This is a genomic window from Terrisporobacter hibernicus, assembly GCF_020809405.1.
Classification (GTDB): Bacteria; Bacillota; Clostridia; order Peptostreptococcales; family Peptostreptococcaceae; genus Terrisporobacter; species Terrisporobacter petrolearius.
The window spans coordinates 576,715-634,385 of the sequence record NZ_CP081135.1 but is presented as its reverse complement, the minus strand read 5'-3'; the positions used below and the strand labels follow the sequence as shown (position 1 = coordinate 634,385).

General features: G+C 27.8%; 56 protein-coding genes, 1 tRNA gene and 1 other annotated feature (2 of these 58 only partly in view). Of the genes, 50 read left to right on the top strand and 7 right to left on the bottom strand.

Features of this window, described 5'->3' with window-relative positions; all coding sequences use genetic code 11:
* From JW646_RS03065 to JW646_RS02925, 29 genes are all read left to right on the top strand, one after another.
* Window positions 1–1,183: the 3' portion of an ion channel gene (locus JW646_RS03065; protein ID WP_228416578.1), read on the top strand. The gene continues 17 nt to the left of window position 1, outside the view; the window shows 1,183 of its 1,200 coding nt (coding positions 18–1,200); the start codon falls outside the window, past its left edge; its stop codon occupies window positions 1,181–1,183.
* 70 nt (window positions 1,184–1,253) lie between these two features.
* Window positions 1,254–2,945, top strand: a complete 1,692-nt coding sequence (locus JW646_RS03060; protein WP_074918389.1) for a M3 family oligoendopeptidase — start codon at window positions 1,254–1,256, stop codon at window positions 2,943–2,945.
* A 126-nt stretch (window positions 2,946–3,071) separates the two neighbouring features.
* On the top strand, window positions 3,072–4,268 hold the full coding sequence (locus tag JW646_RS03055; RefSeq protein WP_074918387.1) for a pyridoxal phosphate-dependent aminotransferase: 1,197 nt from the start codon (window positions 3,072–3,074) through the stop codon (window positions 4,266–4,268).
* 292 nt (window positions 4,269–4,560) lie between these two features.
* Window positions 4,561–5,166, top strand: a complete 606-nt coding sequence (locus JW646_RS03050; protein WP_074918385.1) for a hypothetical protein — start codon at window positions 4,561–4,563, stop codon at window positions 5,164–5,166.
* Window positions 5,167–5,311: 145 nt separating this feature from the next.
* Window positions 5,312–5,561: a binding site (T-box leader), on the top strand.
* A gap of 193 nt (window positions 5,562–5,754) precedes the next feature.
* The gene (locus JW646_RS03045) at window positions 5,755–7,203 is read left to right on the top strand and encodes a sodium:solute symporter family protein (RefSeq protein ID WP_228416576.1); all 1,449 of its coding nucleotides are present in this window, start codon (window positions 5,755–5,757) and stop codon (window positions 7,201–7,203) included.
* A 103-nt stretch (window positions 7,204–7,306) separates the two neighbouring features.
* Window positions 7,307–8,584 (top strand): nickel-dependent lactate racemase family protein, encoded by a 1,278-nt coding sequence (locus tag JW646_RS03040; protein WP_074918381.1) that lies wholly within the window; start codon window positions 7,307–7,309, stop codon window positions 8,582–8,584.
* A 275-nt stretch (window positions 8,585–8,859) separates the two neighbouring features.
* A tRNA-Lys gene (locus JW646_RS03035) sits at window positions 8,860–8,932 on the top strand.
* Window positions 8,933–9,095: 163 nt separating this feature from the next.
* Window positions 9,096–10,028, top strand: coding sequence for a sulfurtransferase (locus JW646_RS03030; RefSeq protein WP_228416574.1), 933 nt, complete (start codon window positions 9,096–9,098; stop codon window positions 10,026–10,028).
* Between the two features lie 110 nt (window positions 10,029–10,138).
* On the top strand, window positions 10,139–10,813 hold the full coding sequence (locus JW646_RS03025; protein WP_206924718.1) for a TIGR04283 family arsenosugar biosynthesis glycosyltransferase: 675 nt from the start codon (window positions 10,139–10,141) through the stop codon (window positions 10,811–10,813).
* A complete protein-coding gene (locus JW646_RS03020) occupies window positions 10,779–11,510 on the top strand; it encodes a TIGR04282 family arsenosugar biosynthesis glycosyltransferase (RefSeq protein ID WP_228416572.1) in 732 nt (243 codons plus the stop codon). The genes JW646_RS03025 and JW646_RS03020 overlap by 35 nt, the downstream gene beginning before the upstream one ends.
* Window positions 11,489–12,505: a phosphotransferase family protein gene (locus tag JW646_RS03015; RefSeq protein WP_228416570.1), complete on the top strand. Its 1,017-nt coding sequence runs from the start codon at window positions 11,489–11,491 to the stop codon at window positions 12,503–12,505. Before JW646_RS03020 ends, JW646_RS03015 begins: the two co-directional genes overlap by 22 nt.
* Before the next feature lie 248 nt (window positions 12,506–12,753).
* Window positions 12,754–13,467 (top strand): TVP38/TMEM64 family protein, encoded by a 714-nt coding sequence (locus JW646_RS03010; protein ID WP_074918372.1) that lies wholly within the window; start codon window positions 12,754–12,756, stop codon window positions 13,465–13,467.
* 46 nt (window positions 13,468–13,513) lie between these two features.
* Window positions 13,514–14,161, top strand: coding sequence for a YdjY domain-containing protein (locus JW646_RS03005; protein ID WP_074918369.1), 648 nt, complete (start codon window positions 13,514–13,516; stop codon window positions 14,159–14,161).
* 105 nt (window positions 14,162–14,266) lie between these two features.
* Window positions 14,267–14,674 (top strand): DUF4418 family protein, encoded by a 408-nt coding sequence (locus JW646_RS03000; RefSeq protein WP_228416567.1) that lies wholly within the window; start codon window positions 14,267–14,269, stop codon window positions 14,672–14,674.
* 2 nt (window positions 14,675–14,676) lie between these two features.
* Complete coding sequence (locus tag JW646_RS02995) at window positions 14,677–15,891, top strand: ABC transporter permease (protein ID WP_228416565.1); 1,215 nt, start codon at window positions 14,677–14,679, stop codon at window positions 15,889–15,891.
* Window positions 15,891–16,556 (top strand): ABC transporter ATP-binding protein, encoded by a 666-nt coding sequence (locus tag JW646_RS02990; RefSeq protein ID WP_228416563.1) that lies wholly within the window; start codon window positions 15,891–15,893, stop codon window positions 16,554–16,556. Before JW646_RS02995 ends, JW646_RS02990 begins: the two co-directional genes overlap by 1 nt.
* A gap of 15 nt (window positions 16,557–16,571) precedes the next feature.
* Window positions 16,572–16,967 carry a hypothetical protein gene (locus JW646_RS02985; RefSeq protein ID WP_228416562.1) on the top strand — a complete coding sequence of 132 codons (396 nt, stop codon included), beginning with the start codon at window positions 16,572–16,574 and terminating at the stop codon, window positions 16,965–16,967.
* 53 nt (window positions 16,968–17,020) lie between these two features.
* Window positions 17,021–17,713 (top strand): TVP38/TMEM64 family protein, encoded by a 693-nt coding sequence (locus JW646_RS02980; protein ID WP_074918359.1) that lies wholly within the window; start codon window positions 17,021–17,023, stop codon window positions 17,711–17,713.
* Entirely contained in the window at window positions 17,713–18,690 is a 978-nt protein-coding gene (locus JW646_RS02975; protein WP_228416560.1) for a (Fe-S)-binding protein, read from the top strand. The genes JW646_RS02980 and JW646_RS02975 overlap by 1 nt, the downstream gene beginning before the upstream one ends.
* A gap of 39 nt (window positions 18,691–18,729) precedes the next feature.
* Window positions 18,730–19,953: an ABC transporter substrate-binding protein gene (locus JW646_RS02970; RefSeq protein WP_228416558.1), complete on the top strand. Its 1,224-nt coding sequence runs from the start codon at window positions 18,730–18,732 to the stop codon at window positions 19,951–19,953.
* Window positions 19,953–20,819, top strand: a complete 867-nt coding sequence (locus JW646_RS02965; RefSeq protein WP_074918353.1) for an ABC transporter permease — start codon at window positions 19,953–19,955, stop codon at window positions 20,817–20,819. The genes JW646_RS02970 and JW646_RS02965 overlap by 1 nt, the downstream gene beginning before the upstream one ends.
* A gap of 8 nt (window positions 20,820–20,827) precedes the next feature.
* On the top strand, window positions 20,828–21,637 hold the full coding sequence (locus JW646_RS02960) for an ABC transporter permease (RefSeq protein ID WP_331478056.1): 810 nt from the start codon (window positions 20,828–20,830) through the stop codon (window positions 21,635–21,637).
* 16 nt (window positions 21,638–21,653) lie between these two features.
* On the top strand, window positions 21,654–22,676 hold the full coding sequence (locus JW646_RS02955) for an ABC transporter ATP-binding protein (protein WP_228416556.1): 1,023 nt from the start codon (window positions 21,654–21,656) through the stop codon (window positions 22,674–22,676).
* A gap of 13 nt (window positions 22,677–22,689) precedes the next feature.
* On the top strand, window positions 22,690–23,556 hold the full coding sequence (locus tag JW646_RS02950; protein WP_074918348.1) for a nucleoside hydrolase: 867 nt from the start codon (window positions 22,690–22,692) through the stop codon (window positions 23,554–23,556).
* A gap of 278 nt (window positions 23,557–23,834) precedes the next feature.
* Window positions 23,835–25,040 carry a dicarboxylate/amino acid:cation symporter gene (locus JW646_RS02945; RefSeq protein WP_228416554.1) on the top strand — a complete coding sequence of 402 codons (1,206 nt, stop codon included), beginning with the start codon at window positions 23,835–23,837 and terminating at the stop codon, window positions 25,038–25,040.
* Between the two features lie 311 nt (window positions 25,041–25,351).
* Window positions 25,352–26,035 carry a GTP pyrophosphokinase gene (locus tag JW646_RS02940; protein ID WP_074918344.1) on the top strand — a complete coding sequence of 228 codons (684 nt, stop codon included), beginning with the start codon at window positions 25,352–25,354 and terminating at the stop codon, window positions 26,033–26,035.
* A gap of 141 nt (window positions 26,036–26,176) precedes the next feature.
* Window positions 26,177–26,533, top strand: coding sequence for a CoA-binding protein (locus JW646_RS02935; RefSeq protein WP_228416552.1), 357 nt, complete (start codon window positions 26,177–26,179; stop codon window positions 26,531–26,533).
* A 180-nt stretch (window positions 26,534–26,713) separates the two neighbouring features.
* Window positions 26,714–27,562 carry a thermonuclease family protein gene (locus JW646_RS02930; RefSeq protein WP_228416550.1) on the top strand — a complete coding sequence of 283 codons (849 nt, stop codon included), beginning with the start codon at window positions 26,714–26,716 and terminating at the stop codon, window positions 27,560–27,562.
* Between the two features lie 126 nt (window positions 27,563–27,688).
* Window positions 27,689–28,414 carry a putative ABC transporter permease gene (locus tag JW646_RS02925; protein WP_228416548.1) on the top strand — a complete coding sequence of 242 codons (726 nt, stop codon included), beginning with the start codon at window positions 27,689–27,691 and terminating at the stop codon, window positions 28,412–28,414.
* A 189-nt stretch (window positions 28,415–28,603) separates the two neighbouring features.
* On the opposite strand, the gene hpf is transcribed toward JW646_RS02925, so the two are convergent.
* Entirely contained in the window at window positions 28,604–29,137 is a 534-nt protein-coding gene (hpf, locus tag JW646_RS02920; RefSeq protein ID WP_074918336.1) for a ribosome hibernation-promoting factor, HPF/YfiA family, read from the bottom strand.
* Between the two features lie 608 nt (window positions 29,138–29,745).
* Here hpf and JW646_RS02915 point away from each other — a divergent pair.
* The 4 genes from JW646_RS02915 (at window position 29,746) to JW646_RS02900 (ending at window position 33,042) form a co-directional block, all read left to right on the top strand.
* Window positions 29,746–30,273: a sigma-70 family RNA polymerase sigma factor gene (locus JW646_RS02915; protein WP_228416546.1), complete on the top strand. Its 528-nt coding sequence runs from the start codon at window positions 29,746–29,748 to the stop codon at window positions 30,271–30,273.
* The gene (locus JW646_RS02910) at window positions 30,266–31,069 is read left to right on the top strand and encodes a DUF6241 domain-containing protein (RefSeq protein ID WP_228416544.1); all 804 of its coding nucleotides are present in this window, start codon (window positions 30,266–30,268) and stop codon (window positions 31,067–31,069) included. The genes JW646_RS02915 and JW646_RS02910 overlap by 8 nt, the downstream gene beginning before the upstream one ends.
* Before the next feature lie 129 nt (window positions 31,070–31,198).
* Window positions 31,199–31,957 carry a 5'/3'-nucleotidase SurE gene (gene surE / locus JW646_RS02905; protein ID WP_074918330.1) on the top strand — a complete coding sequence of 253 codons (759 nt, stop codon included), beginning with the start codon at window positions 31,199–31,201 and terminating at the stop codon, window positions 31,955–31,957.
* 305 nt (window positions 31,958–32,262) lie between these two features.
* Window positions 32,263–33,042, top strand: a complete 780-nt coding sequence (locus tag JW646_RS02900) for a ZIP family metal transporter (protein WP_228416542.1) — start codon at window positions 32,263–32,265, stop codon at window positions 33,040–33,042.
* A gap of 144 nt (window positions 33,043–33,186) precedes the next feature.
* Here JW646_RS02900 and JW646_RS02895 read toward each other — a convergent pair whose 3' ends face one another.
* Window positions 33,187–34,068: a LysR family transcriptional regulator gene (locus JW646_RS02895; protein ID WP_074918326.1), complete on the bottom strand. Its 882-nt coding sequence runs from the start codon at window positions 34,066–34,068 to the stop codon at window positions 33,187–33,189.
* Between the two features lie 220 nt (window positions 34,069–34,288).
* Between JW646_RS02895 and JW646_RS02890 the strand changes: the two genes are divergently transcribed.
* From JW646_RS02890 to JW646_RS02865, 6 genes are all read left to right on the top strand, one after another.
* Complete coding sequence (locus JW646_RS02890) at window positions 34,289–35,110, top strand: nitroreductase family protein (RefSeq protein ID WP_228416540.1); 822 nt, start codon at window positions 34,289–34,291, stop codon at window positions 35,108–35,110.
* 89 nt (window positions 35,111–35,199) lie between these two features.
* A complete protein-coding gene (locus JW646_RS02885; RefSeq protein WP_228416538.1) occupies window positions 35,200–35,415 on the top strand; it encodes a hypothetical protein in 216 nt (71 codons plus the stop codon).
* A 105-nt stretch (window positions 35,416–35,520) separates the two neighbouring features.
* The gene (gene lipA / locus JW646_RS02880) at window positions 35,521–36,399 is read left to right on the top strand and encodes a lipoyl synthase (protein ID WP_074918322.1); all 879 of its coding nucleotides are present in this window, start codon (window positions 35,521–35,523) and stop codon (window positions 36,397–36,399) included.
* Window positions 36,400–36,402: 3 nt separating this feature from the next.
* Complete coding sequence (locus tag JW646_RS02875) at window positions 36,403–37,386, top strand: lipoate--protein ligase (protein WP_228416536.1); 984 nt, start codon at window positions 36,403–36,405, stop codon at window positions 37,384–37,386.
* 52 nt (window positions 37,387–37,438) lie between these two features.
* Window positions 37,439–38,275, top strand: a complete 837-nt coding sequence (locus JW646_RS02870; protein ID WP_228416534.1) for an aldo/keto reductase — start codon at window positions 37,439–37,441, stop codon at window positions 38,273–38,275.
* Window positions 38,276–38,295: 20 nt separating this feature from the next.
* Window positions 38,296–38,736, top strand: coding sequence for a GNAT family N-acetyltransferase (locus tag JW646_RS02865; RefSeq protein WP_228416532.1), 441 nt, complete (start codon window positions 38,296–38,298; stop codon window positions 38,734–38,736).
* A gap of 42 nt (window positions 38,737–38,778) precedes the next feature.
* Here the strand turns inward: JW646_RS02865 and JW646_RS02860 are convergent, their stop codons facing one another.
* Together JW646_RS02860 and JW646_RS02855 are read right to left on the bottom strand one after the other, a co-directional pair.
* Window positions 38,779–39,117, bottom strand: a complete 339-nt coding sequence (locus JW646_RS02860) for a PqqD family protein (protein WP_228416530.1) — start codon at window positions 39,115–39,117, stop codon at window positions 38,779–38,781.
* On the bottom strand, window positions 39,117–41,036 hold the full coding sequence (locus JW646_RS02855) for an OPT family oligopeptide transporter (RefSeq protein WP_228416528.1): 1,920 nt from the start codon (window positions 41,034–41,036) through the stop codon (window positions 39,117–39,119). The genes JW646_RS02860 and JW646_RS02855 overlap by 1 nt, the downstream gene beginning before the upstream one ends.
* Before the next feature lie 371 nt (window positions 41,037–41,407).
* Between JW646_RS02855 and JW646_RS02850 the strand changes: the two genes are divergently transcribed.
* The 10 genes from JW646_RS02850 (at window position 41,408) to JW646_RS02805 (ending at window position 53,763) form a co-directional block, all read left to right on the top strand.
* On the top strand, window positions 41,408–43,525 hold the full coding sequence (locus JW646_RS02850; RefSeq protein ID WP_228416526.1) for a DNA topoisomerase III: 2,118 nt from the start codon (window positions 41,408–41,410) through the stop codon (window positions 43,523–43,525).
* Between the two features lie 84 nt (window positions 43,526–43,609).
* Window positions 43,610–45,385 carry a BglG family transcription antiterminator gene (locus JW646_RS02845; protein ID WP_228416525.1) on the top strand — a complete coding sequence of 592 codons (1,776 nt, stop codon included), beginning with the start codon at window positions 43,610–43,612 and terminating at the stop codon, window positions 45,383–45,385.
* 235 nt (window positions 45,386–45,620) lie between these two features.
* Window positions 45,621–46,538 (top strand): 1-phosphofructokinase, encoded by a 918-nt coding sequence (gene pfkB, locus JW646_RS02840; protein WP_074918312.1) that lies wholly within the window; start codon window positions 45,621–45,623, stop codon window positions 46,536–46,538.
* A gap of 3 nt (window positions 46,539–46,541) precedes the next feature.
* A complete protein-coding gene (locus tag JW646_RS02835; protein WP_228416523.1) occupies window positions 46,542–48,500 on the top strand; it encodes a PTS fructose transporter subunit IIABC in 1,959 nt (652 codons plus the stop codon).
* Between the two features lie 240 nt (window positions 48,501–48,740).
* Complete coding sequence (locus tag JW646_RS02830; RefSeq protein WP_148557848.1) at window positions 48,741–49,448, top strand: GntR family transcriptional regulator; 708 nt, start codon at window positions 48,741–48,743, stop codon at window positions 49,446–49,448.
* Window positions 49,449–49,653: 205 nt separating this feature from the next.
* On the top strand, window positions 49,654–49,965 hold the full coding sequence (locus JW646_RS02825) for a PTS sugar transporter subunit IIB (RefSeq protein WP_228416522.1): 312 nt from the start codon (window positions 49,654–49,656) through the stop codon (window positions 49,963–49,965).
* 19 nt (window positions 49,966–49,984) lie between these two features.
* Window positions 49,985–51,301: a PTS sugar transporter subunit IIC gene (locus tag JW646_RS02820; protein ID WP_228416521.1), complete on the top strand. Its 1,317-nt coding sequence runs from the start codon at window positions 49,985–49,987 to the stop codon at window positions 51,299–51,301.
* A gap of 87 nt (window positions 51,302–51,388) precedes the next feature.
* Window positions 51,389–52,699, top strand: coding sequence for a 6-phospho-beta-glucosidase (locus tag JW646_RS02815; RefSeq protein ID WP_228416519.1), 1,311 nt, complete (start codon window positions 51,389–51,391; stop codon window positions 52,697–52,699).
* 8 nt (window positions 52,700–52,707) lie between these two features.
* On the top strand, window positions 52,708–53,433 hold the full coding sequence (chbG, locus tag JW646_RS02810) for a chitin disaccharide deacetylase (RefSeq protein ID WP_228416517.1): 726 nt from the start codon (window positions 52,708–52,710) through the stop codon (window positions 53,431–53,433).
* Between the two features lie 12 nt (window positions 53,434–53,445).
* Window positions 53,446–53,763: a PTS lactose/cellobiose transporter subunit IIA gene (locus JW646_RS02805; RefSeq protein WP_074918299.1), complete on the top strand. Its 318-nt coding sequence runs from the start codon at window positions 53,446–53,448 to the stop codon at window positions 53,761–53,763.
* A 64-nt stretch (window positions 53,764–53,827) separates the two neighbouring features.
* Here the strand turns inward: JW646_RS02805 and nagB are convergent, their stop codons facing one another.
* The 3 genes from nagB to JW646_RS02790 are packed head-to-tail and all read right to left on the bottom strand — an operon-like array spanning window position 53,828 to window position 56,542.
* Complete coding sequence (nagB, locus tag JW646_RS02800) at window positions 53,828–54,598, bottom strand: glucosamine-6-phosphate deaminase (protein WP_228416515.1); 771 nt, start codon at window positions 54,596–54,598, stop codon at window positions 53,828–53,830.
* 41 nt (window positions 54,599–54,639) lie between these two features.
* Window positions 54,640–55,788 carry an N-acetylglucosamine-6-phosphate deacetylase gene (nagA, locus tag JW646_RS02795; protein WP_228416513.1) on the bottom strand — a complete coding sequence of 383 codons (1,149 nt, stop codon included), beginning with the start codon at window positions 55,786–55,788 and terminating at the stop codon, window positions 54,640–54,642.
* A 16-nt stretch (window positions 55,789–55,804) separates the two neighbouring features.
* Entirely contained in the window at window positions 55,805–56,542 is a 738-nt protein-coding gene (locus JW646_RS02790) for a GntR family transcriptional regulator (protein WP_228416512.1), read from the bottom strand.
* Between the two features lie 187 nt (window positions 56,543–56,729).
* Between JW646_RS02790 and JW646_RS02785 the strand changes: the two genes are divergently transcribed.
* On the top strand, window positions 56,730–57,671 hold the 5' portion of the coding sequence (locus JW646_RS02785) for an FAD-dependent oxidoreductase (protein WP_228416510.1). 594 nt of this gene lie beyond the right edge of the window; 942 of the gene's 1,536 nt are visible here — the first part of the coding sequence; the start codon lies at window positions 56,730–56,732; the stop codon falls past the right edge of the window.

Below are 57,671 nucleotides of genomic sequence, written 5' to 3'. Positions count from 1 at the left end.
TGATAAAAACAGAAAAATAATAAATATAGAATTAGAAGAAAGACTTATGATAAGTAAGGAAAAAATAAATAAAAAAATATTAAGTTATAGAAGTGATAATAAAGATAAGATAAGTGAAATATATGGTAATAATAAAGAAATTCTAAATATTGATGAAGTAAAGAGCCCCTTTACTTATATAAAAAACAAAACTATAGGAACAAAAAGTCTTGACTCAAAACACATATACAAAAGTATAGCTAATAAAAATATAGACTTTAGTAAATTTGTTGCATGTAATTTTAATAATATTAAATTCGAAAACTGTACTTTTTTTGGAAGTGAATTTAAAAATTGTAGATTTTATAATGTGGACTTTCATAACTGTAATTTTGAAGATGAAGAAAAAATTATAGCATTATTTAAAGAAAAATGTGAATTTAAAAGTTGTAATTTTTACACCACTAATATTAAAAATATCGTATTTGAATTTACTAAATTTGTAGAAGTTAAATTTTCTCTAAGTACTCTTAGAAATAGTATTTTTAATAAATGCTCTATTGAAAATATAATTTTTTCAGATTGTGATTTGAAATCTATGAAAATAATAAGAACTGATATAAATATATTGGCTTTTGAAGATGAATTTACAAGTAAGGTGGATGAAAATACATTTATTGATTTATTAAAGTTAAATAATAAGAATAAAAGTTCTTACTATAATATATTTAAAACATATAAAAGTATATCATCAGTATTTGAAAAAAATAGATTATTTAATTATTCTGGAGAATATTACTATCTTTCTAAATGCGCAGAAAGAAAATATTTAAAAGGATTAGAAAGGCTAAAATCAAATGTTTTTTATTATACTTGTGGATATGGAGAAAGACCAACATTTGCTCTTATATCATCCTTAGAGATTGTATTAATATTTTCTATAATATATATGTTTTCTGGCCTTTGTGTAAATGAAAGAATAATTCATTATAATTTAAATATATTATCATATTTGCCTAGAAAACTAATGTATATGGATCTTATAGATTGTTTTTACTTTAGTTTAGTTACGTTTACAACAGTAGGATATGGAGATATATTTCCCATAGGATATAGTGTACTATTTTCATGTGTGGAAATGTTATTAGGAGTTACTATGGTAGGAGTTTGGACAGCTACTTTAGCTAGAAAAATCACTAGATAAAGATGTAATAATTGGCAAAGTAACCTTGTATATGATAAATTATAACTATTATAAAACTTAGGAGGCAAAAATGAAATTTCAAGATTACAAATATGAAAGACCTAACTATGAAGAAATAAAAAAATCATTTTTAGACTTAGTAAATAAAATAAAATATGCCAAGGACTATAAAGTTCAACATAGATATATAATGGACTTAAATAATATTAGAAAACACATTGAAACCATGTCTACTATTGCTTCAATAAGAAATAGTATAAATACGGCAGATGAGTTTTATGAAAAAGAGACAAGTTATTGGGATGAATATGGTCCACTATATACAGAATTAAATTCAGATTTCTATAATGCTATTGTTAGTTCTAAATTTAAAGAGAATATAATAAATGACTTTAGTGAACAATTTTATAAAATATGTGAATACTCTTTAAAATCTTTTTCAAAAGAGATCATACCACAGTTACAAGAAGAAAATAAGCTAATGTCCAAATATACAAAACTATTAGCCTCTGCAAAAATAAGATTTAATGAAGAAGAGTTAAATTTATCTGGTCTTTATAAATATATGTTATCACAAGATAGAAAAGTTAGAGAAGAATCATCTAAATCTTATTATAACTACTTTGAAACACATGAAGAAGAATTTGATGAAATCTATGATAAATTAGTAAAAATAAGACATGACATAGCTAAAAAGCTAGGCTTCAGTAATTTTACAGAATTAGGTTATATAAGAATGTACAGAACAGACTATAACCCAGAAATGATAGTTAATTTAAGAAAACAAGTATTAGAATACATAGTACCTCTTTGTAATAAGTTATATGAAAAACAAGCCAAAAGATTAGGTTTAGATAAATTAACTTATATTGATGAAAACCTAGAATTTTTAGATGGAAACCCTATTATTAAGGGTGACTCAGACTATATAATAAAAAATGGAATAAAAATGTATAATGAATTATCAAAAGAGACTAAAGAGTTTTTTGATTTTATGTTGGAAAATAATCTTATGGATTTAGAAACTAAACATAATAAATCTGCTGGAGGTTACTGTACATATATACCAGATTTTAAAGCTCCATTTATTTTTTCTAATTTTAATGGAACTAGTGAAGATATGGATGTACTAACTCATGAGGCAGGACATGCATTCCAACTATTTATGTCTAGACACATAGACATGCAAGAAATAAACTTTCCAACTTTAGATAGTTGTGAAATTCATTCTATGAGTATGGAATTTATAACTTATCCTTGGATGAATATGTTTTTTAAAGAAGATACGGATAAATATAAATTTGCTCATTTATGCTCTGCTATAAAATTCTTGCCTTATGGAGTTGTAGTAGATGAGTTTCAGCATATTGTTTATGATAATCCTAATATGAGTAAGGATGAAAGAAAAAAAGTATGGCGCAATTTAGAGAACAAATATTTACCACATAGAGATTATGAAAAAAATAAAATATTGGAAAAAGGATGTTGGTTCTTTAAACAAGGACATATATTTAAAGATCCATTTTATTATATTGACTATGTATTAGCACAAATTTGTGCATTTCAATTTCTTAAAAAAATGGAAGAAAGCAGAGAAGAAGGATGGGAAGATTATTTGAGAATTTGTAAAGTTGGTGGAAAACAGTCTTTTATGCAAATAGTTAAAACTGGGAATTTAATATCTCCTTTTGATAATAATTGCATTGAATTCATAATAAATAATTTGCAAATGAACATAGAAAAATTTGAAAAAAATTTATAAAAGAAAGCTAAGAATGTGTAAATTACATATTCTTAGCTTTTTTTTTATTTATATCATTATTTACAAAATATTATTTGTGATATATGGAAATTCTAAGTTTGAAGAAGTAAGTTAGGAGGATAATTTATGAATATTTCAAAAAGAATACAATCAGTTCCACCATCAACTATAATGGAATTATTAACTTTTGCAGCAAAAGCAAAGAATCAAGGTAAAAAAGTATATCATCTAAACATAGGTCAGCCAGATATTATGACACCAGAAGGTTTTTTTAAAGCTATAAGAGAATATAAAGGTGAAGTTTTAGAATATGCTTTATCAGAAGGTTTACCAGAGCTAATAGAAGCTATAAGAAAGTATTATACAAATTATAATTTAAACTTTGAAAATGATGAGATTTTAATTACTAATGGCGGTAGCGAGGCACTATTATTCACCATGCTTACTATTTGTGATGAAGGAGATAATGTACTAGTTCCAGAGCCTTTTTATTCAAATTATTTTAATTTCTCAAAATCTGTAGGAGTAAATATTAATCCAATTACTACTTTAGCTGAAAGTGGATTCCACTTACCTAATAAAGATGAAATAGTATCAAAAATTAATGATAAAACTAAGGCTATACTATTTTCTAATCCGGGAAATCCAACGGGTGTAGTTTACACAAAAGAAGAACTAGAAATGATTGCAGATATAGCACTTGAACATAATTTATGGATAATAGCAGACGAGGTTTACAGAGAATTTGTCTATGATGGTGAGTACACTAGTGTGGGTACTATTGAAAGAGTAAAGGACAGGGTAATAATTGTAGACTCTGTATCAAAACGTTATAGTGCTTGTGGAGCGAGAATAGGATCATTAGCTTCTAAAAATAAGCCTTTTATGGAAGGCATACTTAAGTTATGTCAAGCGCGATTATCTGTGCCAACTTTAGAACAAGTAGGAGCAATCGAGCTTTACAAAACAAATAATTCTTATTTAACAGAGGTTAATGAAGAATATAGAAAAAGAAGAGACGTGCTTTACAATGAGCTTATAAAAGTACCAGGTGTTATTTGTAAAAAACCTAGTGGTGCATTTTATATAGTAGCAAAACTACCAGTAAAAAATGCAGATGATTTTACTAAATGGTTATTAAGTGACTTTGATAAAGATGGAGAAACTGTGATGCCTTGTCCAGCTGAGGGATTTTATCAAACATCTGGACTTGGGGTTGATGAAATAAGACTGGCATATATTCTAAACACTAAGGATTTGCATAAGGCAGCCACACTTTTAAAAGAAGGTTTAGAAACGTATCTAAAGTTAAATAAAGAATAAAAAATTTATTTTTTATAATAAAACAGAGTTTAATATAAGACTCTGTTTTTTAATTTAAAAACTTTGTAGCAAAGAGTATTAACAAAAACATTTAGATGTTTACATAAAGAGATTTAATCTTACATAATATTGAGAATTAGTAACAATCTGTAATTACCTATGTTACTATTTTGTAATACAAAGTAACAAGTATGTAACTGTAATTTTTCAAGGGGTAATGATATTATAATAGTATAAATAAAAGATAATATTTAAGCAATTATAAAATATATTATAGAGGAAGTGTTGAAATATGAAAAAAGGAATTATCGCAATAGCATTATTAGTAAGTGGAGTATTATTAATAACTCCAATAGCAAACGCAATTTCACAAAACAATAAACAAGAAAATGTAGCGCCAGTAAAAGTTGAACAAGCTACAAATACTGCAAAAACAGAAGTTGTAAAAAATAATGAAGAGAAAACAACACAAAAACAAGAAGCTAAAAAGCCAGCAAAAGTTGAAACTGTGGCTGTAAAAACTAAAAAACCAGCAAAAGTAAAAGTTGAGACTAAAAAAGAAGAAGCTAAAAAAGTTGAGACTAAAAAAGAAGAAACTACTAAGCCAGCTAATAACACAGTTGTAAAAGATGATAAAGATAAAGAAGAAGTTAAAACAGGAATGACAAAATCACAGGCTGAAGCAGTTTTAAATAAATATTTAAAAGAAGTTGAAAAAGTTGACTTTACTTACACATACCAAGGTAATGAAAATACTTTTAAAGCAATGAACAAAAAAGGAATAAGAGGATATGTATTTTTACCAAATATAGAAACTGATTTAGCTTACTTAGTAGATAAAGATAGTGGATCAATATATTTCTTCCATCCATCAGGATATTTTGAATTATTACAATAAAATATAGTTAATATAAAAAGAACTTAGCGCTAAAAAGTGCTAAGTTTTTTATTGTTCTTGTTAAAAAATAAAATTTGAGTTGGAAATTATAAAAAAGTAGTTGACAATACAAAAAAATAAAACTACTATTAAATCAAACTAAAAAACAAAAGCGATGATAAGAAGAAGTAATAATTAAAAGAAAAGTATACAGAAAGTTGCCGGTTGATGAGAGGTACATACTTATTTAATTATGAATACATCTTTGAGCTTCACACTGAAGAGCAAAGCTTGGTAGGATGTGACGTATTCACACGTTATAGTGACAAAGTATTCTAAGGAGTACTTGTGGAGGTAAGTAATGTAAATTACTTATAAATTAAGGTGGTAACGCGAGATAAGCTCTCGTCCTTTTGAGGACGAGGGCTTTTTTATTTTTGTGAAAACCACTAAGAAATAAATGATAAATTTTAAGCTTAAAATACAGAATATTTCGTAAATTAATATTAAAATCTTAGTATGTATATTTTAATAAAGTAGTTGCAACCTTTATGAAAATACAACTTACAAAAACATTTAAAATTATTTTATTAAAAGGAGGAAACTGAAATGAATATACCATTAATAATTGTTATTTTATACGTTATAATGCTACTTGTAATTAGTGTTGTCGTATCCACTAAATCAAAAAAAGATGGTGGAGATGACTTCTTATTATATAAAAATAAAAATAGTACATTGGTTACAGCTGTTACAATAGCAGGTGTGGCAATAGGTGGAGCATCAACCATAGGTATAGCAGAAAATGCATTTTCTGTTGGTTTGTCAGCAGGTTGGTACAATGTAGCATGGGCATTTGGTGCAATAATAGCAAGTTTTACCATAGTAAAAAAACTAAGAAAATCAGGATTTAGTACAGTTACAAAACTAGTTCAGTGCATATATGATGAAAAAGCAGGAGTAATGATGACTATAGCAATGATAATAATTCAATGCACAATTATAGCACTTCAATATATAGCAGGTGGATCAATATTGTCTAGTTTATTACCAAATGTATTTGATATGAAGACTGCCACATTCTTTTCTTTTATAATATTTATGCTAGTAGGATTTGTTGGAGGAATGGGCTCTGCAAGCGTAAGTAATATATTAAATATTTCTTTGATTTATATAGGAGTAGTAACATCAGCAGTATTGGTTTTGTTTTACCAAGGTGGATGGGAGGCAGCTCAAATTATGGCTGAATCAACACCAGATGTACCATACATGAACTTAACTTCGGGAATGGGAATTCCAGCAATTATAGCATGGATGATAGTTATGTGTGGTAATACAAACTCAGTACAAGGAGCTGTACAAATAGGTTTAACATCTAAAGATGATAAAAGTGCAGTAAATGGTTTTAGAATAGGAGCCATTTTAATGATACCAATAGGGTTTATATGTGCAATGCTTGGTATAGCATCTAAAGCATTAATTCCTAATGTGGAAGCAACCCAGGCTCTTCCTATGATAATAATGAGTCTACCACCAGTTATGGCAGGACTTACATTATCAGCATTATGGGCGGCAGACATGTCTACAGCATGTTCTATGTTAATAGGATGTTCTACTACAGTTAGTCATGATGTATTTTTTAGAACTAAAGCAGGAAATAGATTCAAAGATAAATCATTTATGATAAATAAAATGATAATATTAGCAGTTGGAATTTTAACTTATATATTATCATCGCAACTTGGTAGCATACTAAGTGCAATGAAAGTATGTCTATCTATGGCAATAGGAACCTCTATAATAGTAGTAGCAGGTCTTTGGTGCCCCAAATTTGCAAGTAAAAATGCAGGTTTTTTCACCATATTATCATCAGTGTTTGCTGTAATATCATGGTTAGTATGTCCAACACTTCATAACATATTTAAAGATATTGGGTATTGGATGATAGCAGTTAGTGGGATTACTTTTACAATAATAAGCCTAGTGGAAAAAAATAAAGTGAATATATATGATAAAGAAAACATTATTGATAATTTGAATTTAGTAAGAGACAAATAGATTAGTAAAATTAAAAATTAAAAAATAGATTGATTTTTAAAATAAATTACAGAATGTTATGTTGATAATAGAATACACAAAATATAAATAGAGGAGGTAGAATATGGATACAGTAGAACTGAAATATGGAAAAGAAGAGATAAGTATTAATTTAGAAGGAGCAAAATCAGTAAATATTTTAAAAGAAAAGCCAATGGATGAAATAAAAAATTTGAAGGAAGCTTTTATAAAAGGAATAACTACAGAAGTTATAAACTCAAAGCCTTTAAATGAGATTATAGATGAAAATGACAAAGTGACCATAGTTATTAGCGACTTAACGCGATTTTGGCAAAGACAAGATTTAATATGTGAGCAATTAGTAAATTATTTAACTGAAGAATTAAAAGTAAAGTATGGGAACATAGTAGTAGTAGTGGCCCTTGGAAGCCATAGAAAGCAAAGCGAAGAAGAACTTTGTCAACTAGCTTCAAAGTCAGTTTATGGTAAGGTAAAAGTTGTAAATCATGACTGTGATGCAGATGATTTAATAAATGTGGGGACTACACCTTCAGGTACTAAAGTTTATGTTAATCCTTTAGTTGTAGGACGAAAAGTAATAATGATAACAGGTACAGTACATCATATAATGGCAGGATTTGGTGGAGGTAGAAAAAGTGTAATACCTGGTGTAGCTGGAAGACAAACAATAAAACAAAATCATATACAAAGTTTAAGCAAAACAGAAAAACGATCAGATCCACTGGTTGGAACAAGACTTTTAAATCATAACCCAATAAATGAAGATATGAATGAAGCCGCAAGATTGATAGATGTAGCTTTTGGAATAAATATAGTAGTAAATTCATCATCAAAGCATAGTAAATTAATATGTGGCAATTTCTATGATGCATGGCTAAAAAGCTGCAAATATGTAGATGATGCATATGGATTGCTAATAGAAAAAGAAGCAGACATAGTGATAGCCAGTTGTGGAGGATATCCAAAGGATATTAACTTATATCAGTCAACAAAATCCTTATTTAATGCAACTAGAGCAGTAAAAAAGGGAGGCACATTAATATTACTTGCTGAGTGTAGTGAAGGTGGAGGAGCACCGGATTTCTTTAACTGGATTGAACCACTAAAAAGGGGAGTACTAGATGAAGAACTTAGAAAAAACTTTACAATAGGTGGGTATATATTTTATGCAGCCTGTGAGGCTATAGCAAAATGTAATGTTTATATGCTAAGTTCCATAGATCCAGACGTGGTAAGAGATATGAACATAATAACTTCAAGTAATATTGAAGAGTTGTTAAATAAAATTAATTGTCAAAATAAAGAGATATATATAATTCCCTATGGAGGAAATGTAGTTCCTTTAATAGAAGAAGATTAAATAAATTAAAAATAACATATTGTTAATTATTGGTTCAACAAACTATTGAATAAGAAATGATTAAATATAGTTTATAAAGTAGTAACTATATAATAATTACTGTTAAAAATCAAATATAATCAAAAAATGGTAAATTCCATTTTTTGATTATATTTATAAATAGATTAAAATTATATTAAAAAAATTATATGGAAAAGTTTAATAATAAAATAATTATTTAAGGGTAGCTTTTTTAAATAATGTTAGCTATAATTAATTTGTAATTAAATATTTATGGCTCATTAGCTTAGTTGGTAGAGCACCTGACTCTTAATCAGGGGGTCCTGGGTTCGAGTCCCAGATGGGTCACTTTCAAATCTCATTGACAATACATCAATGAGATTTTTTTAGTATCACTTATAGAAAAAGCATATAATAACAGGTTATATATAGAAAAAAACAATTTGATTGCTTAGCACGCAATAAGTATTATAAAAGAAGGAAATTAATTATAAAATTGGAGAGGTTACATATGAGAAAATTATTAAGTATTAGTTTAGTTGCAATTTTAAGTATAGGCCTATTAGGCGGATGCAGTAAAAGTAAAGAAGTTAAAGAAAATAGTGGACAAGAAAAAGCTTCGACACCTTTTAAAGGTGAGTATGTAGTTGATGCTGATTATGTAAAAAGCAAAATAGGAGATGAAAATACAATAATAGTAGATGCTAGAGGTGAGGATGTAGCTAAAAAAGGTACTATAAAAGGTGCTATAACAACTACATGGCAATATTTGGCTACTTGTGAAGAGGGAAAACCTGGAGATGAAATGTGGGGAACTATATTAGGAAAAGGTGAACTTGAAAAAAGATTGGGAGAATTAGGACTTGATAAAAATAAAGAAATAATACTATTTGCAAGCAGTCAAGAAGGCTGGGGTGAAGATGGAAGAATAGCTTGGGAGTTAATAGCTGCGGGTTATAAAAATGTTAAAATTGCAGATGGTGGATATGACTACTTAATTAAGTCAGGGGTAGAAAAAGGCGATTTAGCAAAATTAGATTCAGTAGAAGTTAAGATAGATAAAATTGATGAAACACATGTAATAAATACAAAAGAATTAGAAAAAAATTATAAAGAGTATGTAGTAATAGATGTTCGTGATGATAAAGAATATGATGGAGCGACTTTATATGGAGAAGCTAAAGGTGGACATTTAACAGGAGCTAAACATATAAAATTCACAGATTTATTTAATGAAGACACAACATTAAAAAGTGTAGATGAAATAAAAGCTATGTTTGAAAAAGCTGGGCTAAAAGAAAATGATAAAATAGTTACATATTGTACAGGTGGAATTAGATCGGCATATATGCAACTAGTGCTTGAGATGGTTGGATATGAAAATTCTCAAAACTATGATGAGTCTTTCTATAGATGGTGTGCAGTAAATGAACTAGAAAAATAATATATATTTAAAATAAAGAATGTGTGCTTTTATTAAGTACACATTCTTTATTTGACGAGATTTTTTTTTATTGTTACAATTGAAAAAAATAGATTTTTAAAGGTGGAAGAATGATTTCAATAATAATTCCAATTTATAACGAAGAAAAAAACATTATAAAACTTCAAGACAATTTAGCTAAATTAAAGGGAAATTTTGAAGTTATATTTTGTGATGGAGGAAGTAGTGATAAAACGAAAGATTTAATAAAAACTACATTTACTCTTATTAATTGTCCTAAGGGGAGAGCAAACCAAATGAATTATGGGAGTGAAGTATCAAATGGTGATGTACTATTTTTTCTTCACTGTGATAGTGTAATAGAAGAAGATGTAATTATAAAAATTCAAAACGAAATAGATAGAGGTTGTAAATTAGGCTGTTTAAAACTAAAATTTGATAATGAAATAATATGGATGAAGATTTGTGGTTATATGTCTAACTTAAGAGTTAAACTAAGAAAAATAGCCTTTGGAGATCAAGGAATATTTATAACAAAAGAATTATTCCAAGAAATAGGTGGAATGCCTAATTTACCCATAATGGAAGACTTAGAATTTTCTTTAATGCTGAAAAGAAAAAAATATTACTTTAAACAAATAGATAGCCAAATAACAACTTCATCTAGAAGATTTTTGGACAAAGGTATATTTAAGGCTATGACTCAAATGCAAAAACTACAACTTCAATATTTGTGTGGAAGAGATATAAATGAAATTAACAAAGAATATAGAGACATTAGGTGATAAAATGAAAGAGGCAATTATTATTTTTACAAGGGTTCCTATACCAGGAAAAACAAAAACAAGGCTACAGAGCTTTCTAACAAAAGAACAATGTGCACAGATTCACAAAAACTTCCTAAAAGATATTAAATATACTTGTGAAAAATTAAAAAGGGATATTTTTATATTCTATACACCAGAAGATAAGGATAATGTACTGAAAGATATTTTTGGATATAAATTCAAGTATAAAATTCAAGAAGGAAAAGACTTAGGTGAGAAGATGTATAAGGCTATAGAATATGTTCTGGGGAAAAAATACAAATCTTGTATATTAATAGGAAGTGATATACCATTTTTAAAAGAAGAAGATTTAAAAAAAGCTTTTGAAATTTTAAAAGATAAAGATATTGTTTTAGGACCAACAGTTGACAAAGGATATTATTTAGTAGGGATGAAAAAAACTACTAAAGCAGTATTTGAAAATATTCAATACGGTTATGGAAATGTATTAGATGATACTACAGCATCAATAAAAAATTCAAATTTGACTTATGATTTAACTAATAAAAATATTGATATAGACGAAAAAGATGATTTATTTTATTTTTATAATGAGATAAAAAAAGAAAATATAAGTAAAAATATGAACACATCAAAATATATTATTAAAGTTATTGATGAGTACGAAAGAGGATGTTTACAATTAACGGTTTAGAAGAGTACGTAAAGAGACAAGAATTTTTAGAAGCATTAAATATTCCTAAAGATAGTAAAATTGATTTTCAGTTGCTTGCACAAGGTGAATATAATATAAATTATTTATTTGCTCATCCGGTAACTAATGATAGCTTGATTCTTAGGGTAAATACAGCAAGTCAAATGAACCTAAACAATCAAATTGAATATGAATATAAATCATTATTGCAATTAAAAGAAAGTAATAGAACTCCAATACCCATATATGTAGATGGAAGTAAGAAACACCTTGACTATGGTGTTTTGGTTATGAATTTTTTACAAGGTGATCCTTTAGATTATAGAAAAGATTTGTATATAGCGGCAAATTGCTTAGGAGATATTCACAGTGTGGAATTAGAAGAAAACTCACATTTACTGTGTCCTAAAAATCCACTACAATCAATAATTGATGAATGTGAAACCATGATCCAAACTTACTACAATAGTGAATTGGGGGATGAAGAAAAGAAAAAACAAATAAAAAGAATGTTAAGCTTAGGGCAAAAGATGATAAAAAGTACAGAAGATTATAAGGGAAGAAGATGCATTATTAACACAGAGCTAAATTCAAGTAACTTCTTAATAAATGGTGAAAATAGTAATAATTATATAATAGATTGGGAAAAACCAATATTAGGAGAGCCGGCACAAGATTTAGGACATTTTCTAGCACCAACAACTACATTTTGGAAAACTGATGTTATTTTATCACAGGAAGAGATTGAAAAATTTACTGAGGAATATATAAAAGTTGTTGGAAATAATTTTAATACTAATGACATAACAAATAGATTAAATTTATATATTCCAATAACGTGTTTAAGAGGAATTACTTGGTGTGCTATGGCTTGGGTTCAATATAAAGATCCTGATAAATTAATAAGAAATGAGTTTACAGCTAAAAAATTGGATGATTACTTATCAAAAAATTTCTTAGATATGGTAGAAAATAGATATTTTAAAAATTTATAAAATTATTGTTTAGGCGTGCTAACTTTAGCATGCTTTTTTTACTATCAATAAGAAGATTACAAATAATGATAAATATATATGATGGCTTTAATAATGAGGGTGAACTTTCATAAAATGAGAATTATAATTTTCATTATAGAAAAAAACTATATAATAAAAATTATATAAAAATTTATAATTAGATTTAACTTATGGCACATGATAAAATGAATTTACAAATGTAAAAATTTATATAAGGAGGTCGAATTATGGAAAATAAAAAAAGTAATGTTTATGGGAAAATAGCAATTATAATTCTATTATTGATATGTATACTAAGTTATTTTTTAGTTCCATCTATAAAAACAACAATTGATAATATTGCTTTTATGTTTAAATCAGGGGATTTTACAAAGGTAGGAGACTTTGTTGAATCTTATGGTCCTTATGCAGCACTAGTATCATTCATGTTAATGATATTTCAATCTATAGCTGCACCTCTTCCTGCTTTTCTTATTACTTTTGCAAACGCTAACTTATTCGGTTGGTGGCAAGGGGCTATATTATCATGGTCAAGTGCAATGGCAGGGGCAGCAGTTTGTTTCTTTATTGCTAGAATACTAGGACGTGATGTGGCTATAAAATTGACTAGTAGAAGAGGTTTAGAACAAGTAGATACTTTTTTTACTAAATATGGGAAACAAAGTATATTAATCTCTAGACTTTTACCATTTATGTCATTTGATATTGTAAGTTATGCAGCAGGATTAACTGGTATGGGGTTTTGGGGATTCTTTATAGCAACTGGGCTAGGTCAATTGCCTGCAACAATAGTTTATTCTTATGTTGGAGGAATGCTAACTGGTGGGGCTAAGTTATTAGTAACAGGATTATTAATACTATTTGCCTTAACAATATTAATTTTCTTAATGAAACAAGTATATAGTGACAGACAAAAAAAAATTAAAAAGAATTTTAAATAGGGCTATCTATTTAATAAATAAAATAAAACTATGGGGGACACAAAATATGAAAATGAAAAAAATGATATCTTTATTAGCTGTTGGTACATTAATGTTTGCTATAACAGCTTGTTCAAAATCTAAAGAGGCAACGTCAGATGAAAAAACATTAATAGTAGAAAATAATGAAGTGAAAATGTTAACAGAAGTAAATGGAAAATATTTTACAGAGTCAACTCGTCATGGAGTAGTGTTTAAAGATGGATCAAATGGAGAAAAGTCAGTGCTTCGTGGTTTAGCTGATGAAAAGGAATTCCATCAAGCTTTATTAGATATAGGTGCTAAACCAGGTGATAATTTAACTGCGGAAGATATGAAGGCTTCGTCTTCAGCTAAAGGGGCAACTGTAGAAGGAGAAAAATTGGAAGCAGTTGTAACTTGGGAAGGACAAGACAAAGAAATACCATTTGAAGATATAATAAAATCAAGTGATGAAAGAAAAATGGATTTACGTTTTGGTGGGAATTTAGGAAGTGCTAAAACTAATAACACTGGATGTGTGCTTTGTTTAGACAGTTGTGCAACTGGTATAACTAGTGATGCAGCTTATGCAACAGGAACATCACAAAATAAAGAAGTTCAATGGTTTGGCGATGAAAGTGTACTACCAGAAGATGGGACTAAAGTATGGGTAACTTTCCGTATAGCTAAGTAATTTTATAAACCATAGTAAAAATAATAATATTATATCTCAAGGTGTTGTAGTTTCACTTTGAGATATTCTTATTTAAAGACTTAAAATAAATGAGGAGATAAAAAAATGAAAAATAGAGTAGGAATGGCAATGTTTTATATAATAACGGGTCTTTTAATGTTTCTTGGACCAAAGCATATTTTTGTAGGGTGTGCATTTAATCCAGAACGTCCAATGAAGTGTTGGTGGTCAACTCAAGCAATTTTAGGTATAGGTATTTTACTTATAATAGTAGGGATTTGTTATATGTTGATAAAATCAAAAGGGATAAATCTTGGAATGTCATTAATGAGTATTTTTATAGGTATGTACGCTATAGCTATACCAAAATTTTTAATAGGTGGATGTAAAAAAGAAACTATGCCATGCTTGACAGTAGAATTTCCTTCAATATATTTGATATGTGGAGTTTTAATTATTGTTTCTATAATAAATATTATATATTTAAGGAAAAAAATCGAAGGAAATAAATAATTATGAACAATATAAATAAGAAGAAAAACATTGTTTCAATATCTTTAAATAATTTAAAGTATAGAAAAGTAAGAAGTTTATTTTTAGTTTTATTTGTTATAATACAATCATTTTCTTTATTTACAAGTACATTCTTAATGAGCTCTATGAAAAATGGAATAGAAAATGTTACACAAAGAATGGGTGCAGATGTTATTGTTATTCCAAATGAATATTCAAAAGAGCTTGAGCAGTCACTATTTATGGGTGAACCAAGTACTATGTATTTTGATAGAGAATGGACAGACAAGCTAAGTAGTATTAAAAATATAGATAAAATGTCAACACAATTCTACATTCAAACAATGGAAGCGACTTGTTGCGATGCACCAGTTCAATTAATTGCATTTGATCCAAAAACAGATTTTGTTATTAAACCTTGGTTAAAAGAAGGAAACATCAATTTGAAAAAAGGAGAAGTTGTTGTAGGAAATAATGTAGCGTCAAAACCAGGTGATATTATTACTTTTTACAACACTAAATTTAATGTAGTTGACAAACTAGACAAAACAGGAACTGGCAATGATAACTCAGTATTTATGAGCTATGAGACTGCCTATGAATTGAAAAACTCTAAAACTGCAAATGATAATTTAAAACTGGATAATATGGAAAATACAATATCAATGGTATTATTAGATGTAAATGATGAATATTCAAATGAAAGATTAGCATTTGATATAAACACAAAATTTGATGATGAAAATATTACTGCATATACGTCAAATTCTTTATTTAGTGGAATTATTAATAAAGTTAAGCAATTTAGTGTATATAGCACAGTTTTTTCAGTTTTATTGTTTATAGTTACAGCTATGGCCATAATATGCATTTTTATAATTACTATTAATGAAAGAAAAAAAGAAATAGGTATACTATATACTATTGGAGCCAAGAAAAAACAAATCTCTTTAATGATTATGTTAGAGGGGTTAATCATTACAACTATAGGGTCTATAATTGGAGTTTTATGCTCATTAACGCTAATTACATTGTTTAAAAATTTAATAAGCATGAGTATGGATATACCTTATTTAAATACATTTAACATAGAAACATTAAAAATATCAATTATGTGTTTAGCTATTTCTGTAGTTACAGGATTAATAGCATCAATTATAAGTGTATATAAAATTAGTAAAGAGGATACGGATATACTTATAAGGGAGAATGAATAATGATTTTACAAGCAAAAAAATTAGTAAAAGAATATAAGCGAAGAAATGAAATTTTTAAAGCTGTTAATAACGTAAACTTATCTGTATATAGAGGTGATTTTATAGGCATTATTGGCAGATCAGGATCTGGAAAGAGCACCTTTTTTCATTTGCTAACAGGATTATGTAAGCCAAGTCATGGAGAAATACTAATAGACCATAAGAATATAACTTCTATGAGTGAAGATCAGTTATCAGTACTTAGAAATGAGAAGATAGGATACATCACTCAAGGTCAAAATTTACTATCTAATTTTACAATAATAGATAACCTGTGTATGCCATATTATTTATCGGATAAAAATGAAGATGTTTATGATAGGGCATTAAGTCTATTAAAAAAAGTAGGATTAGAAGGTATGGAAAATGAATATCCAAGTAGTTTATCTGGTGGTGAACTTAGAAGAGTCTCTATCATAAGAGCTTTGATAAATGATCCAGACATAATAATAGCAGATGAACCAACTAGCAACTTAGACTTAGAAAACTCTCATATTGTAATGAAATTGCTTAAAAGTATTAGTGAAGAAAATAAAGCTGTATTAATAAGCACACATGATTTAGAGTTTTTAGACTATACAAACAAAACGTATTGCATGGAAAAAGGCGTTTTAAAAGAAAAATAAAAATAGGGTGGTTATATGAAATATTTAAAAATTATGTACAATGCTTTTTTATGGGCATTAGTATTTGCAATAACATGCTTTAAAAGTGAATGGCTAGAAATGAGAGTTAATATAGGATATATTTTATTTATTGCTTTTGGAGTATTAACTGTAATATTTAGCATTTATTTAAGAAAAAAAAATTTACAATTGGGTTTTAAATTTACTATAATAAACATTGTTATTTGTTTTATATATGGTAATTTTATATACGGATTTAAAAGGCTACAAGTTGTACCAGCGTCAATTATTAGAGAGGGTATAAATATTACGAGAGTGCCATTCTCTAAAATAAATTTGATATTGTTAATTATTTTAATTTTAGGTTTGCTTTTAATATTATTTTCAGATAGAAAAGAGTATAAGAGCTAATTTTCAGTATAATAATTATTCCCTTAAGAAATAATTTATGATTGGAGAAAAATATGAATAAAAACAATATTATAAAAACAAGTATATTTATAGCTATAATTATACTTGTAATTTTATTAAATAATCATTACGGATGGTCAGATTATATAAGTGATACCAAAAACTTAGATTTTATAAAACAAATGGTTACGGAGAATATATTACTGGCATTGAGCATTTATATGATTTTAACCATAGTAGGATGTGTTGTACTAGCTATTCCAGGGGTAACTTTTGCTGTCTTTGCAGGGATTTTGTTTGGACCAGTTTTAGGTATATTTGCTTGTTTAATTGCTACAACTTTAGGTGCGGCCATGGCATTTTTAGTAGGAAGATTTTTTTTGAAAGATATGATAAAGCCCATGCTTGAGAAAAATAAAATTTTGAAAAAACTTCTTTTTTCTGATAATGAAAAAAGCGACTTAATAATTTTAATGATTACTAGAATGGTTCCTATATTTCCTTATAACTTGCAAAACTTTGCTTATGGAATAACAGATATTGGATTTTGGAAATATACAATATATACATTTGTTTTCATGTTTCCAGGAGTATCATTCTTTACCATAGGTTCTGCAGGGCTTACAGCAGGTGATAACAAATGGAAATACTTTATTATAGCAGGAGTTTTAGCTATAGTTGTTACGCTTGCAGGAATACTTATTCAAAGAAAATATCTAGGAGATAGTAAAGAGGTAATAGAATAATGAAGAATAAAGCACAAGACTGTATTCATTGTAAATTATGTACTAAAAATTGTGATTTTTTAAAAAAATATAATATGGATTTGCAAGGTTTTTCAAAAAGACAAGAATTGGCTTATCATTGTTTTCTTTGTGGAAAATGCAAATCCGTTTGTCCTAAAGATATAGATGGAAAAGAAATTGCACTGAGTATGAGAAAAGAAATGGTTAAAAATAATAATAATGCTATAATGGATAAGGATTATAAGATGCTTTTAAAAGAAAAAAATCCTTATATATTTGCAAACTATAAAAATTCAAATAAAAAATCAGTATTATTTCCGGGATGTAATTTTGTGTCGTTTTTTCCTAAAACAGGAAAAGTATTAATAGATGAACTTAAAAAGTATGACATTGGCGTTATTTTTGATTGCTGTCAAAAACCAATAGAAGAATTAGGTTTACAAGACGATGCAAATAAAAATTTACAATCTTTAAGAAATAAGATAAAAGAAGAGAATATAGAAGAAGTTATAGTAGTGTGCCCTAATTGTTATTATTTTTTAAATGAAAAGTTAGATATAAATGTAATAACTATTTATGAAAAATTAAAAGAACTTAATTTAGGACAAAGTATAAAAGAAGAAACTCTTCCTATTTACTATCCTTGCCCAGACAGAGAAGAAAAATTGTTTTTTAATACAATAAGACCTTTTTTAGAAGGAGAAATTAAAAATTCATTTAAGGATACACAGTGTTGTGGTTTAGGAGGATGCGCTAGCTCTAAAGAAAGTGAAATATCAACGAAATTTGCAAAATCAGTATCCTTAGCAGGAGAAGAAAAACTATTTACTTATTGTGCATCTTGTGTTGGGAATTTTAGACGAAAAGGATTTTTAAATTCTTATCATCTACTTCCACTAGTGCTAAATGTAGAAGAAGAGATACCTTTAGGTATGAAATCTTTGTTTAATAGAGCTATGTTTAAATTTAGAAAATAAAAAAATGACTGTTTAAGAATAAGAAAAAGGAGTGAAGATATGAGAAAAATTATATCAATTTTAATGTGTGCAATTATAATGTTATCCATGGTTGCTTGTAAAAAAAGCAATGATACTGCCACAAATGTAGATAACATGAAGTGGGAAGAAGTATTGGAAAAAGCAAAAGGTAGCACAGTTACATTTTATGGATGGGGTGGAGACGAAGAGTTAAACGCTTGGTTAGATGATGTTTTTGCGCCAAAAATGAAAGAAAAATACGATATAAAAATGGAAAGAGTTCCAATGGATATAGACCAAGTACTTAGTCAGTTATCTGGAGAAATACAAGCTGGTGAAGAAGATGGAAGTATAGATATGATATGGATAAATGGTGAAAACTTTAAATCAGCTAAAGAAAATAATATGCTTTACGGACCTTTTTTAGAAAAACTTCCAAATGGAGATAAATATCTTGATTTAAATGCAGATGAAAACAAAAATGACTTTGGCTTCCCAACCGAAGGATACGAAGCACCTTACGGAAAAGCTCAGTTAGTATTTATGAATGATAGTGCAGTTACAAAAGAGGCACCAAGTAGCACAAAAGAATTATTAGAGTTTGCTAAAGAAAACAAAGGTAAGGTTACATACCCAGCTCTACCTGATTTTACAGGAAGTGCTTTTGTTCGTAATGTAATATATGATATATGTGGATATGAACAATTCCAAGATATGAAAGAGGACAAAGAAACTGTTAAAAAAGCAATTAAGCCAGCACTTGATTATTTAGTTGAACTAAACAAGTATTTATGGAATGAAGGTAAATCTTTCCCAGCAGATTCAACTCAATTAGATAATATGTTCAAAGATAATGAAGTAGTAATGAATATGACTTATTCAGCTTATGCAGTTGCTAGAGGAATAGAAAATGGAAGTTACACTGATACTACAAAAACTTTCTTATTTGATAAAGGAACTATAGGTAATACAAATTATATGGCTATAGCTAAAAATAGTGGAAATAAGGCTGGAGCAATGGTAGCTATAAATGAAATGATAAGTGCAGAAATACAAGTATCAAGACTTGAAAAGCTAAAAACTATACCTGTAGTTGACAATAGTAAATTAAGTAAAGAAGAAAAAACAGAGTTTGATAAAGTAGATATAGGAAAAGGTACAATACCTCAAGATGAATTATTATCAAAAAGACTTCCTGAAATGCCAGCTGGCTTAGTTCCAATAATTGAAGAAATATGGTTAGAAGAGGTTGTTGGAAAATAATGAAAAAGAAATATACGCCTTATATATTGTTAATACCACAAATATTACTTCTAATAATATTTATAATAGGGCTTATTAATGGAATCACCCAAAGTTTTGGGGTGATTCCTACTTTTGGTTTAGACAAGCCCACATTAAAATACTACATGGAAGTACTTTCGTCACCACAGATGAAATCATCAATTATGTTTAGTTTATATATAGCTTTTGTATCATCAATGTTTTCTGTTTTGTTAGGCACATTAATTTGTGTAATAATAGTAATAAACAAAAAAACTAAATGGTTTTATGAAAAGTTAATTGAGATACCAATTGTAGTTCCACATATAGTTGTGGCCATTTTTATATTAAACATTTTTTCTAAAAGTGGACTTATGGCTAGAATTTTAGCATCTATTGGTATTATTTCTTCGCCAGATCAATTTTTAAATTTGATTTATGATAAATATGGAATAGGAATAATGTTAGCATATTTATGGAAAGAGATACCTTTTATAATTTATTTTGTACTATCTATTATGTCAAATATTAATGATAGTTTAGGAGAAGCAGCTATAAACTTGGGTGCTAGTAAGTATGAAACCTTTAAAAAAGTAACGCTACCTTTATGTAAAAATACAATACTAAGTGGATTTTTAATCATATTTGTATTTTCACTAGGAGCATATGAAATACCTCAATTATTAGGTCCTACACTGCCCAAAGCTCTGCCTGTTCTTTCTTATATTCAATATATTCATCCAAATTTACAGAACAGACCATATGCTATGGCACTAAATGGAATAATAATTATAATTTCCTTAATAGCTGCAATTATTTACTACAATTTAATAAAAAATAATATACCATCAATGAAAGAAAAGTAGGTGATAAGGTGAAAAATAATAAAATTAATAAGATTATATTAATTATAATGAGCATATGTATAATTTTGCCTATAATAAATTTGATAATATGGTCCTTTACAGAAAGATGGGCTTGGCCTGACTTATTACCACAGTGTTGCTCATCAAGGGCACTAAATGAAATTTTTTCTCGAAAAAGTGAAATGATTCAACTATTTGCATCCAGCATATTACTTTCTTTTGTAGTTGCCATATTGTCAGTTATAATTGGACTGATGACTGCTAGAGCATTTGTATTTTACGATTTTAAATTTAAAAAACAACTTTATTTTTCAACTTTATTGCCCTTTTTAATACCATCCACAGTGTTTGCTATGGGAATACATGTAATGTTTATAAAATGGGGACTGAGTAATAGTGTTTTGGGAGTTATTATTGTTCACTTAATTTACTCTCTACCTTATGCAACAAGACTATTGATGGATGGAACAATGGCTATAGGTAACAAACTTGAAGAACAAGCTCAAGTTCTTGGAGCTACACAATTTCAAGCTTTTACTAAAACAACTTTGCCTATTTTGTCGCCAGTTATTTTATCATCCATTAGTATGTCATATATAATATCTTTTAGTCAGTATTTTTTAACGTTGTTAATAGGTGGTGGTAAAGTTAAGACCTTTGCCATTGTAATGTTTCCATACTTATCAGGAGGAGATAGAAATATGGCATCTACATATTCTTTAGTATTTTTAGGTATAACAATAATAATATTTAGCATTTTCCAAGTGGCAGTTTCTAAAATTAATAAAAATATAAGCAGAGACTTTTATGGTATATAGAAAATAGGTGAAATAAATGAGTTTAAAATTAGAAAATTTAAAAGTAAATATGGGAGGGAATGAGATCCTTCATAATATAAATTTAGATATGAACAGTGGAGAGTTTATCTCTCTTTTAGGTCCGTCAGGTTGTGGTAAAAGTACTTTGTTAAAAACTATAGCAGGATTAAATGATTTAGAAAAAGGAAAAGTTATTTTATTTGGAAATGAAATTCAAAACATATCTCCTGAAAAAAGAGGAACAGTAATAGTTTTTCAAGACTTAAGGCTATTTCCTCATTTATCTGTAGAAAAAAATATTGCATTTGCTATGAATTTAAATAAAATAAATAAACAAAAACAAAAAGAAGTTGTAAGTAAATTACTTAAAAACGTTCAGTTAGAAGGATTTGAAAAAAGAAAAATAAAAGAACTTTCAGGGGGACAGATGCAAAGGGTAGCCCTTGCTAGAGCCCTTGCTGCAAACCCAGACATATTGCTTCTTGACGAGCCATTTTCTGGTTTAGATGAAAAGTTAAGAATTGAAATGGGGCAACTTGTCAAAAAACTTCAAAGAGAAAATAATATGACAATGATATTAGTTACCCATGACAAGAATGAGGCATTACAACTATCTGATAGAATAGCTCTTATGATGCACGGTGATATAATTCAGTATGATAAACCTTATAATATTTATAGTTCGCCCATTTCAAAAGAAGTGGCTGATTATTTTGGTAGAAATAACTACTTTGTAGGTGAAGTTGTGAAAAATATTTTTAAATGCCATAATTTTAAATTAAATTGTGATAAAAAAGATGGTAAGTATGAAATCATGGTTAGACCATCAAGTATAGAAATAGATGAAAAGAAAAAAGACTATGAAATTAGTGAAATTATATATATAGGAGATTTTGTAGAACTTGTTTTAAGGGGAAAAAATGAAAAAATATTGGTAAAAGATAGCTCTAAAATTTTGAGTAATAACAATATAAAAGTAAATAATAAAGTAGGAATAAAAATAAGAGAAGAAGAAGTTTCTTTCTTTAAATTTGAATAAAAGAGGATTAATTATGAAAAATATAATATTTGATTGTGACAATACTTATGGAGTGCCAGATTGTGATGTAGATGATGGACTTACATTAATATATTTACTGGGAAATAAAAATGCAAATTTATTAGGAGTAACTACTACTTATGGAAACAATAAGGTGGAAATAGTTTATCCAAATACTTTAAAGATGATAAAAGAATTAAAAGTTGATAATTTGCCTGTTATTGAAGGAGGAAAGGATCCAAAGGATTTAGATAATAAAGCAAGTGACTATTTAGTGAAAATGGCAAATGAATATGAAGGAGAATTATCTATATTAGCAACAGGGTCTTTGACTAATCTTTATGGAGCTTATCTAAAAGATAATACTTTTTTTGAAAAAGTCAAAGAAATCGTTTTAATGGGAGGAATAACTGAACCATTAATATTTGCTAAAAGACAAATGGACGAGTTAAATTTCTCTTGTGATCCAATAGCAACGTATACTGTTTTAACAAAAGGTAATAATGTTTCAGTAATTACTGGAAATAACTGTTTAAAAGTTCTTGTTACGAGAGAAGACTACGAAAGAGAATTAAGTGATTATACAAATCCTATAGTACCTTATATAAAAAATAGTGTAGATTATTGGTTTGATTATAATTTAGATAAATTTGGAATTGATGGGACGTATAATTGGGACGTTACTGCTGCAGTTTATTTAATGAGACCAGAATTATTTAAAAAAAATATATACAAAATGAATTTAAGTGTTGAAGATTTAGAAAGAGGATTTTTACATATTGATGAGGAAAACAATTGTACTTTGAATCTTCCTACAATAGATAATGAAGAGCTTTATAACAAGGATATTTACAATACATGGAAAGGTGTTGTGATATAAAAAACAAATGTAAAATAAGTAAATAAACACAGTAGTTGTAAGAATTGTATTATTAAATAAGAACAAAATATAGTAATGTTTTACATCTAAATAATAGAACAAATTACAACTTAAAATTTAATTTTTACTAATAATTTTACTTAGAATAGTTTAGACTAATAAGTGAAATTAAATTGATACAAAGTAATAAAAAGGAAAGAAAACGTTGACATAAGAAGAAAACGTTACTATAATTAAACACGTGACAATAAATAAAAACTGAGGAGGAAGAGATAATTATGAAGAAAAAAATAGGATTAGTGCCTAAACTTATTTTAGGAATTATTGTAGGTATTTTATTAGGAAGTTATGCTCCAGAGGTTTTGGTTAGAGTATTAATTACTGCTAGTACTTTATTTTCAGCATTTTTAAAATTTGTAATACCATTTATAATAATTGGATTTGTAACAGCAGGAATAGCCGACCTAGCAACAGGAGCAGGGAAATTACTAGGAATAACAACAGGAATAGCTTATGGATCTACAATAGTAGCAGGTACAGCAGCATTCTTAGTTGCATCAACAATATTCCCAGCATTTATTGATTCAAGTGTAGCATCACAAATAGGAGATCCAGAAGCAGGAATGCTATCTCCATTCTTTACTATACCACTAGAACCAATGGTAGATGTGACAGCAGCAATCGTTTTTGCATTTACAATAGGACTTGGTATATCTTCACTTAGAAATCATGGAAAAGGCGAAACTTTACATAAAGTATTCCAAGAATTCCAAGAGATTGTAACAAAAACTTTAGCAACTGCAATAATACCATTATTACCAGTATATATAGCAGGTACTTTTGCAAATATAACTTACGCAGGACAAGTTGGGGCAATTTTAGGAGTATTCTGGAAAGTATTCCTTATAGTAATACCAATGCATTTAATATACTTAGTAATACAATTTACAGTGGCAGGAACAATATCTGGGAAAAATCCATTCAAAATGTTAAAAAATCAAATACCTGGTTATTTAACAGCAGTAGGAACACAGTCTTCTGCAGCTACTATTCCAGTTAACGTTGAATGTGCGAAAAATAATGGAGTAAGTAAGGAAATAAGAGAATTTTGTGTGCCACTATGTGCAACAATTCACTTAGCTGGATCAATAATATCAGTTACATCATTTTCAGTAGCAGTATTAATGATGAATAATATGGACTTTGGATTTGGAGTAATGTTACCGTTTATATTAATGTTAGGTATAGCTATGGTTGCAGCACCAGGTGCACCAGGTGGAGCTATAATGAGTGCATTACCATTTTTACCTATGATAGGAATACCATCTGATGGTGGTCTTGCAAGTTTAATGATAGCATTATACTTAACTCAAGATAGTTTCGGAACAGCTGCAAACGTATCAGGGGATAATGCAATAGCAGTAGTAGTTGACCATATAAACCAAAAAATGAATAAAAAAGAAAAAATCAAAAAAATTAGTTAATATAAATATATATATTTGATTAAAATGAAAACTTATATTTGAGTAAATAAGTTAAATATAAATTAATGAAAAAGAAGGTATCCTAAAATTATTTTTAATTTTAAGATATTTTCTTTTTTTTATTATAGAAAAAGATTGTAATTATTTATATCTCAAAAATTCTATTTTTAATTATAAATGCAATACTATTAATTAACTTACTTATGTAATAGATTTAAAATTTATGATATTATAATAAGGTATAAAAATTAAAGAATATTTATACTTATTATAATTTAAAGTGTGTTTTAGTATGGAGGGAGAACTTACAAATGATAAAAGAGCAAATAAGAGATCAACTTATAAAAGGATTAATTGATGATAATGTTATAGATTTATTTCAACGTAACATGATGCCTCTTAACCAGCTTATGTCTTATTATCGTTGTGCAATTATGGAAGTGGAAACAAAATTTAAAGTACTTAATGAACAATTTTCCCTTCAATATGATAGAAACCCAATAGAAACAATAAAATCAAGACTAAAGTCGCCTGAGGGCATAGTAAAAAAATTAAAGCGTAAAGGATTTCCATTTTCTCTTGACTCAATAGAGGAAAATATAAATGATATTGCAGGCATAAGAGTAATTTGTTCTTTCACAGAAGATATATATTTACTAGCCGAATGTTTATTGCAACAAGATGATATAACTTTAGTAGAAGTTAAGGATTATATAAGACATCCAAAGGAAAGTGGATATAGAAGCTTGCATTTAATTATAGAAGTTCCAATTTTCTTAGAGAATGAGAAGAAAAATATGAAGGTTGAAGTTCAGTTAAGAACTATAGCTATGGACTTTTGGGCAAGTTTAGAGCATAAGTTACGTTATAAAAAGGATATACCTCAAGAAGAAGCAGATATTCTTGCTAAAAACCTAGTAGAATGTGCTGAAATTAGTGCTGACCTTGATAACCGTATGGAGCAGATAAGAAATAAAATATTGAAAAATAGTTAGCAATTTAAGTCATATGGGTATATATCCATATGACTTTTTATTTTGAAAGTTTTAATTACATTTTAAATTACTATTTATATAAATACTGAAATGAATAATACTAATTATAATAAAGTACATAAAACTTAGGAGGAAAAAATTATGGATTTAAAAGAAATAATGCAATATAATACTTTTGTAGTGTTAGGAGATACATTAAATGAAGAAAAATATGCTTATAAGATAAAACATGAGCTTATAAATAGTAATTATAAAGTATATTCTGTTGGAAAAGAATTAAAGTCTATCAATGATATTGATGAAGAAATCGATATTATTGATTTATGTATCAATCCTCCTGCAGGATTAAAATTATTAAAGGAAAATAAAAAGAAATTTAAATGTGTTGTTATACAACCAGGAGCAGGTAGTGATGAAATTATTAAATTTTTAGATGAAAATAATTATGATTATATAGATGGATGTTTGTTGGTTGGAATTAGACTTTATTCTAAATGAGATAAACATTAATAATATTTAATAAAAAATAATGTAGAGAGCCTAATTTAATTTAGGCTCTTTTATGCGTTAAAAGAAAATTTATAACAAAAACTTATTCAGTATTTGTCATAAAAAAGCTATACTTATATTATTGATTAAAAAAATGTAAAAAAATGTATAGATGGTAAGGAGAGACAGATGAAATTATTTAAGACAAACAAAATTAAATCATTATTATTAGGAGGAGTACTGTCTTTATCATTATTCTTTGGAGGATGTTCTAGTAGTACAACAACTTTAAGTACGCTAACTGATTTTAACACTACTCAAGATAAAAATGATAATTACAGCACATCTTCAGTACCAAAGGCATCGGTAGAAGCTTCTATAGAACGCGTTGTTGATGGTGATACAATTAAGGTGAAATTAAAAGATTCTGGAAAGACAGTTACACTAAGATTATTATTAATAGATACACCAGAGTCTGTAAAGCCTGGTGTAGATCCACAACCATATTCAATAGATGCATCAAACTTTGCAAAAGAATTGCTTAAAATAGGAGATAAGACATATATTGAATATGATGAAGGAGATAAAACTGATAAATATGATAGACATTTATGCTATTTATGGTTTTACAACAAAGAAGATAAAAGTTGGAAAATGTTCAATGAAAAAATTGTAGAAGAGGGTCTTGCAAGAGTTGGTTATGTTTATTCTCAAAGAAGACACTTAGACACTTTATATAAAGCTGAAGATAAAGCTAAGGCAAGCAAGTTAAATATATGGTCTGTTAATGGATATGTTACAGACAAAGGTTTTGATGTAGATACATATAATAATGAAGGTGCTATATCAAGCAATAGTAGCTCTAGTAATAATAAAAGTGAAAGTAATTTAAATGAAATTGTATACGCAAATGGAGGTAACTCAAGCTCAAATAAATATCATTCCTTTGAACATGCACACGGGATGAAGGGAGCTATTAAAATGACTAAATCACAAGCTAAATCAAAGGGATATAAAGCATGTGGATTATGTTATTAATAAGTTAAGTGAATTATAGACCTTATTAGATTTTATATGTAAATAGTGGATTTAAAATATATTAACTATAAACAGATTTAAATAGTTATCTATTATATAAAACTTATAAAAAATGGGGTGAACATCTTGAGTTATTTTTTAATACTGGCATTTATATTTTTTATTGGAAGTATTGTAGGATGGGTAATAGAATTAATTTTTAGAAGATTTTTCTCTGGAGCAAATCCAGAACGAAGATGGATAAATCCAGGATTTTTAATAGGACCATACTTGCCCCTTTATGGATTTAGTTTATGTGTATTGTTTTTATTGGCTCAAATAAATATTAATTTTATACACAATGAATTTATAGAGGAATTAGTGCTGTTTACTATAATGGCCTTAGTTGTTACTTTTATTGAATATTTAGCTGGTCTTATTTTTATTAAAGGAATGAATATAAAGTTATGGGATTATACAGATGAACATTGTAATATACAAGGAATTATTTGTCCTAAATTTTCGTTTTTCTGGGCTGTTTTAAGTGCAATATATTACTTTTTAATTCATCCTCATATACTAGAATCTCTTTATTGGCTATCAAACCATTTATCATTTTCTTTTGTGATGGGTTTTTTCTACGGTGTATTTGTTATAGATGTATGTTATTCTTTAAAAATTATGGTTCATATAAGAAAATTTGCCAATGACAATGAAATAATTGTTAAGTATGAGTTATTAAAAGAAAACATTAGAAAAAGAAATGAAGAATTAATTGGAAAGAAAAAATTTGTTTTTGCAATGCACTCTGGAAGAGAGGAATTTCTGAAACATTTAAAATATTACAAGGAAGAGTTGAATAAGAAGCTATAATTTAAAAATAAAATAAGATTCTAGCAAGTTTATTAAAAGCTATTAATTATATAAAGAAAAAGTTAAGGTATGGTCTATTTGATCCATACCTTAACTAAAATTACTATATAAACCTACTTTCTGAAAAAATTTAGCAGATTATTTTTATTTAATAATATTAAAAAACAAATTGTATATTGAACTATATAATTAGATTTGTTCAATTAAACCATAACCATCATGTCTTTTATAAATAATGTTTATATCTTCAGAATCTAAATTTCTAAATACAAAGAAGTTATGTCCTAGTAAATCCATTTGCATAATAGCATCTTCAGTAGTTATAGGCTTATCAAGGTTGAATTTTTTAACTTTTTTTATTGTATTTTCACTTTCAATATTCATGTCATCAAACTCATTTATGTTATTGAATCTAATACTTTCATTAGTTCTATTTTTATTTATAAGTTGAGTTTTTAATTTTCTTATTTGCTTATATAATTTGTCGTAAACTTCATCAATAGCATTATATAAATCATTTTTAGAATCTTCTGCTCTAATTATTGTCCCATTTTTAGTAAATATAGTCACTTCAATTTTTTGACTTCTCTTAGTAACATCTAATTTTACATGTACATCTGTATCACTGCTTAAATACTTTTCTAAGTTATAAAAAGTATTTTCTATTTTTTCTTTAATAGAATTTGTTAATTCAATTTTTTTTGTGACGATATTAATTTTCATAATATGTACCTCCAATATTAAATGTTTATTTTACTAATTTCATACAGATAGAAAATAGTAAAATTTAGTTGTTCGTTGATATCTTTAGTGTAGATAACTACCGTTATTGTAAAAAGTATTTATCTACTTTTAAAATGATTTATATTTATACTATTATAGTAGTATGAAAATGTTTTCATTGTAAGTCTATATTTTTATAAATTTTTCTGTTAAAATATAGATTATACGGGGTGTTTTTAATAAATATGTGTATAATTATATATTTAAATAAATCATTACCTGGATAAACGATGTTATTTAACAACTCACCAAAAGCAGAAAAGATATTTAAAATTCCCACATGTAAAGTTCTTTTCTGGCTTTCTTTAATTCATTTTTTCTTATAAAAATATTACTTTTAAATTCCCAACAATAAATTGATAGCTATGAATTAGATTTATAATTAAGAAAAATTCCTAATATTTATGAAGTGATTTACATTCATAACTTATGTACTAATCACAAATTTATAAAAAATTAGTAATTATCCAAAATTAAGTTTAAAAAATTAAAACCTTTTATTATAAATTTATGTCTAGCAGTTGAAAACAAAAATGAAAGGAGTAATCATGGAAGATATACTTTTAGTGAAAAAAGCTATTAAAGGTGATAGAGAAGCTTTTGAAGATTTAATAAATATGTATTTTGATAGATTATATAAAGAAGCATATTTAAGATGTAAACATGAAGAAGATGCAAAAGAAATAGTACAGGAAACAATTTACAAAGCTTATAAAAATGTAAAAAGTTTAAAAGAAGCAAAATACTTTAAAACTTGGTTAAGTAAAATTATTATAAATGTATCAAATGATTATATGAGTAAAAATGGAATGATAGATTTGGAACATGATGAAAATCATTATGTAAAAGAGATACATAATGATAACCAAGTAGAAATTAAAATTGATTTATACAATGCCATGGATGAGTTAGAAGATAAATATAAAGATGTAATTATTCTTAGATATGTAGATGATTTAAAAATTGAGGATATATCCAAAATTTTGGAGCGTCCAATAAATACTATAAAGACACATATTAGAAAGGCAATAAAAGACATGAAAAACCTGCTAAAGGAGGATTACATTAATGAGTAAAAGTAAAAAAAATATTAATTTAAATAATGAAAATATAGATGACATGGCAATAGAAGAAATTGATAAAGAAATGAATGATTTTTATATAGATAAAGAAAAAATAGATGGTATAAAATATAGTTTTGATAAAGAAAGCATTATAAAGGATGCTATAGATAAAGCAGAGGGGGAGATATTTAAGAGCAAAAATAAGAAAAGATATGTTAAAATAGTAGCCAGTATAGTTATTTTATTTTCTATAGGATTATATAATCCAGCATTAGCTTATTATGTAAAGCCAGTAATGACAGTTTTACAAAAAATAAATGATGTTTTAAAAATAGATGAAATAAGCGCAGCCTTAGAGTTGGACACAATAATTCCAAAGGCGGTAGTAGAAGATAACAAAATTCACTTTGTAAAAATAACGAGATACAAGGTAGATAAAACGAAAGAAAGCAATGATAGTAATAAAGATAGTAATAGTAAAAATATAGTATATGATGAGTATGGAGTAGTTAATTTTATACACCAAATGTCTAATCAAATTATTAACCCAGCAGATGGTAAAAAATTTGGAGTGATAAATATAACGCCTAAAAATATTGAAATATCATTAAATTCAATAAATTATATAAAAAATAAAGAAGCTAGGGAATATTTAGAAAAAGAACTCACAAAATGGAAGAATGGAAACTTTAACAATGCAGTAGAAGTGCATAATTATGTATGGCATATGCTAGATGGACAAATTGGAATAGCATCAACCCTAGATAATAAAAAAATAAATAAAATTAAAGAAAAATATTTTAAATAAAAGAGTAGGAATTTTTACTTATAAAAAGTAATATATAAGGATGAGGATGAATATCATCCTTTTTTTATGAAAAATTAATAAGTAATAATTATTATGGCAAAATAAATAATATAATAAAGGAGGAATTTCATGAATATATTAATAACTAACGACGATGGAATATTTGCAGATGGAATTATAGAATTAGCAAAAGAAATATCTAAAATAGCAAATGTATATGTGGTTGCGCCAGAAAGTCAAAAAAGTGCTACAGGACATTCTATAACAATACATAGTCCCATAATGGTACAAGAATCATATATTGCAGATAATATAAAGGCCTATTCCATATCAGGAACACCAGCAGATTGTGTAAAAGTTGGGATAGAAGCTATATTTAAGGATATAGATTTTGATTTAGTTTTAAGTGGAATAAATAATGGCCCTAACTTGGGAACGGATGTTATATACTCTGGAACAGTATCAGCAGCAATAGAAGGGCTTGTTTTAAATAAACCATCAATTGCAGTGTCATATAATGAATTTAAAGTTAAAAGTGATGTTTATAAAGATGCAGCTAAATATGTAGCTATGCTTGTAGAAAATATTAAAGATAAATTGAACTTACTTAATGACTGTATATTAAATGTAAATATACCTAATACAAAAATAAAAGGCAGTAAGATAACTAAGTTGGGAGAAAGAAAATACGATAATGTAATGGAAGAAAGGATAAGTCCTTTTGGGCAACGATATTTTTGGATTGGAGGAAATATTAGAGAATTAGATCAAGATGAAGACAGTGATATTACTTGTATAAATGATGGTTATATTTCCATAACACCTGTTAATATTGAAATGACTAATTTAAAAAAATTTGAAATTCTAAAAGATATAGAAATTTTATAGTAGGTTTTATTAAAAGTCAGCAAGTGTTTACTGGCTTTTTTCTTTGTAAAATATTAAATATGTAATCCTCAAATAGAAAAAAACAATGTAATTCATTGACAAGTAATGTTTATATAATTATAATTGATAACAATTATCGATTATGGGTATAAATAAAACAATACAGTTATTATAGATATGAAAAAATATATACAAATGCTATAAATAATAGACCAAAATTATTTTATATAAACTGTAAATATTAAACCTGATTTTCAGAAAATTTCATAAGTACTTAAATTATATAAAGAATGGGGTATAGAATAATGAATACAATAATTGGAATTTTAATGCCACTTGTAGGTACTACATTAGGTGCTGCTTGTGTTTTTATAATGAAAAAAGAAATTAATACATTAGTTAATAAAGGTTTACTTGGTTTTGCTTCGGGTGTAATGATTGCTGCTTCAGTATGGTCATTAATAATACCAGCTATAAATATGAGTAGTAATATGGATAAACTAGCTTTTGCTCCAGCTGCAATAGGCATTCTTGCAGGGGTAGGATTTATGCTTATATTAGATATGATTATTCCTCACTTGCACTATAATGATGATAAACCAGAAGGATTAAAAAGTGAAAAAATAAAAAAAACAACTATGCTAGTATTAGCAGTTGCTCTTCATAATATACCGGAGGGAATGGCAGTTGGAGTAGTATTTGCAGGTGTTATAAATCAAAAAAGTACAATAACTATGGCTGGAGCACTTATACTTTCAATAGGAATAGCTATTCAAAATTTTCCAGAAGGAGCTATAATTTCCATGCCATTAAGAAGTGAAGGTGTGAGTAAATCAAAATCATTCTTTTATGGATTTTTATCTGGTGTAGTGGAGCCTATTGCTGCATTATTAACTATTTTATTTTCAACAACTATTCAACCCTTGATGCCATATCTTTTATCTTTTGCTGCAGGAGCTATGATTTATGTGGTGGTAGAAGAATTAATACCAGAAGCTTCTGTTGGAGAACATTCTAATATAGGAAGTATTGGATTTGCATTAGGTTTTGTAATAATGATGATTCTAGATGTAGCATTAGGATAATAGAAATGTTATAAAGTAGAATGAAGAAAAGTCAAAGAACTTACTTGATAAAAAAATATGCTTACAAATAACATAGTTATGTTATTTGTAAGCACAACATAACTATGTTATGTATAGATAACATACAATTATATATTACACAATTTAAATATTATTCATTTTCAAAATATGATTTTTAAATTCATTTATGAATTTTGAATGTAAATTATTTTTATTCCATCCCATGTAAATAGATTTATAACCAATATCTTCTTTTATATTTAATATAGAAATTTCATTGGTATTTATCATAGGTGTACTTGGGACTATTGTGATTCCTGCACCAGCAGCTACTAATCCAACTAACATACCTGCCTCATTAGGTTGTACAGATACTTTTGGAGTATAATCAATAAATTTAGTATAAGATATACCTTTACTGCTACAACCTTTATCATAAACTACAAATAATTCATCCTTCAATTCTGATAATGATACTTCAGTTCTATTTGAAAGACGATGTGATTTTGATGTTACTAAAACATACTTTTGTCTACTAACTAATACAGTTTGAATCTCAGGGTAATTATTAATACAACTAATATCATCAAAAAATCCCAAGTCAGTTTTTCTAGTGCTAAGGTTATTTAAGATTTTTTGTGCAGAAGTATTATTAAATTTAAATTTAATATCAGAGTGTACTTCAAGAAAACTGCTAATTATAAAAGGAATAAAACTAGTACCAACACACTCAGTATATGAAAGAGATATATTATTTTCCTCGTCATTTTTCATATATTTTAGCTCTTCAATACCTTTTTCAATATCATTTAATGCTAATTTGGCATAATTTAAAAATACTTCTCCAAATCTAGTAATTTCAATATTCCTACCATTTTTTTTAAAAAGTGGTACATCTAATTCTTCTTCTAGTTTTGAAATAGCTTTACTAAGTGCAGGTTGTGTCACTGACAATAAATTGGAAGCAGTTGTAAAATTTTTAGTTTTTGCAATGGTTATAAAATATTCTAAATGCTGTAAGTTCATAATTATTCTCCTTAAAAATAAAAAATTAATTTATATCTATAACTAAAAGTTATTATTGTATGAATAATAGCCATTAGACCTTTTTAAAAATATAGTGATATAATAACAATATACTAATTAAAAAGCTAGGTAAATTAGTAATTAATTATAAATTATTTTTATATATTTTATAATGAAATTATTAACCTATTAAAATAGTGAAAATTGTGGAGGTTAGAAAATGTTTAATGTTGATGAAGAAAAATGTATAGGATGTACTAAGTGTATAAAAGACTGTCCAGTAAACGATATTATTATAGAAAATAATAAAGCTAATATAAAAAATCAAGCCTGTATGAAATGTGGTCATTGTGTAGCAGTCTGTCCAACTATGGCAATTTCAACAGATGATTATAATATGGATGATGTTGTTGAATATGAAAAGGAAAGTTTTGAAGTAGAATCTGAAAATCTATTAAATTTTATAAAATTTAGAAGAAGTGTGAGAAACTTTAAAAATAAAGAAATTGAAAAAGAAAAAATAGAAAAAATAATAGAAGCAGGTAGATTCACACAAACAGCAACTAATAGTCAAGATGTATCCTACACTATTGTTACTAATAAAATAAAAGAATTAAAAGAATTAGCATTTGAAAGTTTAAATAAAAAAGGTGAATATATTCTTAATAATTTAACTCCTGAAACAGAATATTTAAAAAGATATGCTACTTTATGGACTAATTTTTATAAAGCATACAAAGAAGATCCAATTAAAAATGATAAATTATTTTTCAATGCACCAGTAGTAATAATTGTGACTGCTAATAATGAGTTTAATGGAGCAATAGCTTCTTCCAATATGAATCTTATGGTAGATGCGTTAGGTCTTGGAACTTTTTATAGTGGATTTTTAAAAGTAGCATCTGAAAATAATAAAGAAATATTAGATTTACTAGAGATAGAAGATAATAAAAAGATTGCTGCATGCATGGTTGTAGGATATCCAAATGTTAAATATAAAAGAACAGCTCCAAGAAAAAAAGCAGAAATAAATTGGATATAAAATATTAATCTTATAAGTTTATATTTAGTATAAATATTATGTTTCATATTATATAATAAGATATAAGAAAAGATATAAAGGAGAGTAATATGAAATATACCAAAGAAGAAATGGATATAATAAGTGAAAAAATAGTAGAGATGCTAAGAGAAAAAGAAGAAATGAGAATAGGTAAAATAGCAAAAGTTCTTATTCACTCAAATTTAGTTAATTCTAGTTATGAAGTTGATAAAATACTTAAATATAAAAAAGATTTATTTGTAAGTCCAAAGATGGGAATTTGGAGACTTGTAGAAAGTGAATAAAATTAGCAAATATAAATAAGAGCTGTAAATAATATATTTACAGCTCTTATTTATATTTATACAATAAAAAGTGTAAGACAAAATATGTCAAAAGGGGAAATGATGATGGAGAATAAAAGAAAAAGGGTTAGAAAACCTGATTGGTTTAAAGTTACCTATGACAGTGAAGTAGGTAGTATAGGAAAAATGATGGAAGATGATTCACTACATACAGTGTGTAAAGAAGCAAATTGTCCTAATAGGGGTGAATGTTATAAAAAAAGAACAGTAACATTTATGATAATGGGAAATCAATGTTCTAGGAATTGTAAATTTTGTAATGTAACCAATGGTGAACCTACACATTTAGATCCACTAGAGCCTTTACACGTTGCACAGTCAGCTAAAAAGTTAGACTTAAAACATGTAGTTATAACTAGTGTTACGAGAGACGATTTAGAAGATGGAGGGGCAAATCATTTTGCAAAAACTATTGAAGAAGTTAAAAGATTAAATCCAGAAGTAACAATAGAAGTTCTTATTCCTGATTTGAAAGGGGAAGATAAAAACTTAGATATAATAATAAATGCAAAGCCTGATGTTATTAATCATAATGTGGAAACCATAGAGAGTTTATATGAAAAAGTTAGACCAGAGGCTATATACGAGAGATCTTTATATGTACTAAAATATGTGAAAGAAAATGCACCAGAAATTCTTACTAAAACTGGAATTATGGTAGGTCTTGGAGAAAAAGATGAAGAGGTATATAAGCTTATGGATGATGTTTTACAAGTTGGATGTGATATCTTTACCATAGGTCAATATTTACAACCAAGTAGAAAACATGTGGATGTTAAAGAATATGTATCCCTTGAAAAATTCGAAGAATATAGAAAAGTTGGAGAAGAAAAGGGATTTAGATTTATAGCAAGTAGCCCATTAGTTAGAAGCTCTTATAAGGCTGCAGAGGCATTAGAAGCAAAAGCAGTAGAGAGGGGATAAAATATGATTTATATAAATAGTAAATCAACTAGTCCATATTTTAACTTTGCATTGGAAGAATATTTGATGACATATAAGGATTTGGAGGATGATGAAATATTTTTATTTTGGAGAACAAATCCTACAGTAATGATAGGAAGATATCAAAATACATACTGTGAAATTAATGAAAAATATGTAAAAGAAAATAATATAAACGTAGTAAGGCGTAACTCTGGTGGAGGGACTATTTACACTGATATGGGAGCTTGGCAATTCACGTTTATACAAAAAAATCATAAAGAAAATGGTATATCCTTTGGAAAATTTACAACTCCAATTGTTCAGGCTCTTAGACAAGAAAATATTGATGCATATTTTAATAGCAGAAATGATTTATTAATAGGAAATAAAAAGTTTTCTGGAAATGCACAATATAGAAAAGATGATGTCATGTTGCACCATGGTTCTATCTTATTTAATACAGATATTAAAGCAATGGTTGAAAGTATAACTGTTGCAGAAGATAAAATTATAGCAAAGGGCATAAAATCTGTAAGAGAAAGAGTAATAAATATTAGTGAAGTAATAGATAAAAATATTACTAGTGAAGACTTTAAAGATATTATGTTAAAACGTTTGTTAAAAGATAGCCAAATCTATACTCTTACTAATGAAGATATTGAAGCTATAAATAAAATTAAAAAAGAAAAATTTGAATCATGGGACTGGAATTATGGTAAAAATCCAGTATTTAATATTAATAGATGGAAAAGATTTGATGGTGGAAGAGTAGATTTTAAACTTGATATCAAAAAAGGGATAATTAAAGATTGTGTTATAGAAGGCGATTTTTTTCTAAGTGGAGATATTTGTAAGGTAGAAAAAGCCTTTATTAACTGTAAATATGATAAAGATGAAATATATAAACTTTTAGGCACTTTGGATATAGACAAAATTTTTTATAAAATTAATAAGGATGATTTGCTTAAATGTATAATCGATTAGAATTAGTTAAAAAGAACAAATTAATGAGAGTAGAGAAAGGGACTTAAACGACATGAGTGAATTTCAAAAAATATTAAATAATGGAATAAAAATACCTTCCATAGGATTTGGAACTTATAAATCAGGAAGTAATGAAGAAACTGAAAAAATTGTTAAGCATGCCTTAGAAGTTGGATATAGACAAATTGATACAGCATCATTTTATGGAAATGAAGTAGGTATAGGTAACGCAATAAAATCTAGTAAAATAAACAGAGAAGATATATTCTTAGTTACTAAACTTTGGAATGATGATCATGGATATGAAAAGACAATAGAAGCATTTAACAAATCATTAGAAAATTTACAAGTTGATTATATAGATTTATATCTTATTCATTGGCCAAACAAATTAAATAATGAAACATGGAAGGCCTTTGAACATCTTTATGAAAGTAAAAAAGTAAAGGCTATAGGTGTTTGTAACTTTAAACAAAGTCATTTGGAAGAATTAATAAAAAATGCAAAGATAAAACCGATGGTGAATCAAGTTGAAATACATCCTACTAATCAAAAAAATGAACTAGTGAAGTACTGTAGTAAAAATGAAATTCAATTAATTGCTTGGAGTCCAATAATGAGAGGTAAAATATTCGATAATGAACTTATGATTAGTTTATCTGAAAAATATGAAAAATCAATTGCTCAAATTGTATTAAGGTGGCATTTACAAAGGGGAATTATTCCTATACCAAAATCATCCAATGAAAATAGGATAAAAGAAAATTTAGATATTTTTGATTTTGAAATCTCTAAAAAAGACATGATGCAAATTAATTTATTAGATGAAGGATATGATGCCTCTGTGACAGGAATCCCTAAAAATACAACTTACCTTGATGTTAAATAAAAGTTAATATGGATAATAGTATGAAAATAATTAAAGCAGCAAGCAACAAAAAAGAATATATGGATTTACTTTTACTTGCCGATGAACAAGAAAATATGATAAATAAGTATCTTGAAAAAGGAGACATGTTTTTATTGATAGATGAGGGCGTAAAAGCACAATGCATTGTTACAAATGAAGGTAGTGGGGTATATGAATTAAAAAATATAGCGACTATTCTCAAATTTCAAAATAAAGGCTATGGTAAAATGCTTATAAATTATATTCTTAATTATTATAAAGATTGCAATATAATGTATGTGGGAACAGGAGACAGTACTTTAACAATTCCCTTTTATAAAAAGTGTGGATTTAAAGAATCTCATAGAGTGAAAAATTTTTTCTTGGATAATTATGATCATCCTATATTTGAAAACGGAAAGCAATTAATAGACATGGTTTATTTGAAATGGAGTAGATAAATTAATATTATAAAGGGGCATATTAAATATGCCCCTTTAAATTTACTCAACTCTCTCTATATAATTACAATTAATCTCAATATGATTTAAAAACATCAATAACCTTTCGTATATAGGATGACAATCCTCACCATAAATATTTTCAAGATTCTTGCCTATATCTTCAACAGTTTTTTCACCGTCAATCTGTAAAAAAACAAAACTACAATATTCATCAAGTTCAATTTTCTTATAAAGAGGTATTCTAAATTTTAACTTTCTAAAAAACTTTTGTATAGGATGATTTTGCTTTTCTAAAACAGTTATAATTTTATTATCAACTTCGTAATCTATATTGTTTGAAATTTTAAATATTAATTTTAAAGCATCCTCGTTATCCATTATTCCTCATCCTTAACCTTTGATTTTAAAATAGGTATAATTGTAAGTACTATTAAGACAACTAATAATAAGGCAGCCATACCATTTCCAGCAGCAAATCCAGTAGGCGCATTTCCACCAACTACACCAGTTACTTGACATATTATACCAATAAGTCCAAGTATAGAACCACCAGCAACTAAACCAGAAGATAAACTTATACCATTACTAATCTTAACATCTTTATCTTTTTCTCCTTTTGATGTTTTTTCAACAAATACACGGATTAAAGCACCAACTAAGATTATAGAAGTAGTTGCAACTGGTAAGTAAAAACCTATAGCAACTGTCATAATAGGTAAATCTAATAGGTATAGAACTATTGCCATAAATACACCAACTACAATCATAACCCATGGTAATTGACCAGACATTATACCTGAAGTAAGTGTAGACATTAAGTTAGCTTGAGGTAGCGCAAATGGAGGATTATCACCAGTTATTTTTAATTGGTCTGTTAATAAAACTATAACAGCAACAACAACTATAACACCAACAATACTTGCTATTGCAAAATAACGTTGCATCTCGTTTTTGTTACCACCTATAACATAAGTAACTTTTTGAGATTGACAGTATCCACCAGCAATAGCTATTGAAACAACTATAAATGATCCAAATAAAAGTAAAGATTTATTATCAACTGTAGAAGTCCATCCCATAATTACAAATACTAAAGTAACTATAACTAAAGAAGCTATTGTCATACCAGACACAGGAAGGTTAGATGTTCCTATAGTTCCTGTTAATCTACCAGCAACTATAACGAATAATAAAGATAAGATAAATGATAAGATAGCTCCTATTATAGCCATTGAAATACTTCCAGAAATAATAAATGAAGCAATGAACCCCATAATAACTCCACCTATTAAAATTAATAATTGAGTCGAAGAACCATCACCTTTAGTAGCAGTAGCTCTTGCCTTAGCAGTTTCCTTGACTGAAGCAATTATAGTTGGTATAAGTTTTATAGCACCAATTATACCACCACATAACATCATGCCTGCACCTATGTATTTAACGTAAGCGCTAGAAATATCTGCAACAGCCATTTGATTTACTGCCAATGAAGAATTATTCCACACCATGATACCGTCTCCTGCCATTTCAGTGAAATAACCAAGAAGTGGAGTAATACCAAATACTGATAGTATAGAACCAGCAAACATTGTTAAAGAGACATCAAGACCTACTATAAATCCAATACCTAATAACAGTGGATTAACTTCCAAATCAAATTTCCACTTATACCAAGATTTACCTGTAAAAGACATTACGTTGTTTGTTATATTTAAAAAAGCACTTGTAAGTGTATTTATAGCACCACCTATAACAAATCCAACCCCCATGTATTTTATAGAGTCTCCACCACTATCTGAAGCTACTAATGTTTCAGATATGGCCATAGATTCAGGGTAAACAAGTTTACCATGTTGATCAATAATTAGGTAATTGTATACTAATGAAGCTGTACCAATACCAAATAAAACACCACCAACACCAACAGCAAGACCTTCTATGAAAGAAACTTCACTACCTATTAATATAACTGATGGTAATACAAATATAAGACCACTGGCAACAGATTCACCACCACTTGACATACCTTGAATTAAGTTTTTGCCAAGTATGCCTTTTTGTTTTGCAAAAAGAGCAACAAATGCTGAACCTATGATTGCACCAGGAATTCCGGCAGCAACAGTAAGACCTGCTTTCATACCGGAGTATGCGGTAGAAGCTGCAAATATGGCAGAAAAAATGATACCTATAATAAGTACAGCAACATTTCCACCAGTTCTTGACTTATCAGTAATATATGGAACATAGTTTTTTCCATCTACACCACCATAAGCCTCTTTTGGTAATTTTTTGTTCAAATTACACACCCCCTTATTTTGTTAAATAAATTGTAGCACAGGAAAATTAATATCTTTGTTAAATTAGTATACATATAACGACAAAAATATATAAAAAAAATCTTATAAATAATATTAAAAATAATTGGTTTGTCATAAATAAGATTATTATGTAGATATATAAAAGAAAAAAATTCAACTAGCTCTATTAGTTCAACTAAATCTTTTATCACAATATAATCCATAATTTAATAAGTTATATGAAGTATTATGTGATAGATTTTGTTGAACCTATTAACAAAGTGGATTTTATGGTAAAATTATTAGTTATAAAGATAAAGATATATATAACATATTATTTTAAAATGTATTTAAAATAAGAAAGGACTAAAATGAAAAAAATATTAGTATTAGCAGAAAAACCTTCAGTTGGAAGAGATATTGCTAGAGTATTAAATTGTAATAAAGAAAAAAATGGATATATAGAAGGAAATAAATATATAGTAACTTGGGCATTAGGACATCTCGTAACCCTTGCTGATCCTGAAAGTTATGGGGAAAAATACAAGTCTTGGAAAATGGAAGACTTACCAATAATTCCTCCAAAATTAAAAACAGTAGTTATTAAAAAAACATCTAAACAGTTTAACACTGTTAAATCTCAGTTAAACAGAGATGATGTTTGTGAAATAGTTATAGCAACAGATGCAGGAAGAGAAGGAGAGCTTGTTGCCAGGTGGATAATAGAAAAGTCTCATGTAAAAAAGCCGATTAAACGTCTTTGGATTTCATCAAGTACAGACAAAGCAATTAAAGAAGGCTTTGAAAAATTAAAAGATGGAAGGCAGTATAATAATTTATATTATTCAGCAATAGCAAGAGCAGAAGCTGACTGGATTGTAGGAATAAATGGTACTCGTGCTCTTACTACAAAATATAATGCTCAACTTTCTTGCGGTAGAGTTCAAACTCCAACTCTTGGAATGATCTTAAAAAGAGAAGAAGAAATAAGAAAATTTGTGCCAAAGGAGTATTATTCTATAGATATTTCGACTAAAAAAGGTAGCTCTAATTTTAAGATGAATTGGATAGATAAAAAAAACAACACTACTTCTTTTAATGAAGAGAAAATAGAAAATATAGCAAAAAAATTAAATAATAAAGAAATAAAAATTATAGATGTTAAAAAAATAGATAAGAAAAGATACTCTAAACCACTATATGATTTGACTGAGTTACAAAGAGATGCAAATAAAAAATTTGGTTTCTCAGCAAAAGAAACATTATCAATAATGCAAAAGTTATACGAACATCACAAAGTTCTTACTTATCCAAGAACAGATTCTAGATATTTGACTACGGATATAGTTGAAACGTTAAAGGATAGAGTGAAAGCAGTTAATGTAAGTGATTATTCAAAAGTTTGTAATAAATTATTAAAAACTAATATAAAAGGAAATAAATCCTTTGTAGATAATTCTAAAGTTACTGACCACCATGCAATAATACCCACAGAAGAAAGAGTATTTCTTGGTGATTTAAGTGATAAAGAAAGAAAAATTTATGACTTAGTAGTAAAAAGATTTTTAAGCATACTTTCTCCTCCATTTGAATATGTGGAAACTACTATTATTGGTAGTTGTGAAGGAGAGAACTTTAGAGTTAAAGGTAATAAAGTGATTAACCTAGGATTTACAGAAGGATATGGTGATGATGAAGAGGAAAAACTAGGTAGTATTCCAGAAATCTTAGTAAATGATGTATTAAAAATTGAAGAAGTAAAAATAAAAACTGGAAAAACTAATCCACCTCCATATTTAAACGAAGGAACTTTGCTTACAGAAATGGAAAAAAATAATCTGGGAACAGTTGCCACTAGAGCAGATATAATCGAAAAATTATTTAATTCTTTCTCAGTGGAAAAGAAAAATAATAAAGAAATGCATATTACTTCAAAAGGTAGACAATTATTAGATTTAGCTCCCCAAAAATTAAAAACACCAGATTTAACAGCTCAGTGGGAAAAGAAACTTACAGATATATCTAATGGAAAAGGTGATAAAGAGACTTTTATTGAAGATATTAAAACTTATACAAAAGAAATAGTAAAAGATATAAATAAAAGTGATAGTAAGTTCAAACATGATAATTTAACAAAAAATAAATGTCCTAACTGTGGTAAATTTATGCTTGAAGTTAATGGTAAAAAAGGGAAAATGTTAGTTTGTGAAGACAGAGAGTGCAATACAAGGAAAACAGTATCACAAGTAACAAATTCTAGATGTCCTAATTGTCATAAAAAATTAGAACTTAGAGGAGAAGGAGAAAATAAACTATTTGCATGTGCATGTGGATATAGAGAAAAATTATCTGCTTTTAATAAAAGAAAGCAAGAAGAAAAGCAAAAAGGATCTAAAAAAGATATACAAAAATACTTAAAGAACCAAAATAAAAAAGAAGAAAGTTTCAACAATCCATTTGCTGAAGCTTTAGCAAAATTAAAAAAATAAAATATTTAATATAAAAAATGGGTAAATAATATTTGGGAAATTTTATTGAAATCTATGAAATCTATGAGCAAAAGAGGTGTGAGTATGAATAATTTAAGTACAAGGGCCTTAGCTATAATAGAAATATTACAAGAGTTAAATCATCCTGTAAGTAGTTTAGCTTTAAGTGAAGAGATTGGGTGTTCAACAAAAACAATTCAAAGTGAAATTAAAGATATTAATAAACAACTTAAGGATACAAAAATAATTTCTATTAGGGGAGTAGGTTATAAATTAGAAGGAAAAATTGATGTATCTGAATGTAATAATAATACTTTAGGAAACATAGATAGAATTGAATTTATAATTAAAACAATGCTCAACTTAAATTTACAAGAAGAAAATAGTATTAAGTTAGAAGAGTTGGCCGATGCTATGTTTATTAGTGTTTCTTCTGTAAAAAATGACTTAAAAGAAGTAAAAGAAATTCTAAGTAAATATAATATAAATATTGTATCTAAACATAAACATGGAATAGGTGTTGAAGCTGATGAATCAGAGATTGTAAGGTGCATAATAGATTTATGTTCTAGAAAAGATAATGAACTAATATTGCACGATTTTTTAACTGAAGAGATAAGCAATAAAGTATTTAACTTGAAAAATGAAATATTAAAATACTTAAACAATGAAAATTTAATTTTAAGTGATATAGAATTCAAAAATTTATGTAGTACAATTTTTATTAAACTAAGCAGAAATAATTATAAAGATTATGATAAGTTTATTAAAAATTATATCAAAGAATATAAAATTAAACGTGAAGCAATAATGAATGATAATGTAAATAAGGAAAAAATAACTAAAGCTATTGCTTCATTTTGTAAAAATTTAAAATTAGCTACAGCTATAGATATTAGTAAAGATGAGTTCTTTATGGAGTGCTTATATAACCATATAAACAATTTGATTAAAAAAGATAAGCTGGGAATTTGCAACTATAATGTGGTAAATAATGATGTTAAAATTAAATATCCTTATGCTTATGAACTAGCTAAAATTGCTAAAAAAGCTATAGAAAATGAACTAGATTTGAAAATTGGAGAGGATGAAGTATCAAATATTGCCGTTCATGTGGGTGGGGCAGTAGAGAGATATTCAAGTAATAAAAAAAGAAAAATATTTAAAGTCATTATTGTTTGTGCATCTGGAGCTGGGACTTCTATGTTAATAAATACTAAGCTACAGCAATTATTTAAAGATAGAATAGAAATAGTAAAAATTATTCCTTCTTATTTAATTGAGTATATAGATCCTGCTGTAGTAGATTTTTTAATATCAACAATGCCTTTGGAATACAACAAAATACCTATTATTAATGTATCACCATTTTTAACTGAAAAAGAAATTAAAATAATAGAAAAGTTCATGGATACAGGATATGTTTATGAAGATGTAAATGTTAAAGACTTCTTTGATAGGGAATTATATTTTACAGATTTGGATTGTAAAAATAAAGAAGAAGTTTTAGACTTTATGAGTGATGCATTATTAAAAAAAGACATTATTGATGATGAAATGAAAAAATCATATTTTGAAAGGGAACAAATCGCTACAACAGAAATAGGAAATATGGTATCAATGCCCCATGGATCTAAAGGTAATATAAAAGAAAACAAAATAGTTGTTGGTATTTTAAAAAAACCTATAGACTGGGAGTATGGAAAAGTTAGACTTGTAATAATGCTAGCATTAAACAACGAAAAGATACTTGACTATGAACAAGTATTTTCAAGTATTTATAATAAATTAGACACCACATCAAAAGTGGTGAATATTTGTGAAAACAAATCTTATGAAAAGTTTATAAAACTGTTTTAAGCAACGGAACTATTTGAAGTGAAAAGGAAAATAGTTCGTTGGCGTCATGAGTATAATGAATTTTAAGCAACGGAACTATTTGAAGTGGCTAAAGCAGACAAAGTTAAATTTCTCTTTTAATTAAGAGAAATTTTTTGTCTTTTTGGAGAAACCCTTTTCATATAATATAGTCATAGGATACAAAAGTAAATTAAAGAGTAAAATAATATATACGAAAAGTAAAGGAGGAAATAAAGTGATATACACTGTAACCCTAAATCCCTCTATAGATTATGTTATTAATCTTGAACATTTAAATACAGGACATGTAAACAGAGTAAATAGTGAACATGTATATCCAGGAGGAAAAGGAATAAATGTTTCAAGAATACTAAAAAACTTAGGACATGATAATATAGCTACTGGATTTGTAAGTAATTTTACAGGAGACTTTATAACAAACTCTTTATCTGATTTAAATGTTAAATCAGATTTTATAAAATTAGATAATGGATTTACTAGAATCAATGTAAAAATAAAGAGTGATGAAGAAACTGAAATAAATGGTGGGGGACCACATATTAGCGATGAAAAACTTAGAGAATTATTTGATAAACTAAGTAAATTAAAAGAGGAAGATATTTTAGTCCTTGCTGGAAGTATTCCATCAACTTTAAAAGAAGACTTATACGAAAAAATCATGGAACAAGTAAAAGTAAATAATGTAAAAGTTGTAGTCGATGCAACTAAAAAATTACTTTTAAATGTATTAAAATATAATCCATTTTTAATAAAGCCAAATAATCATGAGTTGGAAGAAATTTTTAATGTAAAACTAGAAACCATAGACGATATGATAACTTATGGTAAAAAACTTCAAGAAATGGGAGCAAGAAATGTGCTAATTTCAAGAGGAAAAGATGGTGCTCTTCTTATAACAGAAAATAAAGAAGTATTTATAAGTAATGTACCAAAAGGAAGTGTTGTAAACTCCGTTGGTGCTGGAGATTCTATGGTAGCTGGCTTTATATCTGGATATATAAATAGCAATTCTTATGAAGAAGCTTTAAAACTAGGAGCGGCAAGTGGAAGCGCAACTGCATTTTCATCAGACTTAGCAAAGAAAGAACTTATTGAAGAATTAATAAAAAAAATAAGTGTTAAGAGGAGATAAAGAATGAGAATAATTGATCTTATTAATAAAAACTCAGTGAAGCTAAACTTAGTTTCAAAAGATAAATCGAATGTAGTAGATGAATTAGTTGATTTAGTTAACAATAGTGGAAATTTAAATAATAAAAAAGAATATAAAGAGGCAATTCTTGCTCGTGAAGAGTTAAGTACTACTGCCATAGGAGAAGGTGTAGCAATTCCACATGCAAAAAACAAAGCTGTAAACGAAGCTTGTTTAGCTGCGGCAATATCAAAAGAAGGAATAGATTACGAAGCATTTGATGATAGTTTATCTCATTTATTCTTTATGATAGCTGCACCAGACGGAGCAAATGACACTCATCTGGAAGTTTTATCAAGACTTTCTACTATCTTAATGGATGAAAAATTTAGAAATGACTTAATAAATGCATCTTCAATAGATGAATTTTTAAACTTAATAAATAAAAAAGAAAAAGAAAAGTTCCCAGAGAAAGAAGAAGCAAAAGAAGTAGTAGTTGAAGATAAAAAATCTGACCCACCTACAATCCTGGCAGTTACAGCTTGTCCAACAGGAATAGCTCATACTTTTATGGCAGCAGAAAGTTTAAGCCAAAAAGCTGCAAATAAAGGAATAAGTATAAAAGTTGAAACTAATGGTTCAGCAGGTATTAAAAATGCTTTAACAAAAGAGGAAATAGATAATGCGACATGTATAATTGTAGCAGCTGATAAAAATGTTGAAATGAACAGATTCAATGGTAAGAAAGTTATAATAACAAAAGTTGCCGATGGTATACATAAGGCAGATGAACTTATAGACAAAGCTGTTAAAGGTGATGCCGAAATCTTTTGTGGGTCTAAAGGAAATAATACAGAAGAATCATCAAATGAAAAAGAAGGTATAGGAAGACAATTTTACAAACATCTAATGAATGGTGTGTCTCATATGTTACCATTTGTTGTTGGTGGAGGAATACTTATAGCCCTAGCCTTCTTATTTGATGATTACACAATAGATCCAGCTCACTTTGGTATGAATACGCCTCTTGCAGCATTTTTCAAAACAATAGGTGGTCAAGCCTTTGGATTTATGTTGCCAGTTCTTGCTGGATATATAGCAATGAGTATAGCTGACAGACCAGGTCTTGCAGTTGGTTTTGTTGGTGGAATTATAGCAAGTGCAGGATATACTTTTAGTAATCTTATGCATTATGATGCAAAAACTGCTATAAGTGCAGGATTCTTAGGTGCATTACTTGCTGGTTTTGTTGGTGGATATTTAGTATTATTACTTAAAAAATTATTTTCATATTTGCCAAATTCTTTAGAAGGAATTAAACCAGTTTTATTATTCCCAGTGTTTGGAATACTTCTAATGGGATTAATAATGATAAGTATAAATCCAATAGTAGGTTCAGTAAACACAGCTCTTAACAACTTTTTAGCTTCAATGAATGGAACTAGTAAAATATTACTTGGAACAGTTCTTGGAGGGATGATGGCGATAGATATGGGTGGACCATTTAACAAAGCAGCTTACGTGTTTGGTACTGCACAACTTACAGTAGTAAATGCAGGGTCAGAACAATTTGCCATAATGGCAGCAGTTATGATCGGTGGGATGGTGCCTCCTTTAGCAATAGCTCTTGCTACAACTTTCTTCAAAAATAGATTTAGTGAAAGTGAAAGAAAGTCAGGAATAGTAAACTATATAATGGGATTATCTTTTATTACAGAAGGTGCAATTCCATTTGCAGCAGCAGATCCACTTCATGTTATACCTGCTTGTGTAGTCGGTTCGGGATTAGCAGGAGCTTTATCAATGGCGTTTGGATGTGGACTGAGAGCTCCTCATGGAGGAATATTTGTACTTCCAACAATAATAAATCCTTTAATGTATATTGTTGCATTGGTGGTAGGTTCAGTAGTAGGGTCAATTTTACTTGCAATTCTAAAAAAACCACTGAATAAAGTAAAATAAGTTTATAATTTTAAATAAAATTATGGGATTAAAAGTATTATATAATTTATAAGCAAAATAAGAGACACCTTTTAAAAGGTGTTTTTTATTGCAAAAAATACAAGTAATTGCTTGATTTAAAATGTACATTAATATAATGTATATGTATATATATTTATTTTGATTGTATATAATTTAGGATGATTATAGTATAAATGTAAGCTATTTATTGTAAACACAATTATCAAAGGAGTGTAAAATATGGGGCAACCAATGTACAAAATAATTGAAGAGTATGTTAAAAATTTAATTGACTCAGGTAAGTTAAGTCAAGGAGACTTAATACCCTCTGAAAATCAATTATGTGAAGAATTTAATGTGACTAGAATGACCGTAAGATCAGCTCTTAGTAACTTAGTGAAAGAAGGATATATTACTAGAAGGAGGGGTATTGGAAGTATTGTATTAGGTGGAAATATTTATGATAACATATCTTCTGTTAGTGGATTTACGAAGGAGATGAGAAGCAAAAATAAAGAAGTATCTAACATATTAATTGATATAAAGGTGCTTGAGGCAGATGAAGAGTTAGCGAGGAATCTCAGCTTAAATTTAGGTGAAAATGTATGGGAAATTTGTAGAGTTAGATTGGCAGATAAAAAGAAAGTATCTTACATGGTTACTTATATGCCTGTTAAGCTTTTTCCAAATTTAACAAAGAGGGATTGTGAAGATTCACTATATAAATATATAGAAGAAGATTGCGGATATAAAATTGCTATTGCGGAAAGAGAAGTTGAAGCTATAATATCAACAAAAGAATTGGAAGAACAATTAGATTTAAATAAGAAAGAGCCAATACTGTACATAAAACAAGTAAGTAGATTTGATAATGGTCATGTATTTGAGTATTCTCACACTTATCATTATGGATATACTTTAACTTTGAGCGCTGTAACAAAACAATAGAAAAGTAAAAAATAAAAATTTTATAATGAAAATGAAAATGTTTTCTTGAAATGTCTATACATTTGATATACAATTAGATTAATAAAACAAATGTATAGACATTTTATATATTTATATATTTTATTTAAATAATAAAAGACAAGATATATAAATATAAATTACACAAAAATAAATAAAAACTAATATTTTATGGAGGTATTATAAAATGATAAAAATAATGTTAGCCTGTTCAGCAGGAATGTCAACAAGTTTGTTGGTAACAAAAATGGAAGCAGCAGCAAAAGAATCAGGTATTGAAGCTGAAATATGGGCCATATCTGAGGCTAATATTGATAAGGAGGTTCAAGATGCAGATGTAATTTTACTTGGGCCACAAGTAAGGTTTATGCTAAACAAAGCTACAGAAATAGCTAAGCCTTATAATGTTCCAGTTGAAGTAATCAATATGATGCACTATGGAACATGCAATGGGAAAGCTGTATTAGACAGAGCAATTGAGATAGCAAATTCAAAATAAAAATTAAGGGGGAAATTTTATGGAAAAATTTATGTCTTTCATGGAACGTTATTTTGTTCCTGTTGCAGCAAAGTTTGGATCACAAAGGCACTTGGTAGCAATAAGAGATGGTTTTGTTGGAATTATATCAATAGCAATGATAGGAGCATTTGGGAATCTTGCTAAAAACTTACCTTTTGAACCTTATCAAAAATTTATAACAGGCACTACAATAGGTGGACACATAGGAGCAGTAGGTGGAAATTTATGGTGGGGATCCATAGCACTAATGTCTTTATTCTTAGCAGTTTCAGTTGCATATTCTCTTGCAAAATCTTACGATGGAAATGGTTTGCAAGCAGGTCTTATATCTTTATGTACATTCTTAATATTAAGTCCACAAACAGCATCAATAACACCAGAAGGCGCAACAGAAGCAATAGTTGGATGGGGATTTATTGATTGGACTTATGTTTCTACAAATGGATTATTTACAGCTATGATAGTTGCTTTAGTAACTACTGAAATATATATTAAATTATCAAATGTATCCTGGCTGACTATCAAAATGCCAGATAGTGTACCACCAGCAGTTTCAAGATCATTTGCAAAACTATTACCAAGTCTAATAGCAATGACAATAATGGCAATAATCGGAGTTATAATATCTACTCTTTCAGATGGCAAATTTATAAATGATTTATTACAAACTTATTTATCTAAGCCTTTAGCAGGTGTTGCAGATTCTCTAGGTGGAGCAATATTCGTTGCAATATTTGTTCATGTATTATGGATATTTGGTTTACATGGTGCAAACATAGCACTACCAGTTGTTGAACCTATATTAATGGACCTTGGTGGGAAAAATGCTGAGTTATTAGCATCAGGAGCTACGGAGGGATACCATGTACTTGCCGGAGCATTCTTTGATGCCTTTGTTTATCTAGGTGGATCAGGAATGATAATAGGACTTGTAATTGCACTATTTTTAGCAGGAAAACATCGTAAAGATATGATAGCTTTAGGTACAGCGCCAGCATGTTTTAATATAAATGAACCGATGATATTTGGTATGCCAATAGTGTTAAATCCAATGTATATGATACCTTTTGTATTAGCGCCAATTGTATGTACAATAGTAGCGTATCTAGCTATATCTTGGGGAATTGTGCCACCAGTAATAATGGCGAAGATACCGTGGATAACTCCACCAATATTTAGTGCAGTGATGGCTACTGGAAGTTTAAAAGGTGGAATATTAGCATTAGTTAATATAATATTATCTGTTTTTATTTATTTACCGTTTGTTATGGCAGATAAGAAAGCACTAAATAAAAAGACGCAAGAGAATGTATAATTAAAAATAATTTAAATGAATAAAATATAAATTGCGAATTTGTAAGATATCTAGACATATAGATATTTAGATGGGATGGTGTATGACATGAAAAACTGTTTGAAGGTAGTGACAATTGGAGGAGGATCAAGTTATACTCCCGAGCTAATAGAAGGTTTTATTAAAAGACATAAAGAATTGCCAGTAAAAGAATTATGGCTAGTTGATATAGAAGAAGGAAAAGAAAAATTAGAAATAGTGGGCAGTTTAGCCAAAAGAATGGTTAGAAAAGCAGGAATAGATATGGAAGTTCATCTTACGCTAGATAGAAGAGAAGCTTTAAAAGATGCCAATTTTGTAACAACGCAACTTAGAGTAGGACTTTTAGATGCTAGAATAAAAGATGAAAGAATACCACTATCTCACGGATTAATAGGTCAAGAAACTAATGGTGCAGGAGGGCTTTTTAAAGCTCTTCGTACAGTACCAGTAGTACTTGATATAATAAAAGACATAGAAGAATTATGTCCAAATGCGTGGTTGATTAACTTTACAAATCCAACGGGAATAATAAGTGAAGCAGTATTTAAATATACAAACTTTAAAAAATATATAGGTCTTTGTAATGTACCAATACATTTAAAAAATGATGTAGCTAAATTATTTCAGGTGGAACCAGATAGAATTTATATGGAGTTTGGTGGGCTAAATCATATGGTGTATGGATTGAAGGTATGCTTAGATGGAAAAGATGTAACAAAAGAGGCTATTGATAGATTTATTACAACGAAAATAAGTATGGAAAATATAAAAGCTATTGATTTTAATCCAGAGTTTGTAAGGGCATTGGGAGCAATACCTTGTCCATATCATAGATACTATTATAAGACTAAAGAAATGTTAGTAGAAGAATTAGATGAATTTAAAAAAGGAAAAGCCAGAGGTCAAGTAGTTAAAGAACTGGAAGATCAGTTATTTGAACTTTATAAAGATGAGAACCTAGATATTAAACCACCACAATTAGAAAAAAGAGGTGGAGCATACTATAGTGATGCAGCCTGTAATTTAATAAGTTCAATATATAATGACAAACAAGATATTCAAGTGGTAAATACATTGAATAATGGTGCCATAAGAAATTTTAAAGATAATCAAGCTGTAGAAGTAAGTAGTATAATAACTGCCCAAGGTCCAAAACCACTCTCAATTGGATATCTTCCAGAATGTACTGATGGATTAGTAAGTCAAATTAAGAGTTTCGAATCATTAGCAGCAAAAGCTGCAGTCACTGGGGACTATGAGACGGCACTGCTTGCACTTTGTATAAACCCACTAGTACCATCAGATGATATTGCTAAAGTGGTATTAGATGAAATGATGGAAGTTCATAAAGAGTATTTACCACAATTTAATAAGTAGGTGATAAAATGACTAAGCTAATAATAAATGCAGATGATTTTGGTCTATCTGAAGCCGTTAATTATGGTATAATTTCAGCATACAAATCTGGTGTAGTCACATCTACTAGTGTCATGGCAAATATGCCATCATTAGAGCATGCCATGAATCTTTTGAAAGAAAATAAAAATTTAGGTTGTGGTGTTCATATGACCTTAAGCTGTTATAAACCATTACTTTCAAATTCAAAGACTATAGTAGATAATAATGGATATTTTATAAGAAGAATAACCAACGAAGTGATTGAAAATATGGATTTAGATGAAATATACAATGAACTATGTGCTCAAATTGAAAAGGTGAAATCTAAAACGGTTATAACACATTTAGATAGTCATCATCATGTTCACACTTTAGAAAATCTAAGGCCAGTTATAGAAAAAATTTTAAAAAGATATAATTTGCCAATAAGGGGTGGATTTGAGTATGACTTTAATTACTCTAAGATTATACCATTGGTAGACTCCTTTTATGGTGACAATGTAAGTGAAGATTACTTCGTAAAAAAAATCAATTATCTTAAAGAATATGAAATAGCTGATATAATGTGCCATCCTGCTTATATTGATGATTTTTTAATGAAAACAACATCATATTCTATGGCAAGAATTAAGGAACATAAAATATTAACTTCAAAGGATACGAAAGCTTTCATACAAGATAATTTTTTATTAACAAATTATAAAGACTTATAGGGGGAAGACAATGTGGATGAAAAAATGATAGAAATAACTTTTGGGATCATAGGGTTTGCTGGTGATGCTAAGGCTTTAGCTTTTGAAGCTATAGATGAGGCTAAAAAAGGAAATATAGATATAGCAAGGGAAAAACTTGAACAATCAAAGACTGTTATGGTTAAGGCTCATAAATTTCAAACAGAATTAATACAAAGAGAAGCTAGTGGTGAAAAAACTGATATGAGTGTTATGTTAGTTCACTCTCAAGATCATTTAATGACAAGTATGACATTTCAGCAGCTAGCAGGAGAATTTGTTGATTTATACGAAAAATTAAATACAAAGTAATTTATTAAATCAATAAATATAAAAAAATCAGTAGCATATTGCTACTGATTTTTTATTAAAAAGTTTATTTTACTTTTGCATATTCTTTAATTAACTCATAATCATTTTCATTTAAACGGCTAGCAGCTTCTTTATCAAGAATTATAATTACATCTTTGTGTAATTGTAATATAGATGAAGGTACTTCTGGTGTTATTTTACCATGAACTGTATTATAAATTGCTTCAGCTTTATTTTGACCACTTGCTAAAAGTAATATTTTTCTACTTTTGAATATTGAACCTGTTCCCATAGTTATTGCTTTTGTTGGAACATCATCCAAGCTATTAAAAAATCTTGCATTGGCTTGTCTTGTAGATTCATCTAAAGTAACTACGTGAGTTCCCTTCTTAAAGTTTATAGTAGGTTCATTAAATCCTATGTGGGCATTATTTCCTATACCAAGAACTTGTATATCAATGCCTCCATTATTATCAATTAACTGGTCATATGAAACACATTCAGCTTTTATGTCATCAGACATACCATTAGGTATATATATATTTTCTCTATTTATATTTATATGATTAAATAAATTTTTGTCCATAAAATAATGATAGCTTTGATCATTATCTATAGGAAGTTTATAGTACTCATCTAAGTTAAAAGTTTTAATTTTTGAGAAGTCGATTAATCCTTCTTCATACATTTTTATTAAGTTTTTATACATCCCTATAGGAGTACTTCCAGTAGCAAGACCAAGAACTGATTTTGGTTCTAAAATCATTTGACTTCCTACTATTTGTGCTGCTTTTTTACTTAATGATTCGTAGTTTTCACAAACTATTATTCTCATAATATATCCCTCCAAAATTTTATAATATATTTAGTAATTTATTAATATAGTAATTTATTTAAATTGTTAAAAATAATTTCTCCATGAGAAATAGTCATATAGCAATTAAATTCTTCGTCAAATAATGCTATATCAGCATCTTTATTCATATCTAAGCTCCCCTTTGTCTTATGCATATTTATTGATTTAGCAGGATTTAGTGAAGCTAAATTGATTGCATCGTTTATTGATAAGTTTGTGTGTTTTTTATAATTATAGACTGCCTTATTTAATCTTAAAACACTGCCTGCTAGAGTACCAGAAGCAAGTCTTGCCACGCCATCCTTTACAAAAACATCTTGACCACCTAAATCATATTTTCCATCTGCCATACAACCAGCTCTCATACAATCACTTATCAATATTACTTTATCCTTACCTTTGTTATTCAACACAAATTGAAATAGCTGTGGATTTACGTGAATATTATCGCAAATTATTTCGCAGAAAACATCACTAGTAAAAGCAGCCCCAACTACGCCAGGCTCTCTATGGTTCAAAGGTGTCATAGCATTAAACAAATGAGTTACAGTCGATGCACCTAATTTTATTGCAAGTTTAGCCTCTTCATAGGTGGCATTAGTATGAGCTATGGATAATGTTATATCAGTTTTATTTTTTACTTCCTTTGTAAAATTTAAACTATCATCAACTTCAGGAGCATAAGATATTATTTTAATTACATCTATATAGTTTTCTATAAAAGAAAAGTTAGGAACTTGAATAAATTTATCACTTTGAGCACCTTTATATTTACTATTTATAAAAGGTCCTTCTAAATGAGCTCCTAAAATTTGAGCACCATCATATTTTATATTCATGGCTTCTCTTATGGTATCAAGGGCACCATATATATCATCTTTTGACATTGACATTGTAGTTGGTAAGAAAGAAGTAACACCATTTTCCTTAATTCCATTACCTATGGCTCTTATGGATTGCAAAGATCTATCCATTACGTCGCAATTGCAACTACCATGAACATGTATATCAATTAGACCAGGACAAATATAGAGACCTTTAGCATCCACTATCTCTACATTTTCTTCTACTTGGTCACAAAATCCTATGATTTTATCATTAAATAAAAGAATTTTATCTTCAATTATTTTATTTTCTGTAACTATTTTACCATTAATAATAGCCTTCATTATTCCCTCCAAATGGTTAATCTTCATTAAGTATTACTTCATACTGATGTTTATCTGTAATAAATAAAGAACTAGTATACTCTAAAACGTCTTTTTTATCAGTAAAAACAACTCTATCAATTTTTAAAGCTAAAGAGTTTAAATCAACATTTAATAATTTTGACTGAGTTTTATCTAATGCAATAGGATTAATAATTTGTTTAGCCCTTTGAGTTTTGTGCATATATTTTTCTCTATATAATTTATACAAAGAATTTTTATTTATAAGATCTTGGTTTAAATCTGGGCACATATATTCAGGAATATATATTTTTTCTAGTATTGTAGGATCATCATAAACAAATCGGACTCTTTCTATATGAAAAACAAGTAAAGAATCGTCTTTTATCTGCAAGTACTCCTTAACCACATCATTAGGTTTGTCTAATTTAAATTTTAAAATTTCGTTTTTTACTTTTAGCATTTTTTCATTTGCTATTTCTGTAAAGCTTTGCATTTTTTCATAGGTAAGTTTTTGTTTTTTATATGAAACAAAAGTGCCTTTTCCTTGTCGTCTTTCTAAGACTCCTTCATTGACTAAGTTAATAATAGCCTTATTAACTGTCATCCTGCTTACATTTTGGATCTTACAAATATCTCTTTCTGACATTAAATAATGTCCTTCTTGTAATTTATTTGTATTAATCATATCTTTTATTATTTCTATAAGTTGAATATAAAGAGGTATTTGTGAATTTTTATCTACTAATTTCATCAGTCTCTCCCCTATGGTATATACCTATTGGTATATACCAATTTTATAATTTAATTATAGATAATATGTTTATAAAAAGCAAGTTTATAAAAAATATATATGAATAAAATAATTTATGCAAAGATAGAAAATATTTTAGTAAATTATAGCTAATAATAAGTATTATTAACTATGAAAGGATGAAAAAATGAATAATTCATATTGGATTTTATCATCAGAAAAAAAGAAAAGCTATGAAGATTTAAACAGTGATATAAGCACAGATTATTTAATAGTAGGTGGTGGTATAGCTGGACTAACTACAGCATACTTATTAGCTAAAGAAAATAAAGAAGTTACCATTGTAGAGGCTGATGAAATTGGATTTGGAGCATCAGGACGAAATACTGGAAAAGTAACAAGTCAACATGGTCTTATATATTCTACAATAGAAAAAGAGTATTCTAGTGAAAAAGCTAGACTTTACTATGATGCAAATGAGGAAGGATTAAAACTTATTGAAAGCATAATAAAAGAAAATAATATAGATTGTAATTTTAAAATAGTCCCAAGTTTTGTTTATACAGAAGAAGAAAAATATATTAAAGATATAAAAAAAGAATATGAAATTTGTAAAGAATTAAACATACCTTGTGAGTATATGGACTCTATCGAAGGAACACCACTAAGCATTAAAGGAGCTTTATGTTTTAAAAATCAAGGTCAATTTAATCCTAAAAAATATGTAGACGCTTTAGGAAAAATAAATCAAAAAATGGGGGTAAAAATTTACGAAAATACTCCTGTAGTTGATGTAGATATTGATGAAGTATGTTTAGTGAAATGTGGAAGTAACAATGTTATTAGAGCAAAGAATTTAATATTAGCATCATGTAATGCATGGTATGATGGCTTAAGACTTTTTTTTGCAAAAGAAGAAGCATCAAGATCATATTTATTATGTGGAGAATTAAAAAATAAAATATCGCAAGGAAATTATATTAGTGTAGAAATGCCAACTAGAACCTTTAGAACTTGTAAAGATGATAAGGGAAGAGAGCTTTTAATAGCTGGAGGGTATGATCATAAAACTGGAAAATGTAATAATGAGTGCCATAATTTTAAAGCTATAGAAGACTTTGCTAAGGGA

Coding starts and splice junctions, on each gene's coding strand:
- JW646_RS03040 (WP_074918381.1), top strand. CDS start 7,307: ATGGATACAGTAGAACTGAAATATGGAAAAGAAGAGATAAGTATTAAT.
- JW646_RS02885 (WP_228416538.1), top strand. CDS start 35,200: ATGAAATATACCAAAGAAGAAATGGATATAATAAGTGAAAAAATAGTA.
- JW646_RS03005 (WP_074918369.1), top strand. CDS start 13,514: ATGAAAATGAAAAAAATGATATCTTTATTAGCTGTTGGTACATTAATG.
- JW646_RS02830 (WP_148557848.1), top strand. CDS start 48,741: ATGGGGCAACCAATGTACAAAATAATTGAAGAGTATGTTAAAAATTTA.
- lipA (WP_074918322.1), top strand. CDS start 35,521: ATGGAGAATAAAAGAAAAAGGGTTAGAAAACCTGATTGGTTTAAAGTT.
- JW646_RS02970 (WP_228416558.1), top strand. CDS start 18,730: ATGAGAAAAATTATATCAATTTTAATGTGTGCAATTATAATGTTATCC.
- JW646_RS03030 (WP_228416574.1), top strand. CDS start 9,096: ATGAGAAAATTATTAAGTATTAGTTTAGTTGCAATTTTAAGTATAGGC.
- JW646_RS02900 (WP_228416542.1), top strand. CDS start 32,263: ATGAATACAATAATTGGAATTTTAATGCCACTTGTAGGTACTACATTA.
- JW646_RS02850 (WP_228416526.1), top strand. CDS start 41,408: ATGAAAAAAATATTAGTATTAGCAGAAAAACCTTCAGTTGGAAGAGAT.
- JW646_RS02980 (WP_074918359.1), top strand. CDS start 17,021: ATGAATAAAAACAATATTATAAAAACAAGTATATTTATAGCTATAATT.
- JW646_RS02825 (WP_228416522.1), top strand. CDS start 49,654: ATGATAAAAATAATGTTAGCCTGTTCAGCAGGAATGTCAACAAGTTTG.
- JW646_RS02875 (WP_228416536.1), top strand. CDS start 36,403: ATGATTTATATAAATAGTAAATCAACTAGTCCATATTTTAACTTTGCA.
- chbG (WP_228416517.1), top strand. CDS start 52,708: ATGACTAAGCTAATAATAAATGCAGATGATTTTGGTCTATCTGAAGCC.
- JW646_RS02985 (WP_228416562.1), top strand. CDS start 16,572: ATGAAATATTTAAAAATTATGTACAATGCTTTTTTATGGGCATTAGTA.
- JW646_RS02870 (WP_228416534.1), top strand. CDS start 37,439: ATGAGTGAATTTCAAAAAATATTAAATAATGGAATAAAAATACCTTCC.
- nagA (WP_228416513.1), bottom strand. CDS start 55,788: ATGAAGGCTATTATTAATGGTAAAATAGTTACAGAAAATAAAATAATT.
- JW646_RS02995 (WP_228416565.1), top strand. CDS start 14,677: ATGAACAATATAAATAAGAAGAAAAACATTGTTTCAATATCTTTAAAT.
- JW646_RS02820 (WP_228416521.1), top strand. CDS start 49,985: ATGGAAAAATTTATGTCTTTCATGGAACGTTATTTTGTTCCTGTTGCA.
- JW646_RS03045 (WP_228416576.1), top strand. CDS start 5,755: ATGAATATACCATTAATAATTGTTATTTTATACGTTATAATGCTACTT.
- surE (WP_074918330.1), top strand. CDS start 31,199: ATGAATATATTAATAACTAACGACGATGGAATATTTGCAGATGGAATT.
- JW646_RS02865 (WP_228416532.1), top strand. CDS start 38,296: ATGAAAATAATTAAAGCAGCAAGCAACAAAAAAGAATATATGGATTTA.
- JW646_RS03055 (WP_074918387.1), top strand. CDS start 3,072: ATGAATATTTCAAAAAGAATACAATCAGTTCCACCATCAACTATAATG.
- JW646_RS02895 (WP_074918326.1), bottom strand. CDS start 34,068: ATGAACTTACAGCATTTAGAATATTTTATAACCATTGCAAAAACTAAA.
- JW646_RS02915 (WP_228416546.1), top strand. CDS start 29,746: ATGGAAGATATACTTTTAGTGAAAAAAGCTATTAAAGGTGATAGAGAA.
- JW646_RS02860 (WP_228416530.1), bottom strand. CDS start 39,117: ATGGATAACGAGGATGCTTTAAAATTAATATTTAAAATTTCAAACAAT.
- JW646_RS02935 (WP_228416552.1), top strand. CDS start 26,177: ATGGATTTAAAAGAAATAATGCAATATAATACTTTTGTAGTGTTAGGA.
- JW646_RS02940 (WP_074918344.1), top strand. CDS start 25,352: ATGATAAAAGAGCAAATAAGAGATCAACTTATAAAAGGATTAATTGAT.
- nagB (WP_228416515.1), bottom strand. CDS start 54,598: ATGAGAATAATAGTTTGTGAAAACTACGAATCATTAAGTAAAAAAGCA.
- JW646_RS03010 (WP_074918372.1), top strand. CDS start 12,754: ATGGAAAATAAAAAAAGTAATGTTTATGGGAAAATAGCAATTATAATT.
- JW646_RS02975 (WP_228416560.1), top strand. CDS start 17,713: ATGAAGAATAAAGCACAAGACTGTATTCATTGTAAATTATGTACTAAA.
- JW646_RS03020 (WP_228416572.1), top strand. CDS start 10,779: ATGAAATTAACAAAGAATATAGAGACATTAGGTGATAAAATGAAAGAG.
- JW646_RS02890 (WP_228416540.1), top strand. CDS start 34,289: ATGTTTAATGTTGATGAAGAAAAATGTATAGGATGTACTAAGTGTATA.
- JW646_RS02790 (WP_228416512.1), bottom strand. CDS start 56,542: ATGAAATTAGTAGATAAAAATTCACAAATACCTCTTTATATTCAACTT.
- JW646_RS02910 (WP_228416544.1), top strand. CDS start 30,266: ATGAGTAAAAGTAAAAAAAATATTAATTTAAATAATGAAAATATAGAT.
- JW646_RS03000 (WP_228416567.1), top strand. CDS start 14,267: ATGAAAAATAGAGTAGGAATGGCAATGTTTTATATAATAACGGGTCTT.
- JW646_RS02845 (WP_228416525.1), top strand. CDS start 43,610: ATGAATAATTTAAGTACAAGGGCCTTAGCTATAATAGAAATATTACAA.
- JW646_RS02930 (WP_228416550.1), top strand. CDS start 26,714: ATGAAATTATTTAAGACAAACAAAATTAAATCATTATTATTAGGAGGA.
- JW646_RS02835 (WP_228416523.1), top strand. CDS start 46,542: ATGAGAATAATTGATCTTATTAATAAAAACTCAGTGAAGCTAAACTTA.
- JW646_RS02815 (WP_228416519.1), top strand. CDS start 51,389: ATGAAAAACTGTTTGAAGGTAGTGACAATTGGAGGAGGATCAAGTTAT.
- JW646_RS03025 (WP_206924718.1), top strand. CDS start 10,139: ATGATTTCAATAATAATTCCAATTTATAACGAAGAAAAAAACATTATA.
- JW646_RS03060 (WP_074918389.1), top strand. CDS start 1,254: ATGAAATTTCAAGATTACAAATATGAAAGACCTAACTATGAAGAAATA.
- JW646_RS02990 (WP_228416563.1), top strand. CDS start 15,891: ATGATTTTACAAGCAAAAAAATTAGTAAAAGAATATAAGCGAAGAAAT.
- JW646_RS03015 (WP_228416570.1), top strand. CDS start 11,489: ATGTTTACAATTAACGGTTTAGAAGAGTACGTAAAGAGACAAGAATTT.
- hpf (WP_074918336.1), bottom strand. CDS start 29,137: ATGAAAATTAATATCGTCACAAAAAAAATTGAATTAACAAATTCTATT.
- JW646_RS03050 (WP_074918385.1), top strand. CDS start 4,561: ATGAAAAAAGGAATTATCGCAATAGCATTATTAGTAAGTGGAGTATTA.
- JW646_RS02965 (WP_074918353.1), top strand. CDS start 19,953: ATGAAAAAGAAATATACGCCTTATATATTGTTAATACCACAAATATTA.
- JW646_RS02950 (WP_074918348.1), top strand. CDS start 22,690: ATGAAAAATATAATATTTGATTGTGACAATACTTATGGAGTGCCAGAT.
- JW646_RS02955 (WP_228416556.1), top strand. CDS start 21,654: ATGAGTTTAAAATTAGAAAATTTAAAAGTAAATATGGGAGGGAATGAG.
- JW646_RS02945 (WP_228416554.1), top strand. CDS start 23,835: ATGAAGAAAAAAATAGGATTAGTGCCTAAACTTATTTTAGGAATTATT.